This window comes from Bacteroidota bacterium (assembly GCA_025059945.1).
GTDB lineage: Bacteria > Bacteroidota > Rhodothermia > JANXDC01 > JANXDC01 > JANXDC01.
In genome coordinates this window covers 1-57671 of sequence record JANXDC010000003.1, presented here as the reverse complement: position 1 = coordinate 57671, position 57671 = coordinate 1, and the positions used below count along the sequence as shown (strand labels likewise).

The following is a 57671-nucleotide window of genomic DNA, read 5'->3' as shown; positions in this document are numbered from 1 at the left end:
TTTTATTTCAATCGCCCCGCGCTGCCGGCGATCGCGCTCACCACGAACACGTCGCAGCTTACCGCGATCGGCAACGATTTCGGCTACGAATGGGTCTTCGCCCGCCCTCTGGCCGGACTGCTTGAGCGGCGGGATATGGTGATCGGCATTTCCACAAGCGGCAGCTCTCCAAACGTAATCCGAGCCTTCGAGGTGGCCCGCTCCGTCGGGGCTGTGACCGTGGGCTTTACGGGGGCCACAGGAGGGGAGCTTCGGGCCTTGTGCGACTATCTTGTGGCCATTCCCTCCATGGACGTGGCCCGCATCCAGGAGGGCCATGAGCTTTGCGGGCATCTGATCTGCGCCATTGTAGAACGCGAGCTCTTTGGTAAGGAGGTCCCGTGAACCGGGCGGTGTTTTTGGATCGAGACGGCACCCTGAACGTCGAGCGACACTACGTCTGCCGCTGGGAGGATTTCGCTTGGATTCGAGGTGCGCCCGAGGCCATCCGCCGCCTCAACGAGGCGAATTTTCGCGTGATCGTGCTCACCAACCAGGCGGCCGTGGCACACGGCCTATGCACGGAGGCGGACGTCATGCAGTTGCATGCCCGCATGCAGCTGGATCTGGCCCGCTACGGAGCCCACATTGACGCCTTCTACTACTGCCCTTTTCATCCGGATGCGGCGGTTGCGGCGTATCGGCGTCATAGCGCTTGGCGCAAGCCCGGCTTGGGCATGTTTGAGCGGGCTATGCGGGATTGGCGCATCGATCCGCGTCTTTCGTTCGTCGTCGGGGACAAAAACACGGACATCGAGCCCGGCCGCGCTCTGGGTATGACCACGCTGCTTGTGCTCACCGGCTACGGCGCCGAAGAGGCCGCCCATACGGGTGCCCATTACGTCGTATCGGACGTAGCCGAGGCCGTCGATCAGATTCTCGCCCTATGCGCTACGAGCCCCTCAAAGATCGCTTAGCCGAGTGGCTGCAGCGCAGGCCCTGGCTGGGGGGGCTGTTTTACATCGCGCTTGAGCTTTTGTTTTTGCGCAACTGGCACCTGCGGCGGGCTCTGCGCTCTTTACGCGCGCGCATCCCTCCGGAGCAGGCCCTATGGGTGTTGGATGCCGGAACGGGCTTTGGCCTTTATGTTCGACGCGTGCTTCGGCTCTGGCCCCAGGCGCGCATCTTGGCTCTGGATCTCAACGAGCGCTATTTGCGCAGCGCCCGGCGCCTGTTGGAGCGCAACGCGGCTCGGGGGCGCGCCCTTTGGGTCGTGGCCGACCTGAGCCGTTTTGCGCTCCCCTCGGCTTGCTTGGATCTCATCTTGTGCGTGGATGTGCTGGAGCACATCCCCGATGATGAGGCTGCCCTGCGGACGATGGCGGCCATGTTGCGCCCTGGAGGGCGGTTGCTAATCAGTACGCCTTCGGATCAAGGGGGATCCGGAGTAGAAAGACCCGGACAGGAGGGTTTTATCGCCGAACATGCGCGTCAGGGCTACAACTTGGCCGAGCTATGCGAGCGTCTGCGCAATCTGGGCCTACGGATCGAGGTAGCCCGCTATACCTACGGCTTGCCGGGGCAATGGGCGTGGCGACTGCTCATTCGGTGGCCCCTTCCGCATTGGGAGCGTCCCTGGAATTGGTTTTGGCTGCTCCCCTACTACGCGCTCGCGCTACCCATCGGGTTGCTATTGCATTGGTTCGATGCGCGTCTTCGCCACGAACGCGGTACTGGGCTTCTTGTGCTCGCTTGCAGTCCCTAGGCGAGGGGGGGCAATCCCTTGCAAAAGTGCGCTCGGGGCCGTTTCTTTTAGCCGTGAGGCAAAACCGTTCCGATATCGCGCATGCTGCCCTTCCGATGGAGCCTGCTTGAACCAGAGGACCCCTCCGTTGTTGAGCGCCTGGTGCAGTGGCTCAACGTAAGCCCCGCCCTGGCCCGAAGCCTGGCCCTGCGGGGGGTGCAAAGTTTCGAACAAGCGCGCCGCTTTTTCCGGCCTGGGCAAGATGGGCTCTTTGACCCCTTCTTGATGCGCGATATGGACCGCGCCGCACGCCGGCTGGCCAGCGCCGTGCGCCGATCGGAGCCCGTGCTCGTGTACGGCGATTACGACGTTGACGGCACCACGGCCACGGCCATGATGTACACGTTTCTGAAGGCTCTGGGCGTGCCCGCTTCCTATTTCGTGCCGAGTCGGTATCGCGAAGGCTACGGGCTTTCCTTAGCCGGCATAGAGCGCGCCGAGGCCCTGCGTGCCCGTCTGATCGTGGCCCTGGATTGCGGCATCACGGCACATGAGGAGGCGCGCGAGGCGCGCCGGCGGGGTATGGAATTGATCATCTGCGACCACCACGAGCCGGGTCCTGTCCTGCCTGAGGCAGTGGCCGTGCTGAATCCCAAGCGCCCGGACTGCCCGTATCCGTTCAAGGAGCTCACAGGCTGCGGGGTGGGCTTTAAGCTCATGCAGGCCACCCTCATGGAACTGGGCCTGGATCCCTCCTGGGCCAACGAGTACTTGGATCTGGTGGCCGTCTCCACGGCCTCCGACATCGTGCCTCTGCTGGACGAAAACCGCATTTTGATGCGCTTAGGCCTGGAACAGCTCAACGCAGCCCCGCGGCCGGGGCTGCGGGCTCTGATCGAGCGCGCCGGGCTGCGTCTGGGAGAGCTTACGACACAGCAGATCGTCTACGTGATCGGCCCCCGCATCAACGCTGCCGGTCGCATGGGCGATGCTGAGGTGGCGGTGAAACTTCTGATCGCGCGCTCTCCGCAAGAAGCCGCACCTCTGGCCGAGCTATTGGAGGGGCTCAATCGGCAGCGCCGCGAGCTGGATGAGCGCACGCACGAAGAGGCCCTCCAGCTAGCTGAAGAGGAGCTGATCGCACGCGGCTATCGAGGGCTTGTGCTCCATCGGCCGCATTGGCCGCTTGGCGTGATCGGGATCGTGGCCTCCCGGATCGTGGAACGCTTTTATAGACCCACAATTTTACTCACCACCGTCGAGGGGGTCGCAAAGGGATCGGCTCGCAGCATCGACGGCTATGATCTGTTCGCCGCTATTAAGGCCTGTGAGGGACTTTTGCTGCAGTTCGGGGGGCATAAATACGCCGCCGGCATGAGCTTGGAACCGCGCAACGTACCCGCCCTCCGGGAGCGCTTTAACGCCGTTGTTTCGGAAACCCTGGATGAGGCGCTGCTCGTGCCCGAGCTGCGCATCGATGCGCCCTTGAAGCTAACGGACATCACCCCACGATTCTGGAAGGTGCTCAAGCAGTTCGCCCCCTATGGTCCCCAGAACCCCCCTCCGCTCTTTGTGGCCGAGCAAGTTCAGGTGCGTTCCGTTCCCTCGATTGTGGGTTCGGGACATCTAAAATTCGCCGTTCAGCAGGCTGATGGTCCGGTTTTTGAGGCAATCGGCTTTCAGATGCATGAGTTTTTCCCAATCGTGCGCCAAGCCCGAGAGGGTAAACCGCTGGCGATTGTCTTCTCCATAGAGGAAACTCAGTTCAACGGGATCACAAGCCTCCAACTGCGGCTGCGCGATCTCCGGCTGCAGGAGAAAGGGAAGAGCCTGTGGGACGGGGCGCGCTAACCCGGCTCGCCTTGCTGGCGTTGGGATTCATCCTGACGCTGCTGTTGCTGGCTTACGTCCTGTATCCGCAAACGCGCGTTTGGGTCCTTGGGCTTCCGGCTCTTAGCCGGGTTTTCTCCTCTTGGGCGAACTGGGAGGCCCTGTGGGGTTCGCTTGCGCTCTCCCTGCTCACCGTGGCTGGATCCCTGCTCTTGGGCGCCCTTCTGGCCTGGGGTGTTGCGGTGCTGCAAGCCCCAGGGCATCGCTGGGTCTCTGTGCTCGCCTCTTTGCCCCTAGCCCTGCCCCCATTTGTCGGTGTGGTCGCTTTGTACCTGCTTGTGGGAGAAGGGGGGTGGTTGGGCGGATACCTCAGGGGCACATCGGCGGTGTGGCTGGTGCACGTTTACGCCTTGCACGCGTACGCGTATCTGTTCACTCGGGCCCGTCTAGAGCAAGCGGATGCCTCCTGGTGGGAGGCGGCGGCCCTGCTGGGGGCCGGGCCGGTGCGGCGCTTTTTGCGGATTACCGCGCCCGTGCTGTGGCCCGCTTGGCGAAGGGCTGCGCTGCTTGTCTTCCTGCTTTCCATGTCCTCCTTTACCGCGCCGCTTCTATTCGCACCGGATCAGCGCTTTCTGACAACCCAAGTCTACTACTATAAACTCAACGGGGATCTGAGCGCCGCCTCGGCCCTATCGGTCGTATTGGCCTTGGTGGGGCTCTGCGTGTTCCTGCTTCTGGAACGGTTTGCGCTCTCAAGCCGGGCCGCCTCCAAAGGATCCCCCCGGCCCCTGAGATATCGCCCCAGAAAGGGGATCCGAATGTTGTGGGCGGTTTTTTTCGGAGCGTACGCGTTTTTCGTGCTTGCACCTTTGTTTGTGTTAGCGGCCTTATCCTGTATCGAAAACCCAGCGCAGTGGCTTGCGGGGTTGTCCCCTCGGTGGACGCTGGAACACTACCGGCGTCTGTTCGCGGAGCCGGAGACGCTCAGACCGCTTTGGTCTAGCTTCGAAATGGCCGGCCTAAGCGTGGCTGCCGTCGTTCCGCTGGGGCTGGGGGTGGCCTACTTGGCCCGTCGCCTCCGAGCCGGGCGGTTGCTTTTGGGTTTGGCCCTCTTGCCCTACGCTCTGCCCGGGACGGTAGTGGGCATCAACCTGCTTGCCGCCTTTTCCGCCCCGAGCCCCTTGGCGCTTGGAGGTGTGCTGGTGGGCACCTTCTGGATACTGCCCTTGACCTACTGCGTGCGTACCTTGCCGCTAGGCGTGCAGGCGGCCGCTTCGGGCCTGGAGGCGCTTGATGAGCGCCTCTTGGAGGCCGCTCGCTTGCTGGGCGCTCGCGGTTCGTATTTGGCGCGCCGTCTTGTGGTGCCCTTGCTCGCTCCGGCTCTTCTGGGAGGTGCGCTGCTCATCTTCATGCAAGCGGCCACGGAGTTTGTGGCCTCCGTTTTGCTTTACACGCACGCCAATCGGCCCGTAAGCGTAGAGATTTTCTCTTACCTGCGCCTGTTTGACCTTGGGGCCGCAGCCGCCTACAGCGTGCTGCTTGTGTTGGTTCTTGGCCTGCTGAGCCTGCTTTTTCGTCAACCAAGCCGATGGATGGGCGGCTGGGGCTAGCCCAGGGAACGGAGGCTTTTGCCAGGGGGGTATAAGGGCAAAAAGACGAAGGCGAAGCTATGAGCCGTCTGGGTCGGGTTCTGGTCGCCATGAGCGGGGGAGTGGACAGCTCCACCGCGGCCGCGCTGTTGCAGGAACAGGGCTACGAGGTGATCGGGATCACCATGAAAACCTGGGACTACGCCACCAGCGGCGGCAACACGGCCCGAAGCGCGGGCTGCTGCTCCCTGGACGATATCCAGGATGCCCGCCGTGTGGCGGTACGCTTAGGCTTTCCGCACTACATCGTGGACCTGCGTCAGGAGTTCGGCGACTGGGTCATCGAACGCTTTGTCTCGGACTATCTAGCCGGTCGCACCCCCAATCCATGCGTGCTCTGCAATACCCACATCAAGTGGGACGCCCTGCTGCGCCGGGCTGACTTGTTGGGCTGCGACTACATCGCCACGGGTCATTACGCGCGCATCCGACAGGAGGGCGGCCGCTATGCGCTGGCGCGCGCCAGGGACCTGGATAAGGACCAAAGCTATGTCCTTTGGGGGTTGAGCCAGGAGCAGCTGGCCCGCACGCTCTTCCCCCTGGGCGCTTACACCAAAGCCGAGGTGCGCGCCATGGCCCGACAATACGGACTAGAGCACGTGGCCCAGAAGCGAGATAGCTACGAGATTTGCTTTGTGCCCGATAACGACTATCGGCGTTTTCTCCGATCCCGCCTTCCGGAGCTCGATGAGCGCCTGCAGGGCGGCCTGATGCGCCTTCGGGATGGCACTGTGGTGGGAACGCATGAGGGCTATCCCTTCTATACTATCGGCCAACGCCGAGGACTGGGCATCGCTCTGGGCCGTCCCGTGTACGTGACGCGGATTGAGCCCGAAACCAACACGCTGTACGTGGGGGAGGCTTCGGAGCTTCTGCATCGGGCCCTTGTGGCCACCGGAGCCAACGCCGTAAAGTATCCTCCCTTCGAGACCCCCCGATCCGGCTGGGCCAAGATCCGCTATAAAGACGAGGGCGCTCCGTGCGTGGCCTACTGGCGGGAGGGCCGCCTATACGTGCACTTTTCAGAGCCTCGGCGCGCCATCACCCCGGGGCAGGCCGTGGTCTTCTACGAAGCCGATGAGGTCGTGGCCGGAGCCTGGATCGAGCGGGTGCTCGAGCAGGAGGAGGTGTGATAAAAGTATGCGCGGCGCAGCGTGGGGCCTTATGGCGGTTGCGCTCTGGGTTTGGGCGGGCTGTGGAGGGGCCGGCCGTTTGGGAGATGACAGCCGGGCGCGCGCCTATACCTATGAGCCCGGACAGCCGAATTTCGATATCGAGGTCATCGGCACCCTACTGGAGGGGCAACCAGGGCTGGACCTCTACCTCGGCCTAAGCCGAGCGGGCTTTATCTACAACCGGCTCGGGGATCGTTTCGTGGCGCATTACGAATGGCAGGTGCGCGTCTTAGAGCGCTCCGGGCGCCTGCCTGTCTGGCAAGAGTCGGGATTGGATTCGGTTGTGGTCTCCCAATATCGGGACACGCAGCTCTTTGAACCCGTACGACGGTATCGCCGCATCTCGCTTCGGCCCGGATTGTATCAGGTCGAAGTACAAATTACGGACGTGGAGACACGCAAAAGCGCCCGAAGGCTGCAAACGGTTGAGGTGCCAGACCTTGCGCGGCAGCCCCTTTTCATGAGCCGACCCCGACTGGAGGTGCGCACCCCAGAGGGTCGCTTTGAACCTCATCCGGCTCAGTACGTCCCCATCGACACCGACTCGGTTCGGGTGAACACACAGATCTTCTTTACGGGCTCAGAATCGGTATTCGATGTGCAGTTTCGGTTGCTGCGCTTCCGCAGCGACACCAGCATCGCCGCCCCGCCGTTTTGGATCAGCCCCGGCTATGGCTCTTTGGCCTATTTGGGCATTGACTACACACGGGCCGATACGATCCAGCGCGTGCGCCGCAGCCTGCGCGGGGTGCGCGGAGAACTCATGATCCAGTTTTTGCTGCCCCGCCTGAGCAAGGGCAACTACCGAGCCGAGATCATAGCTCTGGGGCAGGGGGGCAAGGCGCGTCTTGAGCATCGACGCGACTTCGCCGTGCGCGGTCCAGGTTTTCCGCACCTGAGCACGTTAGAGGACCTCATCGGTCCCCTGTATTATATCGCCACCCCTTCGGAATGGCGACGTCTGAGCGCCGCCACCACAGAGGAGGAAAAACGACGCGAGTTTGAGCGCTTCTGGGGGGGGCTATTTGCCTCAGAGGTCCAGGCCCAGGCCGTCATGAAGGCCTATTACACCCGAGTCGAAGAGGCCAACTTGTTTTTCTCGGGCCACAAGGAGGGCTGGAAAACCGACCGCGGCATGCTCTACATCGTCTACGGCGCCCCCCTTTTGGTCGATAGCTACCTGGATTACGAGGTGTGGCGCTACACCTACGCCGAAAACGACCCCCTGAACGTGTTTCTGCTCCAACGCGCCCGCCCTCATGGGGCCGATCAGCCCTTTGAGCACTTCATCCTGCAGCGGCAGCTCTACTACGAGCGCGAATGGTATCGGCGGGTTGAACGCTGGCGGCGGGGTGAGGTCCTTTAAAAAAACCGTAGCCCTTGTCTGACTTGCATCCCGTCCCGTACTTAAGGCGGCCTCAAGACGTGGAGGATCCCATGCGCAAGTTCCTGCTGAGCCTTTTTGTGTGGGCCTGGGCTACCGCCTCAGGAGGCCTTGCCCAAGCGCCCGAGCCCAGGCTGGTGGTGTTGTTGGCCGTGGATCAGTTTCGCGGCGACTATCCGGATCGGTTCGCGGCGCACTTTAGCGGGGGCCTGCGGCGCCTGTTCGCGGAGGGCCGCCACTACGCGAACGCCGACCTCAATTACGCCTCCACGGAAACCGGTCCCGGGCATGCCACGATGGCCACGGGGACTTATCCGCGCGTGCACGGCATCCACGGCAACGATTGGATAGACCGGACCACCGGGCGCAGCGTCTACTGCGTGGGCGACCCGGAGGCCGGACCCGTAGACGGGTTGGGTGGGGGGAGTTCCCCGCGCAACCTGCGCGTTAGCGCCTTGGGCGACTGGCTTAAGGCCGCCTCCCCGCGCTCAAAAGTTGTCGCGATCTCCGGAAAAGACCGGGCCGCTGTGCTCCTGGGCGGGCAGCGGCCCGATGCGGCTTATTGGTACGAATCCCGATCCGGTCAGTGGGTGAGCTCTTCGTATTACCTCAAGCGGCTTCCCGAATGGGTGCGCCGATACAATGCACGGCGCTGGGTCTACAATCAGGTGCCCGAAGCCTGGACCCGGCTTGAGCCGGAGAGCCTGTACGCCCGGCAAGGTCCCGATGCGTTTCCCTTCGAGACGCCTTGGAACGGCTCAACGGCCTTCCCGCACCCCTTTGACCCGGCCCGCAAGCCCGCTCAGGTGGGCAATGCGCCCTTTCTGGACGCCTACACGCTGGACTTCGCTTGGCAAGCCGTGCGAGCCGAACGGCTCGGCCGACGCGGGGTAGTGGACCTGCTCTGTATAGGGCTTTCGGCCACGGACTATGTCGGGCACGCCTTCGGGCCAGACAGCCATGAGCTGCTGGACCAGCTGCTGCGTCTGGACCGCGAGCTGGGGCGTTTTCTAGAGCGCCTGGAGCGCTATGTGGGCCGGGATCGGCTCCTAGTAATCCTGACGGCCGATCACGGTGTACTGGAGTTGCCCGAATTTTTGGAGCAGTTCCGAGGGCTTGCCGCCCGGCGCCTGCTTTATGGTCAGGCGATAGAACCTGGGCTAGAGCGGCTCAACCGGGCCCTGGGTTTGCTCTGGGGCGTTGAGGAGCCCCTGCTGCTGCCCGGCTACATGCTGAACTACGCCGCTGCAGCTCGGGTCGGGGTCGATAGCCTCACGCTGGAGCGCTACGTGCGAGAGGGGCTGCTGCGCATCCCAGGCGTGGCGGATGTGTATCTGCGCCGCGAACTGATGCGCGAAGGCGATCCGGATCGGCCCTATCTGGGGCATTTCCGCCGCAGTTATCACCCTCCCCGGGGCGAGGATCTGCAGATTCGCTACTGCGAACGCTGCCTGGTCACGTCGCGTCCGACCGGCACCACGCACGGCTCTCCGTATCGCTACGACACCCACGTGCCCATAGTCTTCTGGGGGGCCGGTGTAAGACCCGGACGCGTAGCAGAACCCGTCTACACCGTAGATATCGCCCCAACGGTGGCACGCCTGCTCGGCATCCCGTATCCCGATACGGTCTCGGGAAGACCCCTGGACGTGGCGAACCGCTAGCAGGCTGTCAGCTTGACGGACCGGAGCCGCGGATCGGAGATCATTTTGACAGCAAAACCGCCTCGGCTCACCGCTTGAAGGGTTTTGGACGTTCACGAAAAGCCGGAGGCTTGCAATGCAGGTGCATGTGCTCTGGAATGGCTGGAAGCCCACGGAGGCCCAGCGCACCCTCTGGCGCCGCCAGATGGGCCAGCTGCGCCGCTCCCTGCGGGGGCTGGATGTGTCCGGTTCGCGGTTGCACGCGGCCCTGACCTTTAGTCCGAAGCGCAAGCGCTACGAGGTCTCCTTGCGCATGAGCTTTCCCCAATACGTGGCCATCGCCCAGGAGGGGGGGCATGACTTCGCCGGGGTTTTAGGGGCCGCCTTTGATGAACTTAAGCGCCAAATCGGCCGATACCGGGAGCTGCGCCGCAAGGCTTCTGCTCTACGTCGGATGCGAAGGATTCCGCGCCAGGAGCTCGCCCTTGAGGAAAAGCTCTGGGAGCAGCTGCCCAGGACCGTCTCGGCGCAGGTGCAGGAGCTTGTGCGTGAGCTCCAAGGGAGGCTTGGGCGATGGGTGCGCCGCGAGCTGGTTTTGCAGGCCGCCGCACGCGGGCTGGAGCTAAGCGGAGTAGATCCGCAGGACGTGCTGCAGAACGGGTTTTTGCACGCGCTTACGGCCCTGGAGCAGAAGCCTTCGGATATGAGCCTGCGGGCCTGGCTGGTGCGGCATGTTTGGGAGGCCCTGGAGGCGACCCTGCAGGAGCTAGCCGAGCGCCAGAGGCAGGAGGAAGTGCACCTGGAGACCGACGTGCCCGAGGTGGATCCCGTGCTTGCGGCCACAGCCGCGGCCGATGAGCGCTACGCCTTCGCCCATCCGGACGAAGATTGGGTGGTGGCTGATCTGTTGCCCGATCCGCAACCCGCAGATCCCCAGGCTCGAGCTGAGCTGCGGGACCTGGTGGAAACCGTTGTGCGCGCTCTGGCGCGGCTGCCGGAGCGCTGGCGTCGCATCTTTACCCTTCATCGCGTGCACGGGTTAAGCGAAGAGGAGATCGCCAACGCCATGGGGCTTTCGGCCCATGAGGTGCACACGACCCTAGAGCGCGCCGAGGCCTTTTTGCGTCACGTTTTCGAGGAACCGGCATTTCGCAAGATCCACAACAAGCTCCCCGCCCAGGACGTGCCCGAGGAGCTTCGCGTGTGGTTCCAGTTTGTCTAAGGAGGTTAGATATGGCAGCGCGCACCGTGGTCCTTCGCTGTCCGATCTGCTTGGCTTGGAACCGCGTCGATCTGGACCGGCTTGCGCACGGTCCGAAATGCCATAGCTGCAGCCGACCCCTGCGCATGGAACTGCCGCATCGGCTGCTGGATACGGCCGATTTCGAGCGCATCATCACCGAGGCCCAAGTGCCGGTGCTGGTGGACCTGTATGCGGATTGGTGCGGCCCCTGTAAGGTGCTAGCCCCGGTTCTGGATGAGGTGGCCCGAGACGGCGCGGGGCGCCTGTTGGTGCTTAAAGTGAACGTCGACTACCATCCCCAGATCGCCGCCCGCTACGGGGTTCAGGGGGTTCCGACGCTGCTGTGGCTTCAGTCCGGACGAGAACAAGACCGGCTTGTGGGCTTCCCGGGACGAGAGGCGCTCTTTCGTTGGGTGCAGCAGTCGTTGGGTGAGCCTCTTGTCACCGAGCGGCATCTGTGAGGGCCGCCTGCAGGAGGCGGCTTACGGCCTCGATGTAGTCTACGCGCTGCCGCAGCGCGGCCTCCACCTCCGACCAGGCGCGCAGCGTCCCGAGGTCGTCTGAGCCGTAGGCGATCAGCAACACATCGCTTACAAAGCGCTTGTCCAGAAAGCTGGACAAGTCCACGTGCCAACGGGTGAGGATGCCCGCCGTGAGCCCGTTCTCGAGTCGGGCTAGCTCCGCCTGCAACCGCGCAAGCCCCGTGCGCACAGCCTCCGGGCTTGGGTACGGATCTGAGGAAAAGGCGCGTCGATCGAAGCGCCAGCTGATCTCGAAATCCAGTGTAGGCCGAAAACGCGCCAAAGAGGAGCTTTCCGAGACGCTGTTCTCCGATAGAAACCGGGGGGCCAGGCGCTGTTCGCGAAAAAGATCCCAATCCACGTTGAGCCGGATCACAAAAAGCGGGGGCTCAAGCGCACCGGGGCAGACCAGCTCTCCTTCAACCCCCGTGGCCCGGATGAGGTCATCTCGCCACTGCCGGAAGCTTCGCACCTGAAAACAGCGCGCGTAAAGCTCCTGCAGTAGGCTCTGCGTGATACGCTCAAAGAGCGGATACTCCATAAGAGCTCCCCTGGGCCCGAGCAAAAATAAATACGGGGCGCTAATATGAGGGAGGATACCCGGGCTCAACCGACCGGGAACGAAACCTTCGCGTAAGTCGTTCTCGAGCTGGCAACAGAAGAGAACCCACCGGTAAATTGCTCATTGTCATGCGCACCCGATGGCTCTGGTATAGCCTGATCGCCTTTGCGGCTCCGCTTCTCGTCTCCGTTTTGGTTCGGCTCGCGGTGCATGCGCTAGCTTCCTTGAAAGCCCTCTAAAAAGGTCAGCAAATGATCCCCGTTGCAAACCGCAACCCGAAGGCCCGCTTCGTTTGGGGTTCTCCCCAGGAGAGGCGTCTCTCCTTTTGGCATCGACTTTATCTGCCCGCCATTATCGGGGGCATGTTGTACACGCTTAAGCAGCTTTTCGCCCCGAAGTTCACCCGGCAGTATCCTGAGGAGCGCTGGATTCCTCCTCCTTCTTTTCGGGGCCGACCCGTTTTGGTGCTGGAAAACGGCGTAGAGCGCTGTGTGGCTTGCGGGTTGTGCGCCCGAGCCTGCCCTCCCCTGGCGATCGAGCTACAGGCCAGCGAGACGCCGGATCCCAAGGAGCGTTATCCTGTGCGCTTTGAGATCAACATGTTGCGCTGCATCTTCTGCGGCTACTGCGAAGAGGTCTGCCCGGAAGAGGCGATCGTGATGAGCCCAGAATGGGATTTCGTCTTCCACAACCGGCAGGAGGCCATCTACGACAAGGCCAAGCTGTTGGTGCCCGTAGAACAGCTGCGCAACCGGCTGGACTACCTTCATCGCTACAAGGACGCCGCCTATCCCCTCTCCTACCAGTACCCCGAGCAGAACAACCGGCATAGCATCCGCGACCGCTGGCGGCAGCTTGCGCGGTGGCTACGGCCTACCCAGAGCCAGCAAGCGGAATCCAGAGTTTAAAAGGCCGCTCCCGTCTTAAATTAGGCCATCTTGGTCTTTCTGGGGAGGCATCACCATGAGGCCGCATTGGGTCTGGATTGCGACTTTGGGCTTATTTGTCGCTTGTGCGAGGCCTGAGCCGCAGGCAGATCTGGCGATCCTAAACGGCCGGGTCTATACTCTAGAATCGGGCCAGGCGGCTTGGGCCGAGGCCGTGGTCGTCCGGGGGGATTCGATCCTATACGTGGGTAGCTCCCAAGGTGCGCGCCGCTTCATCGGGCCCCGAACCGAGGTGCTCGATGTCCAGGGCGGGCTTGTGCTGCCCGGCTTCATCGACGCGCACACGCACTTCCTCAGCGGGGGCTTTCGATTGCTGGGCGTGGACCTGCGTGCGGCCGCAACCGAACGGGACTTCATAGGCCGCATCGCGGAAAAAGCCCGCACCCTGCGTCCGGGCCAGTGGATTACGGGGGGCGACTGGGATCATCAGCAATGGCCCTCGCGCCAGCTACCGCGCCGGGAGTGGATCGATTCCGTCACCTCGCAGACGCCCGTTTTCGTCACCCGACACGACGGGCACATGGGGCTGGCCAATTCGCTCGCCCTGCGCCTTGCGGGAATAGGGCGTCACACCCCAGACCCTCCGGGTGGACAGATCGTGCGCGATCCCCGCACGGGGGAGCCCACGGGGATCCTGAAAGACGCGGCCATGGATTTGGTCTACCGCGTCATCCCCGAGCCCTCCCGCGGGGAGCAGGCCGAGGCGCTGCGCGCGGCCATGCGGGAGGCCAACCGGTTTGGGGTGACGACGGTGCACAACATGGGCTCCTGGTCCGAGCTGCCTGTCCTGGATAGCCTCAACCGCCGCGGGGAGCTGACAGTCCGGATCTATCACTTTGTGCCGTTGCCGACGGTCGACAGCCTGATCCGATTTGAACGCCGCGGGGGTATTCGCACGCCCATGCTGAAGACCGGCGGGCTAAAGGGCTTCGTAGACGGCTCCTTGGGATCCTCCACGGCGCTCTTCTTCGAACCGTACACGGACGATCCCGGAAACCGCGGACTGCCCAACGCGATGATCCTGCCCGTCGGGCGGTTGGATTCGATCATCGAGCGGGCCGATCGAGCCGGGCTTCAGGTTGCCGTACACGCCATAGGGGACAGCGCCAACAAGTACCTGCTGGACGTTTTCGCCCGCGTCGCTGCGCGCGTAGGGCCGCACAAGCGGCGTTTTCGCATCGAGCATGCCCAGCACCTGCGGCCTAGCGAGATCGCCCGGTTCGCTCAACAGGAGGTTATCGCCTCCATGCAGCCCTATCATGCCATCGACGACGGACGGTGGGCGGAGCGGCGCATAGGGCCGGAGCGCTCTCGCTACTCGTATGCGTTTCGCTCCCTGTTGCAGTCCGGGGCCGTCGTGGCCTTTGGCTCCGATTGGACCGTGGCCCCTCTGAACCCGATCCTGGGCCTATATGCAGCGGTGACGCGCCGCACCCCCGACGGCCGCCACCCGAACGGCTGGGTGCCGCAGGAGAAGATCTCGCTGGAGGACGCCTTGCGCTCCTATACCTTGGCAAGCGCCTACGCGGGCTTCGATGAGGCGCGCTTGGGCTCGCTTCGGGCCGGCAAGTGGGCTGACATCGTCGTGCTGGATCGGGACCTGTTTCGGCTAGACCCGGAGCAGTGGAAAACCGTGCGCGTGCGCTACACAATCGTAGCGGGCAGGGTGGTCTACCGCGCAGGGTCGCAGCCGTGATCGATTGGGCACACGAGGCGAGGCGGATCCGATCCGCCTACGCGCAAATACCGCAAACGCACAGGGCGCGCTGGGCGGCCCTGCACCCGGCCGAAAGGCGCCACCGGGTCCGCCAGTACGAGGCTCTCTTAGAGCTGCTGGCCCGGACGGGGTGGTCGGACCTGGCGGGCAAGCGGGTCTTGGATGTAGGCTGCGCCGAAGGGCGCCTGCTGGGCCTCATGCTCGATTTGGGGGCGCTTCCGCAGCACCTAGCCGGCGTCGAGGTGCGCCCCGAGGTTCTACAGAAGGCCCAAGAACGCTTCCTCGGACCGGATCTGCGCTTAGTAGAAGGTCCACCCTGGCCGTTTGCGGAGGTTAGCTTCGATCTCATCCTGCTCAGCTTGGTCTTCTCCTCCGTGGCCTCTCAAGAAGCCCGAGCGGAACTGGCTCGGGAGGTGCTGCGTCTGCTGCAGCCCGGAGGATACCTGTGGTGGTGGGATATGCCGCATCAAAGCCTCATCGCCGGAGGACACGGGCGGCCCTTAAACCCACTGCGATTGTGGCCGGACTTGAAGCCCCAAGCCCTCTATTGGGGTGCGCCGCGCTGGAGGAGCCCCATCTGGACCGGAAGGCGGATGATTCGGCTCCTGGAGGGCGCTTGGAACGTCTGGTTCCGCTGGGTCCCCTGGGTGGGGGTTTTGTTGGGGCCTAAACCTTAGGAGCCCAGCACCCACAGGCCCTTGGGGATCTGCGAATGCAGCTGCCCGCGCGCCCACAGACCGCAGCCTAGCTCATAAGAGCCAAAGCGCACGTGCACGTAGCCGGGCTCGACCTCTTCGGTGGGTCGGATGTTGAGCGTCTGCCCTGAAAGGAAGCGTCGAGCTTCCTCCAGGCTGGCCAGCGAAAGCGCGTTGCGCCGGATCTGCGGCCCAAAAAACTGCAAGGCGGCCGTAGTGGGCTTATAGCCGTAATTCGTGCGCCGCAGCAGGGCTACGCCTATAGAGTGCGGGGGCGGATCATCCGGCACCGGTGTTGCGCGCCAGGCCATCCAGATCTTCTCTCGGCCGCGGCGCCAAAACCGAAACGGCTCCAGAGTCTGCGCTTCTAGACCAAAGCGCTCCGCAAACCAGCGCAGGGGCGTTTCGTCCTCCAGCGGCTGGGGGCGATCGTAGCGCAGCCCCTCGACGGGCCTTTTCTGGGGGGACATAGGGCGGTCTGTGCGCCGGATGCGCGCTACGAAAAAGCCCCCCGTGTCGTTTAGGTGAGGCCAGTAGCGTCGGGCGTGCGCGACGTCCTTCCGAAAGCTCCTCCCCTGCCATCGCAAGATCCCCGAATCGGCCCGCAGACCGGGGATCTCGAAGGGTTCTACATATCCGAAGTCCCCCAGCACGGCATCCAGGACGGCCTCGTTTTCCTCTGGGGCGTACGTGCAGGTGCTGTAGACGAGCACGCCATCGGGCTTAACCAGGCGCAGCGCCTGCTCCAATAGGCCGCGCTGCACCCTCTGCACGGTTTCCGTGAAGGCGGGCTTGTAGCCTTTCCAGCTGCGCGCGCGTTTGCGCAGCGTGCCCTCACCTGAGCAGGGCGCATCGAGCAGCACGCGATCGAAAGAGCCCGACTCCAGAGGCAGGCTGGCTCCGTCGTGGTGCATGACCACGACTTGTGGTAGTCCTAGCCTTTCTATAGTAGCTCGTAGGCTTGACAGACGGCGCGTGGCCAGTTCGTTGGCTATGACCACGCCCTCTGAGCCCACGCGTAGCGCGATTTGGGCCGTTTTACCCCCGGGGGCCGCGCACAGATCCAAAATCCGCTCGCCCGGCTGGGGATCCAACGCTACGACGGCCGTGAGCGCGATCTCCTCCTGCACGTAATACCAGCCGGCCGCAAAGGCCAACGTAGCGCCCGGTTTGTCGGCGCCAGGGAGCCGGTAGGCGCCCGGATACCACCCGAGGGGCTCGGGCGCGTAGCCCGCCTCGCGCAATGCCTCAAGCAGGCGCTCCGGAGAGCTCTTAACAGGGTTGACCCATAGGCAAGCCGGAAGCGGGCGGGCCAGGCACGCCCAAAAGGCCTCGACGTCCTCTAGCAGAGGCTCATAACGCGCAAAGGGATGCTCCATCGCGTTTAAGCACGCCCCAGAATGCGCAACAGCTCCTCGCGCAGGCTGCTATCGGTTTCGCTGAGCTTGAGACGACCGGCTAGTAACAGGCGCAACTCGCGGCGCTTGAGGGCGTTTTCGTATTCGGCCTGCTCCTCTGAGGTTTCGGGCCTGATCTCCGGAACGGGTATGGGTCGACCGTTTTGGTCTACGGCCACGAACGTATAGTAGGCCCGATTGCTCAGGCGCCGATCGCCGGTAAACGGGTTCTCGGCCTGCACCACGAGCCCCACCTCCATAGAGGTGCGGAAAGCCCGCGTGACGGCCCCCTCGATGAGCACGACCTCGCCTAGCTTAATCGGGGAGCGAAACTCCACAAAGTCCACCGACACGGTCACGCAAACGCGATTGGAGTGTCGTTGGGCGGCGATGGCGGCGCACGCGTCCATCCACTGCAGGAGCCGACCACCCATGAGGTTGCCTAAGGGATTTGTATCATTGGGCATAACGAGCTCTGTCATGCGCACGCGGGATTGCGATACGGTTTTAGGCTGCTGGTTCATGCGGGCTCCTTGTCATCTCTTTCGAGGCGGGGACTATGGGCCTCCCTTAAGCCTACTCCGTCCCGCCCCTCTTCCCAACCTGAATGTCACAGGGGAACATGCAGGGCGTCGCCGAGGCTCCGAGGGATCACTTGCGTCGTTTTTTGCTCGGCTGCCCCCGGCGTTCGTCGATGGCCTGAAGCCGTTCCACAAGAGCCTCTCGCGTCTCTTGCCGGAGCAGCTCCCCGATCTCGGAGATCGCGATACTCGGCTTGGAGGCCTTTGGGGAAGCAACTCTGCCTTTAGAGGGCATATGAGGGTGCGCTTTAGTCCGGTAACGCCACCAAAGGTAAGGCATCCGGGGCCTATGCGGGCAAGGCGATGGCTTGACTTTCCGAAGCCTTTACGGCTATTTTGGGCCGTCCTCCGGCAAGCAATAAGAAGAAACCAAGCCGCCTATCGAACCCTTGCGCCGATTCGGGTAAACGCCTTGCGGAAATGCGCAAACGGCCTTCTTTTACGGGGCGCGCCTTTGCCCGGATCCGGTTTTGGGTGTCGATAGGGACATTAGCGGGCTTGCTCACAGGCCCCTTTGGGGCTCGATCGCAGTCCATTCAGGTCCAGACGCTCTCTTCGGGTCTTCTGCGCCTTATTTGGCAGGCCGATTCGCTGCCTTCTTGGCCCACCGGTGAGCCGATAGACGTTCGCCTCTGGCTGGCATGGCTCAGCCGGACGGGCTGGGAGCCCTGCTATGAGCACAGCCTGGAGCTACCGGGCCCTGGGGTTCCGCAGCTGCGGCTGCAGGTCGCGGAGCGCGATCCCGTATCGGTTCCGGCGGCGGAGCCGGCCTCCTGGAAGGCCTGGAGCGCGTATCTGCTGCGGCCCGAACCCGTAGGCTTGAGCGAGCCCGGCATGGAGCGCCGCCGCTGGAAGGCCGAGCTTCTGTTTTATCCGTTCCGGCTTGAGGGAGGAAGGCTCATCCGATACCGCCGCATCGTAGTGGATCTTTTGCTTCCGGAGGCGCCCTCAGCACGTCTGCAGGCGGCCTCCGAAAACTCCCATCTGAGGGTGCGCCGCAGCGTTTTGGCCGATGGCCCCTGGTATCGGTTCGGGGTCTCGCGCACGGGGATATACCGCATAGATCGGGCGCTGCTGCAGAGCTGGGGGATCAATCCGGATAACGTAGATGCGCGCACGATTCGGATCTTCGGCAACGGCGGCCAGCCCCTGCCGGCTTTGGCCGGAGCGCCTCGGCCCGCGGATTTGCTGGAAGTCCCCACCTACGCTGTGGGCCTGGAGGATGGCCGCTTGGATGCGGGCGATTATCTTTTATTCTTCGGGCAAGGTCCCTACGGATGGCGCTACGAGGCCGATCCCGTCACGGCTCAGCGGCGCTGGCAGCACTGGATACATCCGTTTTCGCGCGAGACCTACTACTTTCTCACCTTCGGCGGGGCGCCGGCGCGGCGCATGAGCATGCTCTCTTCGCTCAACGAAGCCGAGCCGCTTCGGCCGAGGGCCTTTACGGAGCTTTTGTTCTGGGAGCCCGAGATCGAGAAGGCCGAGGCCACCTTGCAGTCGGGCACGCAGTGGCTGGGCCCGCGCTTGGACGCCAACGCGCGTACGCGTCTGCTCTGGGACCGCCCCTTGCACGGTCTGGTGCCCGGCTCCGCGATCGCATACCGGATCAAGGTGGCGGCGCGCTCGATTCCAGAGACGGAGTTCATCCTGCGCGAAAGCGGCTTTGTGCTGGGCCGGATCCTAGTGCCCCCGGTGCCGGCCTTAAGCGGCATCGACGGACCGGCCGCCTACGAGCGGGAGGCCGCCTTTACGCTCTCCAACGCCGCGCTTGCGCGCTCCCGGCTGGAGCTCAGCTACAACGGACCGGCCAACGGCACGGGGTGGTTGGATTGGGTCAGCTGCGCCTATCCGCGCCAGTTTGTGGCCGTTGGCGATACGCTTGGGTTTCGCAGCCCCGAGGGGGCCTCGGGGGTTGTGGAGTTTCGCCTGGAGGGCTTCTCCCGCGAGCCCTTGATCTTCGACGTAACCGAACACCAAGATGTGCGCTGGATCCGTCCCCTTGTCGGCGGTCCCAATCCCGTCTTTCAGGTTCGGATCGAACCCGGTCAAATCCGCACCTTTTACGCTACGGCGGGCGTTTTCCTGCAGCCCGGAAGCGCCACGCCGATCCCCAACCAGAACCTGCACGGGATCGCGGAGTATCCCGATTATGTGCTCATCGCCCCCAGAGCCTTCGCCGAACCCGCCCGTCGGCTGGCCGAGCACCGGCGCGCAACCGGCCTGCGTCCCCTGGTGGTCTGGCAAGAGGAGATCTTAAATGAGTTCTCCGGTGGAGCCTCTGATCCGCGGGCGATCCGCGATTACCTGAAGTTCCTCTACGATCGGGCCCCTACGCCGGAGCAGATGCCCCGCTACGTGCTGCTATTGGGCGATGGGCACTACGATTACAAAGAGCTCTCCCGGCCCGCGCTGCGAAACTGGATCCTGACATATCAGAGCGACGAATCCCTGGTGCGGGAGCGCACCTATACGAGCGACGACTACTTCGGGCTGCTCGACGATCACGAGGGCCTCTGGGAGTGGCGCGAGGGGCCCTCCCCGGAGCGGCTCGATCTGGCTATAGGTCGGCTGCCCGTTCAGACGTTGGCTGAGGCCCAGCGCGTCGTGGAGCGTATCATCCGCTACGAGACGGATCGTTCCGGTTGGGGGGACTGGCGGGCGATCGTGACGTTTCTGGCCGACGACGGGCCCACAAGCTATGGGTCCGATTACGACCTGCATCTGCAAAACGCCGAGATGACAGCCCGCCGGCTTCAGGAGCGCGATCCCGCAGTCGAGATCCACAAGCTTTACATGAGCGCCTACGAGGCCGTGAGCACCCCTCTGGGAAGGCGCCTGCCGCAGGTGACGCGCGATTTGCTGGAGCGCATCAATCAGGGGACGCTTCTGGTGAACTTCACCGGGCACGGAGGGCCAGAGGGGTGGACGCACGAGCGCGTTTTTCAGATCTCCGACATCCCGCGCCTCAGCAACCGGGATCGGCTAGCCGTGTTTGTGACCGTCACCTGTAGCTTCGGCAAGTTCGACAGCGGCGATACACAAAGCGGGGCCGAGGAGTTGCTCGTCTATCCCGACGGCGGCGCGATCGCCGTCTTGGGCACCACGCGCGTGGTCTATACTAACCCCGACACGACCACGGCCAACTTGGGGCTGGCCGTGGCGCTCTTTGATCGGCTCTTCCGGCGGGACGCCTTAGGCCGCCCCCTGCGGATAGGGGATAGCTACCTATTGACCAAGAACACCGCCGTGGGACGGGAGGGCAACAGCCGCAAGTTCGCGCTGCTCGGGGATCCGGCGCTGCGGCTCGGGCTACCGGAAAGGCGCCTGCGCATCAGCCGCATCAACGGCCGCGACCCGGAGCAAGAGCCCCTGTTGTTGCGGGCCCTCGATGAGGTTCTTGTGGAAGGCGAAGTGCTCGATGCCCAGGGCGGGCTCGATGAGCGTTTCTCCGGGCAGGTCGTGCTTACCGTCTACGACGCTCTGCGCCGCGTGCCCGTGCCGCCGGGGGAGGTCCGCTATCTGCGCGAAGGGTACTTTACGGTGCGTCAGGATCGGCTCTTTCGCGGCACGGCCACCGTGCGGGGAGGTCGCTTTCGGCTGCGCTTTGTCGTCCCCAAGGACATCTCCTATACCGGACAGCCCGGCCGGCTGTGGGCCTACGCTCTGGGGCCCGCCGTCGACGCCCTGGGCGCCACCGACCGCGTGCTCGTGGGAGGCACAAATCCTGACGCCGCGCGCGATACACGAGGCCCCGAGGTTTTTCTGTACCTCAACGATCGCACCTTCGTCTCAGGCGGCCTGACCAACCCCACGCCCCTGCTTATCGCCGATGTGCGGGATGAGAGCGGGATCAACACCACGGGCTTAGGCGTAGGCCATGAAATGCTGGCTATCCTAAACGGGGACGAACGCCGGGCGATAGTGCTCAACCCTTTCTACCAGAGCAAACCCGATAGCTATCAGGAGGGTACAATCACGTATAGGCTGGGACCGCTTGAGCCCGGAGAATACGAGCTCCGTGTGCGTTTGTGGGATGTGCACAACAACCCCGGCGAAGCCACGTTGCGCTTTGTGGTGGCCTCCTCCGAGGGGCTCGTGATCCGCAACGTGCTCGCCTACCCCAACCCTATGCGGAGTTCGACGCGCTTCGTCTTCGAGCACAACCGGCCCGGGGAGCCGCTTGACGTGGAGATCCGGATCTATACGGTGACGGGCCGCCTTGTGCGGCTGCTGCGCCAGGAGGGCCTGGTTTCCGCCGGCACCCTGGTGCAGATCCCTTGGGACGGTCTGGATGAGGACCTAGAGCCCCTGGCCCGAGGGGTGTACCTGTACCGGGTGCGCGTGGCGCTAGCCGACGGCTCAGCCCGAGCGGAGCACGTGGAACGATTGGTCGTATTACGATAAAAAGGAGCCCAAGCGATGTGCCCTATTCGCTATACGCTTTCGTTGTTAGTGCTCGTCGGTCTGCTAAGACCTCTTCGAGCGCAGCCCGGCATGGCGGCCGTGCCGTTTTTGCAGATCGAGCCTGACTCCCGAGCCGCCGGTATGGGCAATACGGGCGTGGCCGTGGCAGATAACGTGGCGGCCATTTTCTGGAACCCGGCTGGACTCGCCTTTCAGCAGGGCGTTGAGGCCAGTATCACCCATGCCCAGTGGTTGCCCCAGTTTAAGACAGATCTTTTCTACGATTACCTGGTGGGCAAATTCCGCCTGCCGAATTGGGGTACCTTCGGAGCTCATGTGACGTTCCTCAACCTGGGCGAGCATGAGTACCGGGATGCGGATAACAATTTCCTGGGGACCTTCCGCTCCTACGATCTGGCCGTAGGGCTTTCGTATGGCGCTCTGCTCAGCCCCTCCTTAGGTTTGGGGACCGGGCTGCGTTTTATCTACTCCAACCTCACACCCGGAATCATGGTGCAAGGCCAAGAGGCCAAGGCGGGCACGACGGTGGCGGCGGATCTGGGGCTGCTATATCGGAGTCCATCAATCAGGTTGGGGTCCGGAAGCGGGCGTCTGAGCCTGGGGCTTAACCTGGCCAACCTGGGCCCCGCGATCCAATACAGCGACAACGCGCAGGCCGATCCGTTGCCGACGAACTTGCGTCTGGGATGGGCCCTGAGTTGGAGTTTTGATCCCGAAGGGCGCAACATGCTTACGCTGGCCAACGACTTCAACAAGATGCTCGTGCGCCGCGATACCTCGGGTCGGGCCGATCCCTTCTACAAAGCGCTCTTTACGAGCTGGGGACCTATTCAAACGCCCGGCGGCAGACTAGCGTTGTGGCAGCAATTTACCGTGGGGCTGGGCCTGGAGTACTGGTACAACCGACTCTTAGCTGTGCGCACGGGCTACTTTTACGAAGACAAAAACAACGGCAATCGGCGTTTTGTAACCTTTGGGGCGGGGATCCGCTACAACATCTTCGGGGTGGACTTTAGCTACCTCTACACTCTTGAGGAGCAGCATCCGCTTGCCAACACGATGCGCTTTTCCTTGCTTCTGGACCTAAGCCGCCGTTAGTGATCGCGTTCCGTGATAAAGCGCACCAGCCTCAGCAAGGCCTCCTGAGCCGGGTTGGGGGGGAGGTCCGCCAAGAGCTCCAAGGCCTGTTGGGCGAAGAAGCGCATGCGGTGCACGGCGTAGCTTACGCCTCCGTAAGCGTGGGCGAAAGCGATGATGCGCTCCAGCTCCCCCGTCCGCCTGGGGCCGCGGCGTAGTAGGCTGAGGATGATCCGACGCTCCTCTTGAGGAGCCTGGCGAAGGGCGTGTATGAGGGGCAGGGTGAGCTTGTGCTCCCGCAGGTCGTTGCCGCGGGGTTTGCCCGCTCGGATGTCGAAATCAAGCAGATCGTCTCGGATCTGAAAGGCCATACCCAATAGCTCCCCGGCCCGACGGAAGCGCTCGATGCGCTTAGGATCATCAGTCGCGCTGGCCGCCCCACAAGCCATGCTGGCCGCAAAGAGGCTGCCCGTTTTGTCCGCGATGATGCGGTAGTACGTGCTCTCATCGGCCTCAAGGGAGCGGCTGCGCTCTAGCTGGAGTAACTCCCCTTCGCTCATGCGGCGTACGGCGTCGGAGAGGAGCTCCAGGAGCCGAAACTCACGGTTTTCGAGGGCCAGCAATAGCCCGCGCGCCAGCAGAAAGTCGCCCACAAGCACGGCGATTTTGCTCTTCCACAGGGCTCGAACCGAAAACCACCCTCGGCGTAGGTCAGAGGCGTCCACGACGTCGTCATGGATTAGCGTGGCCGTATGCAGCAACTCCACAAGGGCCGCCGCGTAATACGTGCTCGGGGTGATGCGGCCGCAGGCCTTAGCCGACAGCAACACAAGCATAGGGCGGATGCGCTTGCCTTTTTGACGCAGCACGTACTGCAGGATCAGGTCCAGCAGCCGCACCGAGGTGCGCATCGCCTCCCGAAAATAGCGATCAAAGGCCTTCAGCTCCGCCGCTATGGGGGCCTGGAGAACATCAAGGCGCAAGACGGGGTTGGGGGCAGACAACGACGTATCCGTGCTGGGCATAGGACGGAACCGTTTCCCTTACGCCAAAATAAACGGCCTCGGAGTCGTAAAGCAAAACGGATATTGCGTGCTAGGGAACTTTCACGGCCATAACACCATTCTCTGATGGCGCCATTCCGGCTATATGCTGAACTGCTCAGGACGGGCCCTTATGGCGATCGAAGCCCTAAAGCAGTTTCTGTCGCTCTCCGGAGCCGGATGCATCCTGGGGGCTTTTGCGATGGTCCAATTGGGTCGTTGGCGGCCCACGCAGGCTCGCTACAACTGGCTGAACCTCATTGGCGCATTGGCCTTGCTGGCTTCGGCTTGGATTGACCGAAACTGGGGCTTTATTCTGCTGGAACTCCTCTGGTCGGCTCTGAGTGTGTGGGCCCTGCTGCGCAAGGCGGCTCCCGCCGAGGTGGGCTCATGAACGCGGCGCTGGAGCGATACAGCTGGCTGGCCGGAGTCGGATTGCTTGTCGCCCTATCGGTCGGGGGTTACTGGTTTGTGTCCGCTTTGCGACGCAACCCCCCCTTGGGCACGATCGCTGTCCGTAATGGGCAAATCCAGTCGTTCTGGTTGCCCGACTCTTCCCATGTGGTCTTGCAGGGCGACAGCCAACTGCTCTATCCCATTCGGGGCTTTGGCGGCAATCTGCGACAGGTCGCCCTGCGTGGGCAGGCCTATTGGGAGATCAGAGCCGGCCGCAGGCCGCTGCGGATCCGCTGCGATTCCCTCTACATCGAAACCCTGGGGCCGGCTTCCTGCAATGTGCGATGGCGCGATGGGCGCCTGGAGCTGACGGCGATCTCCGGACGCTTCACCCTGCGGGCGCCAAACGGAAGTTGGACCCTTGAGGAATGGCAACGCCTGGTTTGGCCCCATCCGGCCCAGGTTGAGGCCGTCGAACCCTTCCGATATGCCCAGTGGCGCTTTGGGATGCTCTATTTCGCCAACACCCCCCTGAAAGAGGTGCTAGAGGAACTGCGGCGCGCCTGGGACCTGCGGTTGGAAGCCGACTCAGGCCTGCTGGGTCGGCCCGTAAGCGGCCGCTTCTCCTCAGAGCAGACCTTCGCAGAAGTGCTCCGCGAGCTAGCCGTGCAAGTTCGAGCCCGTGTAGTGCCCACTGAAGACGGTTGGCGTCTGGAGGGGGAGGGGTAGGCGGCGATAAGAGGGAAAAATGGATCTATAGGAATTACGAACGGTAAACCGGCCTTGGCATTTCACCTCTTTCTTTGGGACTCCCAAGGGCTGGCATAAACCTTGAGCCTGCCCTGGCGTCACCAGGCCAGAGGCAGCCAAGGCGCTATGGACCTATCCACGCTGATCGGCATCGTGGGCGGATTGGGGCTGATAGGAGCCTCCATCCTGATGGGCTCCGGTTTTTCCGTGTTTGTGGACATCCCCTCCGCGATTATCGTGTTGGGAGGCACGATGGCGGGCACGCTGGTGAGCTTTCCGCTGTCGAAAGTGCTGGGAGTGCTGAAGGTAGTCAAAAAGACCCTCTTTCATCAGGAGGTGGTGCCGGCTCGATATATCGAGCAATTTGTGGAGTTGGCTCGCAAAGCACGTCGGGATGGGCTGCTTTCGATCGACCGGGAGCTAGATAGCATTCAAGATCCCTTCATGCGCTCTGGGCTGGAGATGGCCGTAGACGGCATGGACGCCGAGGCGATCGCAGCCGTGCTGCAGAATGAACTGGATAACATGACCGAACGCCACAAAGCGGGCCAGCGCATCCTGCAGACCATGGGCTCGCTGGCTCCGGCCTTCGGCATGATCGGGACGCTGATTGGTCTTGTGCAGATGCTTCAGAACCTCAACGATCCGGATCAAGTGGGGCCCGCGATGGCGGTAGCGCTCATCACCACCTTCTACGGGGCTCTTTTGGCCAATCTGTTCTTTATTCCCATGACCACGAAGCTCAAGGAGCGCTCCGCAGAGGAGGTCTACATCCGGTCGATCATTCTGGAGGGGGTACTGGCGATCGTGAATGGGGATAACCCCCGGATCGTGGAGATGAAGCTTATGCGCTATCTGCCTCCCGCCATGCGGCAGCGATTGGCCGGCGGCGAGGCCGCAGCTGAGCTCAAGAAGGTGGCCTGATGCAGGGTGCGCAGCAGAAGCCCCTTAAGCGTTCTAAGCCCCAGCAGGAGGAGTCCGCCGGGGGGGCGCCGGAGTGGATGGTCACGTTTTCGGATATGACGACGCTCCTGCTTACGTTCTTTGTGCTGTTGTTGTCGATGTCGGAGATCGAGGTCAAAAAGTTTCGGGAGACCTTCTCCTACTTCACGGGCAACCGCGGGATATTGCATCAGCCGGCTCCGGTCTCGGCGCCCCCCAATGCCCAGAGCCTTAAACAGATGCAGGTCTATGAAGAGCTCGTAGCGGACATCGCCGAGATGGGGCTAGCCGGAAAAGTCGACGTGTACCTCGATGGCGAATCGATGCGCATCGTCATGCTCGATTCCGTAACGTTTTATTCGGGTCAAGCCAGGTTGCGGCCCGAGGCCTATCCGATTCTCAATCGGGTAGCGGAGTTGCTGCAGAAAGAATCGATCAAGCGGGTCTGGGTTGAGGGGCACACGGATAACGTGCCGATCGCAACGGCCCAGTTCCCCTCTAACTGGGAGTTGTCCGGGGCGCGCGCCGCAGGGGTGGTGCGGTACTTGATTCAGCACAGCCGCTTGAATCCAGAGCGCTTCGCCGCGGCCGGTTATGCCGATACCCGACCCGTAGCCTCCAACGATACCCCCGCCGGAAGGGCACAAAATCGACGCGTAGAAATCCGCATCGAATGGCAAAAACCGTAAGGGCCTTATGGGAGCTCAAGAGACGCTAGCGACCCCATCGTCCGGTGCGCCTACCGAGGTGGCAGAGCCCACCCCCAAAAAGGGGATCCCCCGATGGCTGTGGCTGGGCGTGCTCCCGGCTGTGATCCTGCTAGAGCTAGGGGTTACGGCCTATCTGGTGCTGAACGATTTCGACAGGGTGCATCGTATCGTGGGGCGCCTGCGTGGCTCTAGCTCGGCCCAACCCGAGGGGACTCAACCAGAGCCGGGCGAGCAGGTTCAGAGAGGTCCCGGGGTCTTTGGGACGTTGGAGAACATCACCATCAATCCCGCTGGCACCCAGGGACGGCGTTATCTTTTGGTTTCCTTCGGGCTTGAGGCCCCCAGCGCGGTTATTCTGGAGGAGGTCAAAGAAAAAGACATCGTGATCCGGGATCGCGTGATCCGGATCCTTAGCCAGAAGACCGTTGAGGAGTTGGCCGACGTATCGCAGCGCGAGGCGATCAAAGTCGAGGTGCTGGCCGGCATCAACGAGGTGTTGCAAAAGGGCAAAATCCGACACCTGTATTTTACCCAGTACGTGCTCCAGTAAGCCTCATCCGGTCCGATCTTTGACCCATCTCGTAGCCGGTTGCGCGATCGCAGCGCGGCCGGCTTTTTGGCGTCAATTAGGCCTGTTTGCGGATGCTCTGAAGGGAAATTTCAGCCGGCTCGGGCCATGAAAAAAATTCTCTCCCAGGAAGAGATCGACACCCTGCTTTCGCATGTCGGCTCGACAGGGGAGTACGACGAGGCGGCGCTTGTCGAGGAGCGCTCCGTTGAGCTGTTTAACTTCAAGCGTCCGCATCTGATCTCCTACGATCAACAGCGGGCGCTTAAGCGAATCCACGAAAATTTTGCCCGCAACATGAGCGTCTACCTTTCGGCTCAGTTGCGCACGATCGTGGATTTTCAGCTGACGGGCATCGATCAGGTGCTCTATTCCGAGTACGTCATGTCCGTCTCCCCGCCGAGCGCGCTCTACATCCTGGAGATCCCCGAACACAGAAGCAAAGCCGTCTTCGAGCTCGGTACAGAGCTGTGCATTTTCGTCGTCGAGAAGCTCTTCGGTGGGCAATCGCGTGAGTTTGGGGCCAAGCGGCCGCTATCGCAGATCGAGCAACGCATCATGCTCAAGATCATTGGCCGGGCCATCGAAGAGCTGCAGCTGGCCTGGCAGCCGCTAGCCGAATTTAAGATCCGCTATGCGGGCTTTGAGGCGGACCCCGAATTCGTGCAGATCGTGCCTGGCTCTACGCCGGCCGTGGTGGTGCTCTTTGGCGTGCGGATTTATGAAGCCCTCTCCGTGGCCGGCATCTGTTATCCGTACTTGCTGCTGGAGGAGCTCCTGAAAAAGTCCAGCATCGAACAGTGGTTCCAGCCCACTGACGATATCCCTCTTGATGTGCGGCGCTTCTATGAGCAGAACGTCAAGCGCTCGGAGGCCGTGCTAACGGTCGAGCTGGGGCGCACGCGTCTGACCCTGGAGGAGATCCTCTCGCTGCAGGTGGGCGATGTGATCGCGCTAGAGCGTCGGGTGCAGGAGCCCGCGCTGCTGTATATCGACAACAAGCCCAAGTTCTGGGTGCAACCCGGGGTGGTTCGCGGCAAGTATCGCGGGGTGAAGGTGCTGGATGTTTATCACGAACTGATGGACAAGGAGACCGCTCATGCGCGCGTGGTGGAACCGCCTACGAGCGGAGCTTGAACCGGCCTTGGCCGGGTTTTTCCAGACCCTTCTGGGGAAGCCCGTTCGCGTCCACTTCGACACGGTGGCCGAAGGGGCCTCCGAGGTCAAAACCGCCGTATCGGCCGAAGGCCTTTGGGTGCGCCTGCAAGAAGTGCGCTCCCAGACCCTTTGTTGGCTTCTCTGGACTCAGGAGGCGCTCGGGCAACTGGCTCAAGCCATGCTGGGACAGAGCCTAGAGGAGCTCGAGGCGGGCGGCTCGGATCTAGCCGCCGAGCTCACAGGTCAGCTTTGGGGTGCGTTGGAGCCCGCCTTGCGCCAGGCCGGTCTTGAGATGCGCTGGGGGGCCTTCGAGGTGATCTCCGATAAGCCCTCTGCGCAGGAGCCCGTCGATGTAGGCCGACTGCGCCTGTCCACATCGGATGCGGAGTTCGGAGCGCTTTTTCTCCTTGTGCCCCAACGCGTGCTGCAGGTCCCCTCTGAGGCCCCTCATGCCAGCCCATCGGGTTTAGCCGCTGCGGCGGTACGGGAGGAGGTGCCGATTCGCGCGGCCCAGTTCCCCGAGTTGGCCTCCGAGCGTAACGGGACGCCCGTGGCGAATCTGGAGATCTTGGCCGATGTGCATCTGGAGATCTCCGTAGAGCTTGGCCGTCGGACCATGCCTCTGGCTGAGGTGCTGCGCCTGACCAAGGGGTCGCTAATCGAGCTCGATAAGCTGGCCGGCGAGCCCGTCGACATTCTCGTAAACGGCCGCAAGATCGCACAAGGCGAGGTGGTGGTGATCGATGAAAACTTCGGGGTTCGGATTATCGGCCTGGTTTCCCCGGCCCAGCGGCTCCGGAACGCCTCCTGATCCGTTGCGCCGCTGGGCGGGCCTGCTGCTGGGGCTTGTGGGCCTGCTGGTGCTCTTGTGGGCGCTCTTGCCCGCCGGAGGGCCTCCTGAGCCCAATGCTCAAGAATGGCTGCGCGGCGACAGCCTGGCCCGTTCGGGGCAGCGCCCGGCCGGATCGGCCTTCTCCTGGGGCACATTGCTAAAGACCGTGTTGCTCGTTGGGGCCTTGGTGGGGGTGCTATACTGGCTCAAACGCCGACAGCCCGCTCAAAGCCCATCTGGCTGGATGCAAACCGCGGCCGCGCATGCGCTTCCGGGTGGCGCACACCTGGTATTGGTGCGCGCCGGCGATCGGTGGCTGCTTTTGGGCGTCACGGCCCAGCAGGTTAGCTTGCTAGCCGAATACGAAACCCCGCCGTTCGGATACGACTCCCCGGAACACTGGGCCGGCCGATCATGAAGCTGATTCTGTTCGGCGCTCTGTGCCTTGCGCTCCTTGAGGCGCCGGGGCTGGCGGCGCAGGGCCGCGGGCAGGCCTCTACCCCTCCGGCTGCCCCCTCAGCGCAGCTAAACCCTCTTCCGCAGAGCCTGCCCCGAATCCAGCTTTCCGTTCAGCCAGCCGACGGGCGTGAGGACTACGCCCTGCCCATCCAGCTCATCCTGCTTTTGACCGTCCTCACCCTGGCCCCGTCGATCATCATCATGATGACCTCCTTTACGCGCCTGGTTGTGGTGTTCCACTTTTTGCGCATGGCGCTAGGCACGCAACAGTCCCCGCCCAATCAGGTCCTGATCGGGCTTGCTTTGTTTTTGAGCTTCTTTGTCATGTATCCCGCTCTAAGCGAGATCAACACGCAGGCCTTGCAGCCATATCTTAATCGACAAATCACCCAGGCCGAGGCCCTTGAGCGCGCCGCGGTGCCCCTGAAGGAGTTCATGCTCCGGCAGACCCGGGCCAAGGATCTTCTGCTGTTCATGGATCTGGCCCGCCTGGGGCCGGTGCAAGATCCGAAACAAGTGCCCCTGTATGTGCTTGTGCCCGCATTTTTGATCAGCGAGCTGCGCATCGCCTTTCAGATCGGGTTTTTGCTCTATTTGCCTTTTTTGGTGATCGATCTTGTCGTGTCCAGCGTGCTGCTCTCGATGGGCATGATGTTTCTGCCGCCCGTGATGGTCTCCTTGCCGTTTAAGCTCCTCATTTTCGTGCTCACGGACGGCTGGTATCTCATCGTCGAATCCATGCTGCGGGGGTTTGCCAGATGAGCACCGAGCTGGCCCTATATTGGACGCAGGAGACGCTGCGCATCACTGTGTTGTTGGCCGGTCCGCTTTTACTTGGTTCTCTGGTGATTGGGCTTGTCATCAGCATCCTGCAGGCTGTCACCTCGGTACAGGAGATGACGCTTACGTACGTGCCCAAGATGCTCATAATCGCCGTGCTGTTGCTCCTGCTGGCGCCTTGGCTACTTAACCTTATGATCGATTTCACGGCCCGGATTCTGCTCTCCATCCCCGGCATTTCGCGCTAAGCGATGGAATGGACGACCGAGTACCTGGTGCGGTGGTTTTTGGTCGTTGTGCGCATCAGCGGCCTGCTGCTGGCCGCTCCGTTTTGGGGGATGGCTTTCTACCCAGGACGGGTGCGCCTGCTGCTGGCCTTCGGTCTGGGGCTGTTTTTCGCCGCACAAGCTCCGGGGAGCTCCGGGGCCGAGTTGTCCGCTCTTCTGAGCTCCTCATACGTTACGACGCTGCTGAGCATTGCGCGCGAGTTTCTGGTGGGCCTCTGCCTGGGCTTTGCGGGGCGCTTGCTCTTTGAGGGCATCCGCATGGCCGGGGATTTTGCGGGGGTGCAGATCGGTCTGGGCTTGGCCAACGTATTCGATCCAACGGCGCAGGAGCAAGGTAACGTCCTGGCTCAGTTTTGGTTTTTGCTGGCCACGTTGATGTTTCTGCTTCTGGACGGACATCATCTCTACATGCGCGCGCTCAGCTTTAGTTTTACCCTGATCCCGCTGGGAGGGGCCGTTATGCCCGATACAGGCCTGTTCCTGCGCCTGGCCACGGGCATGTTCGCGATCGGGCTCCAGCTGGCCGCTCCGTTCTGGGTGGTGATGCTGTTATTGGACGCGCTGATGGCCCTTTACAGCCGTCTGGCCCCGCAGAGCAACATCTTCCTGCTTTCCCTCTCCTTAAAGGTGCTTGTGGGCCTCTTGCTGGCCTGGCTGCTTGTGCCGATGCTGTTTCAAGCCATCCCGCTTGTGTTGGAGCGTCTGGACGATTGGCTGGAGCGCATCTTGGCCGGTCTGGCTCCTCGGTAGCTGTTTGTTACGCTCTTGTATGGCGCGTTGCTGAGCCCGCCCCGCAGCGCGTATTTTCCGCTTCACCTGCTCTGCAATAGGAGGTGCTCGCATGCGGATGCGCAAGCTGTTGGGGCCGCTGTTGTGGCCTTATCTGCTCTGGGCGCAGGTTCCGGATGACGGCTTTTATCCCGGTGGTCGATACGCGCCCGAGGTACCCCACCCGCAGACTTTTTTGGGATACACCCTGGGGGAGGACTTTACGCCCTACGATCGCGTGGTGGCCTATCTGGAGGCTGTCGCCCGCGCAAGCGCTCGATCGCGTCTGGTCCGCTACGGGCAGACCCATCTGGGCCGGCCCCTGCACTACATGGTGCTCACGGACCCCGCCAACATGGCCCGGCTGGAGGAGATTCGGCAGGCCAACCTTCGGCTTGCCGAACCGCGCACGCTTTCCGCCGCGGAGCAGGAGCGGATCGTGCGCGAAAACCCCGTTGTGGTCTGGCTCAGCTACAACGTGCACGGCAATGAGCCGCCCAGCACGGAGGCCGCGCTGCGCGTGATCTATCAGCTCGCGGCCGGCCAAGACGAGCGCACCCTGCGCATTTTGCGCCAAGCTGTGGTGATCGTCGACCCCTGTTTGAACCCCGACGGCCGGGAGCGTTATGTGCAGTACTTTCGTGCCTACCGGCAGCTCAGGCCCAATGACAACCCCGACGTCGTGCAGCATGAGGAGCCCTGGCCGGGCGGGCGGACGAACCACTATCTGTTCGACCTCAACCGCGATTGGGCCTGGCTTGTGCATCCGGAATCGCGCGCCCGCATCGCGGCCTACCGGCAGTGGCTGCCCCAGGTGCACATCGACTATCACGAGCAGAACTACAACGCCAACTACTTCACCATGCCGGGCATGCGGCCCCGCAACCTGCTATTGCCCGAGGAGAACCATCAGCTGGCTCAACGCATCGGGGAGGCCATGAACCGCGCCTTCGACCGAGAGCAAATTCAGTACTTTACGCGCGAACGCTTCGAGTTCTTCTATCCCGGTTACGGGTCCTCATACCCCAGCCTGCAGGGGGCCATCGGCATGCTCACCGAACAGGGCGGGGGCAGCCGGGCAGGGCTGCTTGTGCAGACCTGGGACGGCACGATGCTTAGCTTCCGACAGCGCGTCTATAACCATTTCCTGACCTCGATGGCCGCGCTGGAGGAGGCCGTCGAACGCCGAGAGGAGCTTCTGCGCTACATGGCGCGCTTTTTCCGCGACGGCATCAGCCTCCGAAAGGGCCCGGCCCTGTACGTGTTTCCGGATCGAACGGAGTCGTATCTGTACAGGCTTCTCGGCGTTCTGCACGCGCACGGGGTGGAGATAGAACGAGCCCGGGCCCCGTTTGTGGTGCCCCGACCCTTTGACTACCGGACCGGGGCGCCGGGCCCCAGCCGATCCTTTCCGGCCGGCACCTGGATCGTTCGCGCCGATCAGCCCCGACAGGTTCTCGTGCACACGCTGCTGTTGCGGGAGATGGCCCTGGAGGATTCGCTCTTTTACGACGTCTCGACCTGGTCTGCCCCTCTGGCCTTCGGAGTCGAGGGTTACTGGTCGGAGCAGCCTCTGAACGTCGCCACGGAACGCGTAACCGAACCCCCGACGTATCGGGGCCAGGTGCGCGGTTTGCCGGCCGCCTACGCCTATCTTATCCCATGGGATCATGTGCAGGCCCCTCGGGCCCTTGTGCGCCTGTGGGGGTGGGGCTACCGCGTGCGCTCAGCCGGGCGGCCTTTTCGGCTCGAAGGCCGGGATTTCCCCCGAGGCAGCCTGATCCTGCTGCTCGGTCAGCAGCCGGACTCGCTGCGCGATCGCGTGCACGAGGACATGCGGCGCCTGGCCGATCAGACCGGCGTTTGGATCTACGGGGCCCAGCGGGCGCTCGTGGAATCGGGTCGGGATCTGGCCTCGCCCTCGCACATTCCGATCCGCCCCCCCCGGGTGCTGCTGGTGGCCGACCGGCCCATTTCGATGTATAGCTACGGGCAGCTCTGGTATGCCTTCGAGCAGGAGCTGGGATACACGGTGCACCCCGTGCGCCTGAGCAGCCTGGCTCAGGTCGATCTGCGCCGCTACGACGTGATACTGTTCCCGGGCGGCGGCAACCTGCGCCCCTTTATCGACAGCACCTTGCAGGCCCGGCTGCGGGCTTGGGTCGAATCCGGAGGCGTACTTGTGGCTTTGGAGGGGTCGGCGCTGTTTTTCACGCAGGATCGGAGCCGCTTTACGCGTGTTGAGCTCGTCCGTCCCCAAGAGGCCCTGCAACGAGCTCGCGACGCCTACACGGCCCGTCTGGGCTGGGAGGCGCGCGAAGACGACCAACGCCATCAGGAGCTGGCCGGCGTGGCCTTGCGCGGGGAGCTGGATCCGACGCATCCGCTCGGATATGGGCTGGAGGGCGAAGTCTACGTTTTCGCCCAGCTTGCGGAGGCTTTCCGCTGGAACCCGCAAGCCAGCGGCATCTCATGGGCCGGCCGATACGGGGCAGACCCGAACACCCTGAAGGTCTCCGGCTTCATCAGCGCCTACAACCGGGCCAAACTGGCCGGGGGCGTCTGGGCGGCCCTGGTGCAGATGGGTCGAGGCAAGGTCGTGCTCATGCTCCCCAACCCGAACTTCCGCATGTACTGGCTGGCTTATCAGCGCATGCTCTGGAACGCCGTTTTTCTGTTGCCCGCTTTGTGATCGGAGGACAGTTTATGGTCAAATTCCCGCTGCGCCTGCTGCTGGCCTGCGTGGGGCTTTTCGGTCCCGTCTACGGGCAGGACCCCCTATATCCCGGTGGCACCTATAGGCCCGACGTTCCCCGCCCCGAGGAATGGCTCGGATACAGGCTGGGGCAGCATTTCAGCTATCATCACCGCATCGTGGGCTATTTCGAGGCCCTGGCCGCCCGTTCCGATCGCATGCGGCTGGAGCGATACGGGCAGACATACGAGCGCCGTCCCCTTATGGTGGCCATCTTCTCCAGCCCCGAAAACCTGGCCCGACTGGAGGCGATCCGGGAGGCGCATCTGCGCCTGGTCGATCCCCGTCGCTATCCGGACGTGCGTTCCGTTATTGTAGATTTGCCCATCGTGGTTTGGCTCAGCTACAACGTGCACGGCAACGAGGCCTCCAGCTCCGAGGCCGCCATGCGCGTAGCCTATCAGCTTGCGGCCGGAACCGATACGCTTACCGAGCGCATCCTGCGGCAGGCCGTGGTGATTCTAGATCCGTGTCTTAATCCGGACGGCCGCGACCGATACGCAAGCTGGATCAACCAAGCCCAAGGTCAACGGTCTGACCCCAATCCGGAGGCCTGGGAGCATGCGGAGCCCTGGCCGGGCGGGCGGACAAACCATTACCTCTTCGACCTCAACCGGGACTGGGCCTGGATGACTCAACTGGAGACGCAGGCCCGTATTCGGCTCTACAACCGGTGGATGCCGGTCGTGCACGTGGACTATCACGAGCAGGGGCGCGAGTCCCCGTATTATTTCGCCCCCGCGGCCCAGCCCATACACCGCCAGATACCGCCTGAGGTGCTGGAGAACATGCGCGTATTCGGGGAGGGCAACCGAGAGGCCTTCGATGCGCGGGGCTGGTTGTACTTCACCCGAGAGAACTTCGACCTGCTCTATCCTGGCTATGGAGACTCCTGGCCCTCGCTTAACGGTGCGGCGGGCATGACGTATGAGCAGGCTGGAGGCGGTTCTGCGGGCACGGCCGTGGAGCTGCGCGACGGTACCTTGCTGCGGCTAGAGGACCGCATCCGGCATCACGTCACGAGCTCGATGGCCACCCTGCGTACGGCCGTGGAGCGCCGTCGGGAGTTGCTGGAGCGCTTTCGGGCCGCCTTTGAACGCATCGTGCGCGTGTCCCGAAACGAAGTACAGGCCTACGTCCTGCCCCCGGAGGCCGGAGACTTAGGCCGCCGGCACCTGTTTCTGCGGCTGCTGTTGGATCAGGGTGTGGAGGTGGCCCGGCTGCGGGAGTCCGTGCGGCGGGTGTCCGTCTACAATTATGCTACCGATCGGACCGAAACGGTCGATCTGCCGGCAGGTTCCTTTGTGATCGTCACCGCTCAGCCCAAGGGGGCTCTGGTGCGCGCGCTTATGGAGCGGCGCACGGAGTTCTCCGATTCCCTTACCTACGACATCACCGCCTGGACGCTGCCGTATGCGTTTGGGCTAGTGCCCTTTTACAGCACCACGACCCCCTTGACGGCCCTAGAGCCCGTAACAGAGGCCCCTGGCCCGGGGGGAGAGCTCATAGGCGGCGAGGCCCGATACGCCTATCTGATACCTCCCGATCAGTACTTCTTCCCAAAGGCCATCGGGCTGCTGATGCGCGAAGGGATCCGAATGCGCCTGGCGCATCGGCCTTTTCGGCTGGACGGGCGGCGCTATCCGGCCGGGACTCTGGTGATTCCGCTGACCCGAAACGAGGAGCGCCGCTCCGCGCTTGTCGAGCTCATGCGCCGCGTGGCCGCCGAGGCGGGAGTGCGCATTTACGCCGCTCAAAGCGGTTTCGTGGAGGAGGGATTTGATCTGGGCTCTAACTACGTCTCCACCTTTGAACAGCCCCGCATCGCCGTGCTCACCGGCGAGGGCATCAACCCCGCGGAGTTTGGGGCCATTTGGTATCTATTAGATCGGCGTTTTGAAGTTCCCTATCACAACGTGCCCCTTGCCGCGCTGGCCGGCCTGGACCTAAGCCGTTACAATGTGCTCTTGCTTCCCCCCGGAAACTACGGTCGCATCGACTCCACCACGCAGGCCCGCATCCGCGACTGGATTCAGCGCGGGGGGGTGCTGGTGGCCGTCGGTTCTGCTGCGCGATGGGCGGCCGAATCTAGGGCGCGCTGGACGCAGGCCAAGGTGCGTCGGACGCCCGAACCGGATGAAGCCCGAAAGGAGCGCCTCCGGCGCGCCGCCTATGCCGAAAGCGAGCGCCTGGCCCTCGAGGGCGATATACCCGGGGCCCTGTTGCGGGTGCGCTTAGATCCGACGCACCCGGTCGCCTACGGCTACGGGAACCGCTACGTGACGCTCAAGGTGGGCACCCTGGTTTTGGAGCCCCTCGACAACGTGGGCAACGTGGCCGTATACGAATCCGAACCCCTGCTGAACGGTTATGTGCCCGCGCGCCTGATGCGTCACCTCGCCTCAGGGGCGGCTATTGTGGCCGAGGACGTGGGCCGGGGCCGGGTGATCCTGTTCGCCGACAACCCCGCCTTCCGGGCCTTTTGGGTCGACGGACACGGGCTGCTGCTCAATGCGATCTTGCTGGGTCCAAGCCGTTAGGGAATCGCCTCAATGGGGCGGAAGCTAGCCCGTTGGTCGGGTCCGGGCTTGGCGTTGCTGCTCATCGCGATCGGCCAAGGCCAGCCCGATTCGCTGCCCTGGCGCACGGCGGCCGTTGTGCTGTGGATGGGGCTTTGGTGGCTTTCGGAGGCCGTGCCCCTTGCCGTGACGGCGCTACTGCCGCTGGTGCTTTTTCCGCTGCTCAGTATCCCGCCCGGGCTGCAAACCGCCGAGGCGTACGCCAATTCGACGGTGTTTCTGTTTCTAGGCGGGTTTTTGCTTGGCGCCGCTATGCAGCGCTGGGGGCTACACGAACGCCTGGCCCTCGGGCTTCTGGGCCGCTTCGCCCGCCGTCCCCGGCATGTGGTGCTGGGGCTGCTGCTATCGGTCGCGTTTCTGTCCATGTGGATGTCCAACACGGCCACCGCCCTTGTGGCCTTGCCCATCGCCCTGTCGATCCTGGATCAGATCCCGGAGGGCCCGGTTAAGCCGCTTTTCGCCAAGCAGGTGCTGTTAGCCGTGGCGTATGCAGCCAGCATCGGCGGGGTGGCTACGATCGTGGGCACCCCGCCAAACGGCATTCTGCTCGGTTACCTGCGCCAACACCATCCGGAGTTCGCGCCCGGCTTTGCGGAGTGGATGTCGTGGGGGGTTCCGATCGCGGCCCTGATGCTGCTGGCCGCCTACGGGCTGCTGCTTGCGGCCTTCCGCTATCCGGAGCCGCAGCTGGGCTATCGCCCTGAGGCGATTCTGGAGCGGCGCCGCATCTTGCCGCCCTGGCATCCGGCTGAGCGGGTGGTGTTGGTCGTTTTCCTGCTTACCGCGCTGCTTTGGCTTACGCGCACCGGACTGGGCCCCTGGCCGGGCTGGGGGCGGTGGTTGCCTTGGGTAGATGATACGACCGTGGTCTTGTGCGCTGCCTTGGCGCTCTTCTTGTGGCCCGTTCGAGACCGAGAGGGACGCCTTACCCGCGTACTAGGCGGGGATTGGAGCCGGTTCGTCTCCTGGGAGGTCCTGTTGCTCTTCGGAGGCGGTTTTGCGCTCGCGCAAGGCGTTGAGCGCTCCGGTTTAGACCGAGTCATTGGCGGTCTTTTTGCCGAATCGGCCGCGTGGGCGCCGCTTGGGCTCATGTTCGCCGCCGCCGCCGTGGCGCTGTTGCTTACGGAATTCGCCTCCAACACGGCCACAGCCGCCCTGCTTGTGCCCCTGCTGGCAGCTGCGGCCCAGAGCACGGGCCAATCCGTGCTCGCCCTTACGGTGCCGGCCGTGATCGCCTCCAGTTTGGGCTTCATGATGCCGGCCGGAACCCCGCCAAACGCGCTGGTTTTCGCAAGCCGATACCTGCACATCTCCGACATGGTCCGCGTTGGGCTGTGGTTGGACCTCGTAGGGGTCCTGGTGCTCGTAGCCGTCGTGGCGGCCTTGTACTAAGGGGATCGGCTGCTATCTTTGAACAAACCGAGGGCCATGGAACCGTTATGCGGTGGATAAAAGAGCTCCTCGTGGTGGGAGATCGGGTGCTTATCGCCCCCGAAGAGGGGGAGCAAACGACCGAAACGGGCCTCTATCTACCCCCCACGGTTAAAGAAAAAGAGAAGGTCTCCTCGGGCTACGTCGTCAAGGTCGGGCCCGGATACGCCATACCGGGGCCGTTTGAGGAGGAGCCTTGGCGCGAACGCCCAACGGTCCGTTACGTGCCCTTGCAGGCCGAAGAGGGCGATTACGCGATGTTCCTAAAGGAACAGGCCGTGGAGATCGTCTACGAAGGCAAGAAGTACTTCGTCGTGCCCCAGTCGGCCATCCTGGTGCTAGTGCGCACGCGTTTTGAAGCGGACTCCGAAGAGGCCGAGCCGTGAACCGCTTTGTGCTGCGCTGCTTAGGCGAAGCGTGGACCATGCAAGGGTCGGGCCCGGAGGAGGTCGCCCCCATACAAAACCCCGCGGTGGCCGTACAAGAGGGTCGGATCCTCTGGATAGGCCCTGAGCGGGAGCTGCCCGAGGCTCTGGGCGCCTGGCCTGCGTTTTCGGGAGCAGGCGGGGCGCTTGTGCCGGGCCTCATCGACAGCCATACGCACCTCTGCTTCGGGGGGGATCGGCTCGATGAGTTCCGCTTGCGCCTGCAAGGGCTTAGCTACCAGCAGATCGCCGCGCAGGGCGGAGGGATCCGCCGCACGGTGGCCCAGACGCGTGTGGCCACCGAAGAGGAGCTTTTGTTGCGGACGCGGCGCTTTCTGGATCGCATGATGCGATTCGGGGTCACGACCGTAGAGGCCAAAACAGGTTACGGGCTGGACTTGGAAACGGAGCGCAAGCAGCTGGCGATCTACGCCGCCCTGCGCCAGAGCCACCCGGTGGAGCTACACGTGAGCTTCCTGGCTCACCTCGTGCCGGACGACTACGCCGAGCGGCGAGACCGCTATTTGGCCTATCTCTGCCAGGAGCTCATGCCCGAGCTCGCCCAGACGGCCCAGGTGCGCTTCGTAGACGTGTTCTGCGAAGAGGGGGCTTTCAGCCCCGAGGAGGCGCGGCTGCTTCTTATGGCGGGTCGGGCCTTGGGATGGGGGATCAAGCTGCACGCCGATCAGTTTCGCGATTCCGGAGGGGCCCGACTGGCGGCGGAGCTAGGGGCCGTCTCGGCCGATCATCTGGAGCACACCTCGCCGGAGGGATTCCGTGCGCTGGCCGAGGCCGGAGTGGTGGCGACCTTCTTGCCGGGATGCAGCTTTTATCTGCGCCAACCTTACGCGTCCGCCCGGCAGGCCCTGGAGGCCGGGGTCACCATAGCGATCGCGACGGATTTCAACCCCGGCTCCTCGCCCACCTACAGCCTGCCTTTTGTGATGAGCCTGGCTTGCGTGGAAATGGGTTTGAGCCCAGAGGCCGTTTGGGTGGCCGTAACGCGCGCAGCAGCCCAAGCTATCGGACAGGCGCATCGGATCGGCCGTTTGGCTCCGGGATATGAGGCCGATCTGGTGCTGTTAGACCACCCTAGCCCGGCGTACGTACTCTACCACGGCGGGGACATGCCCGTAAGAGCCGTCTGGAAGCGGGGCCAACTGCTCTATGGCCAGCTCGATCCCGTTTGCTGAACTACGACCCGTGGGGCCGGAGCTTATACCTCGGGTTCAGGAGGCCGCCGATCGGCGCGTGGGGCATCTGTTGCACCGATTCGACGGGCGCCCGTTTAACTGGACCCTCTATCGGGTAGCCCTGGTGGGCTTCCCCGTGGACGAAGGCATACGACGCAATCAGGGCCGAGCCGGAGCCGCCCAGGCCCCCTCGGAGATCCGACGCTGGCTGTATCGGATGACGCCCGCCTCGGCAAGCTCGGTCTGGGAGCGCACCATGGACCTGGGAGACCTCTCGGTCGGCACCTCCCTGGAGGCGGACCGGGAGCGCTTGGCCGCCCTGATCGCGGCCCTGCTCGCCGAGGGCCTCATCCCGATTGTGCTCGGCGGGGGGCACGAGACGGCCTTCGGGCACTTTCTGGGGTATGTGCGCTCAGGCCGCCGGGTGAGCCTGCTCAACGTCGATCAACATCTTGACGTCAGGCCCCTGCGCGAAGGACGTCCCCACAGCGGCTCGCCCTTCCGGGAGGCTCTTGAGCATCCGGCCGCCTGCGTACAGCAATACCGGGTCCTGGGGGCCCAACGGCAGGCCGTGTCCGAACACCATGTCGCCTACGTGCGGGAACGCGGAGGGCTTGTCCACTGGTGGGACGCGCTGATGGGAAACGAAGACTGGACGTTTCTGGACGAGACCCCGGCCCCAATCCTTGTGTCCTTCGACTTGGACAGCATCCGGCAGGCCGACGCCCCCGGGGTGAGCGCTCCATCGCCTGTGGGGCTATCGGCCGAATGGGCCGTATCCTTCGCCTGTCGCTGCGGTCGGCATCCGGCCGTCTCCAGCTTCGAGCTCGTCGAATGCTCACCTCCTCTGGATCGAGACGGCCAGACGGCCCGCCTGAGCGCCCTGATCCTGTGGTCCTTCGTGCAGGGCCTGGCGGCGCGTTGGGGACGAGGGTGAGGTCTGCAGCCACGGCATGGATTTTGGTTCATTACTACATATAACCAACCGCGGAGGCCCCGTGCGCATCATGTTTTCAGGTTTAGCCTTGCTACTGAGCTCCGCGGGGGCGCTGGCTCAGGAGCTCGATTCCCTGTGGTTGGAGGCGCAGCGCGCGCGCTTCTTCAACCGATGGGCCGACGCCTACAAGTTGGCCCTACAGGTGGCGCAGCAGGCGCGCTCCGCCGGGGAGCTCGATTTAGAGCGGGCGGCCTCCGCCTTGGCCCTGGAGGCCGCCTGCTGGACGGGGCGCGAAGGCGAGGCGCTGCACCAGGTTCCGGCTGAACGCATCCGGACGATGGGGGATTCGGCGCTTGTGCGCCGCTGGTTTGCGGCCGCCTCCTGGGTCATATCCGCGGGCTATCGGCGGGGCGAGGGGCTAAGGTGGTTTGCCGACTGGGAGGCGCTCTGGGAGGAGAGCCCACAGCAGGTGCGCCGTTGGGCTCTGGAGGTCCTATCGGGAGCGCTGCGCTTCGCTCTCATATCCGAACCGGATTCCGTATTCCACCCCCAACGGGCCGATCTACTGTGGGCTTTGGGCGGGCGCTGGGCGAAGCTAGACCGCGCGCAAGCCATTCTTTGGCAGAGCGCGGCCCTTCGGCTTGTGGGCAGCTGGGCCCTGCGGGAGCCGGCTGCAGAGCAGCGCCTGATAAGCTGGCTAGCCCAGGTGGAACCTGAGGGGCTACGGACTTATCTGCTCGACATGCCCGATTCGGTCCGAAGTCCTGAGCGGATTCAAAGGGCGCTTGCCGCCCTACGAAGCGCCGGCCAAGAGGGGTGGGCAGTTCAGGTGGAGCTGAGCCTATTGGCTCCGTCTCCGGATCTGCTGCTTGAGGGGGATTCGGCCGCCGTGGCCTATTGGGCCGAGCGTTATCTGAAGGCCGGCCGTCATGAGGAGGCCCTCTCTCTGTGGACACAATGGGCTCGCAAGCGAGCGCAGCCCGCCGCTTACCGAAAGGCCGCCCGATGGCTGCTGGCCCAGGGTCATCCCGAGGCGGTGCGGGAGCTGTTGGCCTTCTTGGAGCAACCCGGAGCCCGCCTGCGAGGTCAGGGTGCGTTGGTGCTTCTGCTAGCCGAAGCCCTGCGTGCGATGGGGCAGCCTGAGCAAGCGGATCGGGTTCTGGCCGCCCTTCGGGCTCAGGATCAGCAGGCCAGGCGCCAAGGGGCCATTACGGCGGCTCACGAGACCGACTCTTCCGCCGCCACCCAACCGAGCCGACTTCGGGGCCTTTGGCGGCTCTTTTTAGGCATATTGGGCCTGCTTCCCCGATAACCCCTCCCGCAATCGCGGGAGGGTTCCGCAAGCGGCGATGCGCAAAAGATAGCCACACCCACAGCGCGGCGGTGGCAGCGTCGGCGCCTCTCCTCAAAACCCGAGCCCGCCCCATCAAGAGGCGGGCCCCTTAGGAGCCTGTTTTTAGGTGTCGACGGAAGAAGTCCGTCATCATCGTATACAAATGCACCCGTTGCGGTCCGAGCACGCCGTGGCGCTGGCCTGGGTAGTACATGAATTCAAAGGTTTTGTTGAGCTGCTGCAGCCGGTGGATGAACTGCAGGGAATGCTGCGGGTGCACGTTGTCGTCTTGGTCTCCGTGGATGATCAGAATGGGCACCTCTAGGCGTTCTGCGTGTGTCAGAGGCGCGCTGCGCGCGTAGCCCTCGGGGTTGCGTTGGGGGGTATCCATGTAGCGTTCCGTGTAGATCGTGTCGTAAAACCGCCAATGCAGCACGGGCGCGCCGGCGATCCCGCATCGGAAGGCGCGGCCCGTGGTGGTAAGTGCCAGGGCTGTTACGTATCCCCCGTAGCTCCATCCCCAGATGCCGATTCGGGTGCTGTCCACGTACGGCAGGCTCCGCAGGTAGCGGTTGGCCTCCAGCTGGTCGTGTACCTCCCAATGGCCCAGATTCCGGTATATGAGGTCCCGAAAGGCTCGTCCCCGGGCCCCTGTGCCGCGGCCGTCTACGGAGACCACGATAAACCCCTCTTCGTTGGCCAGCATCTGGTGCCACAGGTAATTGGCTCCGCCCCAGGCGTTGCGCACGGTTTGCGAGTTGGGGCCACCGTAGACATACATCACCACGGGATAGCGTCGGGTACTGTCGAAATCCGCGGGCCGGATCATCCATCCGTTCAGCTCCACGCCATCTCGAGTTCGAAAGCGGAAGAATACAGGCTGGCTCATCCGATATCGGGTCAGGTCTTCCCGCAAGGCCGCGTTGTCGTAAAGCAGGCGGCGCTGGCGCCCGTCAAACCGGACAAGCCAGCTCTGGGGCGGACGGGTGAAGCCGGAATGCGTGATCCGGTAGTATTCCCCCGTTGGGGAGAGGCTTAGGCCATAGGTGCCGGGCTCCGTGGAGAGCCGTTCCGGTCGCAGGCGGCCGTCTAGGCTCGTGCGAAACGGGTGTCGCTCCAGAGGGGAGACCTCCGTGGAGGTGTAATAGACCCACCCTCGTCGCTCGTCGACCCCGGCTAAAAACACCTCGTATTCCCCCTGCGTGAGCGGACGCAGCAGCCGGCCCTCAAGGTCGTACAGATACAGGTGCCGCCAGCCGGTGCGCTCCGAAGCCCACAAGAAGGCCCGACGCGAGGGCAGGAAGAGCAGCTCATCGTGCACGTCGATCCACGTAGGGGAGCGCTCCTCCAGGATCAGGCGTCCCTGACCGGTGTTTGCGTCGTAAAAGAGCAGCTCCAGGCGGTTTTGCTGCCGGTTGAGCCGCTGCACGTATAGCGTATTGGGAAGCGGTGTCCAATCCATGCGCGCGATGTAGATGTCCGGATCGGAGCCCAAGTCCATCCACCGGATGGCGCGCGTACGCAGCTCGATGACTCCGATCTGCACCCGAGCGTTTTCCTCGCCGGCTTTGGGATATCGGATGGCCTTGATCTGGGAGTAATCCCCCAGGTTGTCGAGCAGGTGGTATACCTTCACGTGGCTCTGATCTAGGCGCCAGAAGGCGATGTGCTCGCCATCAGGGCTCCAACGCCAGCCGTCGCGCAGATCCAGTTCCTCTTCGTAGACCCAGTCGAAGGTGCCGTTGATGACCGTCTCGGATCCATCGAAGGTGAGCTGCGTCTCTTGGCGCGTCTGTACGTCGACGACAAACAGGTTGTGTTCGCGCACGAAGCCGATCCGCCGGCCGTCGGGGGAGAACTTGGCGAACTGTTGCCAGCCCGCTTGGCGGCTCAGCGGCCAAAGGCGTCCGGAATCCAGCTCAAAGACGTAGTACTTGCCCTTTGTAAACTGACGCCAGACCTGCTGCGCATCCGTATACAGCAGCACGCGTCGGCCGTCGGGGCTGAGCTGGTAATCCCAGATGCGGATGCGCCGCGCTTCGCCCTCGGGTTCAAGTTGCGCGGCCGCTACGAGGCGCTTTCTGGCGCCTGTGGCTAGCTCCACGGCCCACAGCTCGGCTAGCCCGCTTTCGCGATCCGGTTCAAGCACGTAGTAGGCCCGTCCGTCGGCGCTCCACTGAAAGCCGCGCAGCTCCTGCGCGGCGAAGGCGCCAGAGCCGAAGATCAGGGGCACGCTCAGCCGCTCCTGCGCCGATACCCCTAAGCTCGCCCCCAGCAGAACCCCGATTCCCACCAGGTAGCGTAGCCCGCACATAGGCTCCTCCCATCATGCGTTCGCCCCCAAGATACGCTCCGTGGACATCTCGACGCAGCCAAGGTTAAACTTCTGTTGCCCCTTTTTCCCGTCCGCGGGCGCTTTGTATCTTGCCGCGGCTCACAGAAAAGGGAGCAAGTGCCATGTTACGTTGGCTATCAACTGCCGCTATTGTGCTGGGTTTCTGTCAGATCCTGTGGGCGCAGGTGGTGACCACCTCCGCCATCAGTGGACGGGTCTTAGATCAGCGCGGGGAGGCGCTACCGGGCGCGAACGTCGTGGCGGTGCACCTGCCCTCTGGTACGCAGTATGGGACGGCTACGCGCGCAGACGGCCGCTACAATTTAACCGGCCTTAGGCCTGGCGGCCCCTACACCGTGCGGGTCTCCTTTGTGGGATATCGGACCGAAGAACGCTCCGGTATAGAGCTCGTAGTAGGCCAGGATCTAGAGCTCAACTTTCGCCTGGTGGAGGCGGCCGTGCAGGCTGGAGAGGTCGTTGTCACGGGAGAGCGCCTGGGCGTGATCAATCCGGACCGCACCGGCGCCCAGACGTTTTTCAGTCGGGAGCAGCTCGAGCGGTTGCCCACGATCAACCGGGCTCTTTCGGACTTCACCCGGCTCACGCCTCAGACAACCGGCTTCAACTCCTTTGCCGGTCGGAACAATCTGTATAACAACATCTCGATCGACGGTTCGGTGCTGAACAACGTCTTTGGACTCGCCTCCGAAGTGGGGGGGCAAACGCGGGCCCAGGTCATCTCTCCGGAGGCGATCGAGCAGATTACCGTGGATATCGCGCCCTACGACGTGCGGCAGGGATCTTTTACGGGGGCGGGCATTAACGTGGTCACCCGCTCAGGTACGAACGAGTTTAAGGCCTCCGCCTACTCTTACGTCAAGAACGAAGACTTCGTCTCTGAGCGCGTAGCCGACGCCCAGGTGGCCCCGGTGCGCTTCTCGGAGCGCCAGACGGGCGTAGCCATTGGAGGGCCCATTGTGCGCGGCCGGCTGTTTTTCTTCGCCAACGGCGAGATCCGCCGCCGCGTTGACCCTGGCGCCACCTTCCGCCCCCGCACCAGCCCCACGGAGACGGGTCCGGACGTGGCCGCGGTCGACCGCGCCGTGCTGGAGCAGCTTCGTAACGCGCTCCTGCAGAAGTTCAACTACGATCCGGGCTCTTGGGACCCATATGACTTGAACTCCGCCAGTGAGAATCTGACCCTTAAGCTCGACTGGAACCTAGGCCTCACGCATCGGGCCACGCTGCGGCTCAATTACCTCAACTCCTTCCGGGACATCCCCATATCGAACTCCGGCTCCATCGGCGGCCGCCAGAACGGACCCAACACGGTGCCCTTTTCGCGCGTCAACTACAACATCAACAACGACGCCTATTCGGCCATCTTGCAGCTCAACTCCACCTTTGGCAACCGCTACGCCAACCAGTTCACCGTAGGTTTTACGGCGTTGCGCGATTTCCGGAAGGCCTTCTCGGATCCCTTCCCGCTGGTGGACATCCTGAGCAACCCCTCCACGACGATGACCTCTTTTGGTTATGAGCCGTTTACGGCCAACAACCGGCTCAATACGAACATCTGGCAGCTGGCCAATAACTTCTCGGCTTTTCTGGGCCGGCACACGATCACGGTGGGGACGTCGAACGAGATCTACGCCACGGACAACTGGTTTACGCCCTGGTGGTACGGCTACTACGTGTTCCGTTCGGCGCAGGATTTTCTAGAGCACATCAACGCGCCCAATCCCACCGCCTCGAACGTGCCGCAGCCGCGTGTCTTCCGTTTGCAGTATTCGCTCCTGCCAGGCGGTGAGGTGCCAATAGCCAAGATCCGCGCCTGGCAGTTTGGCGCTTACGCGCAGGACGAATGGCGCGTGCTGAACAACTTGCGCCTGACGCTAGGCCTGCGCGTGGATATGCCGATCTTCCTTAACAAGCTACAGACCAACGAGCGCGTAGCCCAGCTCACCTTCGCCCGGGGTCTAAAGATCGATACAGGTCGGCTGCCCAAAGCCACCCCCCTGTGGTCGCCCCGGTTGGGCTTCAACTGGGATGTCTGGGCCAATAGGCGTCTGCAGCTGCGCGGCGGCACGGGCATCTTTACGGGCAAGATCCCGTTCGTGTGGGTCTCGAATCAGGCTTCCAACAACGGCCTCTTGCTCGGGGAAACGTTCGTCTCCGCGCCCAGCGCGCAGATCAACAACCGCTTCTTCGTGCTGCGCAACCCCGGTGACAACCGCCAAATCGTCTTCAGCCCAGACCGTCGCACCTATATTCCGGCCAACCCGCAAGCTCCCCCCACGGTGCTCATCAACGTGACGGCCGAGAATTTCAAATTCCCGCAGGTCTGGCGCACCAACCTAGCCCTGGATGTGCGCCTGCCCGGTGACGTGATCGCCACCCTGGAGGGAATCTACACCGAGGACATCAACGCTGTCTTCCATTGGGACGCCAATTTCCGGGATCCGATCGGGACCTTCAACGGCCCTGACCGCCGGCCGCGCTTTGCCGGCAGCGCTGCGGCCAACCGGATCAACTCCAGCGTCACCAACGCCATCGTACTGGACAACACCAGCCAGGGCTATCAATACTTCCTCACGGCCCAGCTGGAGAAACTCTTTACCGGTGGGCCTTTGCGCGGGCTTTATGGGCGCTTCTCGTATACGCACGGGAAGGCGCGCGATCTGACCTCCTCTACGAGCGCAATCGCCGCGACGGCTTGGTTCAATAACCAAATTTATACGAACCCCAATGAGCCCGTGCTGGGATACTCCGTCTACGACCAGCGGCACCGCCTCGTGGGGCTGGTTAACTACCGGCTAGAGGCCTTCGGGCTATCGGGCACAACGCTTTCGGTGGTCTGGGTCGGAGGCTCGGGTTCGAACTTCTCCTATGTCTACGGCGGGGACATGAACGGCGACGGCATCGCGGGCAACGACCTCATCTACGTGCCCCGGGATGCGAGCGAGATCCGGCTTGTGCCCAGCACGGGGCAGGCCGACGCGGCCCAGGCCTGGCGCGAGCTCAACGCGTTCATCGAGCAGGATTCCTACTTGAAGACGCGTCGCGGCAAGTACGCCGAACGAGGGGGCGCCACAACGCCTTGGGTCAATCGAGTAGACGTGAGCATCAAGCAGGCCTTCTACGTCCCCATAGCAGGCCGCCGAACATCGGTAGAGGTGTCGTTGGACCTCATCAACTTCGGCAACCTGCTCAACTCCAACTGGGGTGTGGTCTATCGGCCCATCACGACAAGCCCGATTCAGTTTGTGCGCGTCGATCCCGACGGGGTGCCCGTCTTCAGCTTCCCGTATCGAGACGGAAAGCCGCTCACGCAGTCTTTTACCCCGGACGTGGACTTGAGCTCGCGCTGGCAGGCTCAGCTCGGACTGCGGATCGCCTTCTAGGAAGGGTGGCAAAATGAGCCGGGAAGGGGGCCCCTGAGAGGCCCCCTTACCTTTTGGCTTGCCAAGGAAGGCCAGAACGTGCCGCATGAGCATCGGGCAAGGTTGGGGGGGTCTTAAGGGATCTTGCGTTCTAGGGTTTTCTTTCGTTTAGCCTTTTTTCTGGCTTTGGCCCGCCAGGCGTGCAGTGCGGGCCCTGGAGGCGGCCTGGATTGCCACCGACCTGTTTGTGCTAACGTGGGTCCTGCTTCGGCTGAGGGCTTTCTTAAAAACTCTGCGCCGCCGGGACCTATCCGAACCTGCCCTAGCTGCCGGGCTTCCCCGCCTATTCTGGTGCAGCAGTTGCTTCAGTTTGCGGTGCTAGTGCGCTACCGCTTTCGCATACCCACCTCGCAGACCTACCAGCAGGAGGCCTCCTATGGCCTCCCCTTTCGGGGTCACTGGTATGCGTAGAACGGCGGTCCCGATCCGGATACGTTTCGCTCTTGGGAGCTACTCGGACAGCGTTACGCCTACGATGTGCTCATTCGGGATGCGCATGGCAAAAGCCACCGCAACAAGAGGTGGCGCCCTGGGGATTACTACGCCCTCTGCGCTCCGGTTCTGGACCTCGCAGACGGCGCGGCGGTGGCCGTCGAAAACCGGCATCCCGACTGCCCCCGGCCTGAGGTGATCGATCCTTTCGTTTGAAGTAATACTGGGCAAATACATGATCATCCGACACGGCAAGCGGGAGCATAGCCTGCTTGCCCATCTGCACCGGGGGAGCGTGCGCGTGCGGCCGGGAGAGCGCGTGGGGCAGGAGCAGCTTATGGGGGGTGCGGTACCTCGGGGCATTTTAGGGAGCCTCACCTGCACTTTGGCATCCAAATGGCGCGAACTTCTTCTCCGCTTCTCTATCCGTGCGCCGGTGCCGGCCTCTGGAGCCGGGATGCCAGAGAGGGGTTTCCCGTTCGGGGAGGGTAGGTAAGCGCAGGCCCAGCTGCTCCGCCCCCTCCGGACAGGCCTGGCGCCTTTGGGGCATTCTCCGGCTGCGGGTCGAATCCTCTTGACATTCGGCCCCGGATCAGCCAAGAGGAGTACGGGCTTTCGAATCTGTCCTTTCCTCTTAGTCCAGTAGGCCCTACTCCGTTCGGTCCAATGGGGCAACGGACCAGAGCCCGCCCAGAGCGCCGCCCTTTGGGGGTTTTCGCATTGGAAGCTCGCTTTCCCGCCTGCAGCGGCGCGCTTGCGTCCAGCAATAAGGGTAAGCGGGACCTCCGAGGCTACGGGAGCCGTTGGGGCGTGCGGCATCCGTTGGACTGCTGTTTTTTTTAAAATCGCTAAAGATTTTTTAAAAACGCCCGGCGTGCACGCCTTTCGAGGTGAATGACCTTGATTTTTTGCCGGCGATTTTGGTATACCTACTACACGGTTTGGGCCTTCAAGGGCAGGCTGATTTGTCAAAAAGGAGGAGGTACACGGCATGAACAGGCTACGCATCGTCGCGGTCTTGGGATATGTGCTAGCCTGGGCGAACGCGAGCTGGGCCCAGACGGGCACTATTCAGGGCCGGGTCACGGATGCGCGCACGGGTGATCCGATGCCCGGTGTGAACATCGTGGTCATGGGCACCACATGGGGAACGGCCACGGATAATCAGGGGCGCTATACGCTAGCCGTACGGCCCGGTACCTATACGATTCAAGCTCGCTTTCTGGGCTATGAGACCGCCTCTCGGTCTGTGACCGTGCGCGCCGGCGAGGCCGCGACGGTGAACTTCGCGCTTCGCGAGCGGGCCATCGACCTAGAAGAGGTCGTCGTCACTGGGGTGGCTCGGGAGGCAGCCCGCAAGGAGATCGGCGCCTCCATCGCGACATTGGACGTAAGGCGGCTTGAAGACGCCCCGATCCTAAACATGTCCCAGCTGTTGCAGGCCCGCGCTCCAGGGGTGAGCGTGCTTCCGGGCGGAGGCAAAACGGGTGAGGGGACGAAGATCCTCATCCGCGGCCCTGTGAGCGTAACCCAAGGTATTCAGCCCATTATCTACGTAGACGGGGTGCGCATCGACAACTCCACGGCTCTGGGCGTCTGGACGGGGGGATACTCGTGGACAGGGCTTGATGATCTGAATCCGGAGGACATCGAGCGCGTGGAGATCGTCAAGGGCGCGGCTTCTTCGACCATCTACGGAACCGAGGCCGCCGCGGGGGTGATCCAGATCTTCACCCGGACCGGGCGCACGGGGGCGCCGCGCTGGGAATACCGCAGCGAGCTCGGCCAAAGCACCACGCCTCTGGACTGGTGGAACGTATCGCTCTATAGCCCGTGGTTTTATGAAAACTTTGTGCGCACGGGGCAGATCCTAGATCAGCAGCTGTCTGTATCCGGCGGACAGGCGGGCTTTAACTACTACGCCTCAGCTGGGCTGCGTAATCAAGATGGTGTGCTCAAGGGCAACCGGGAGGAGGCCCGGCATTTTCGGCTCAACTTGCAGCTGCTGCCTCGGCAGAACCTGATCGTGCGCTTTAACACGGGCTACGCTACGCGGGAGGTGTTCTTCCCTCAGGATGCGAACAACATCTATGGGATCGCCATTAACGGTCTAGGTGGCGGTCCTCGAGGCCGCTTTATGCGCCCCGAGGAGGCGCTCAACGTAGACGTGCGCGGCAAGTCGGGTCGTTTTACCGGCTCCTTCTCGGCCGAATACCGGCCTATGGAGGGCTTCAACCACCGGGTCACCCTAGGCGCCGATATCGTCAACTACGACAACACGGAATACTTCCCCTACGGGGGTGTCTCTCCGGTTCCCCTGGGCCGAAAAGTCAACTACCGGCGCGACGCTACGACCATAAGCTTCGAATACGCCACGAGCTTTTCGCGTCGGATTAGCCCGTGGCTTAACGTAAACGCCACAGCGGGCTGGCAGTACTACGATCGGGCATACGGTTCGAATACGGCCACGGGGCGCGATTTTCCGACACCGGGGCTTTCGGTGGTCGCCGCCGCCGCGGTACGCGAGGGCACCGAAAGCCGCCTGAACGTCAAATCCGCCGGCGCCTTTGCACAGGCCGGCCTGGGCCTATGGGAGGTCCTGTTCTTGAATGTGGGCACGCGCGTCGACGGGCATAGCGCCTTCGGAAAGGACTATCCGTATCACGTATACCCCAGTGCCAACGCTTCGATCTTGCTCTCCGGACTACGCTTTTGGGAGCTCCTTCGGGATTTCTGGATCCCCTCTTTGCGCTTGCGCGCGGCTTATGGCACCGCTGGCCGCCAACCGGGCACCTTCGATGCGGTTCGGACCTGGCAGCCGATCTCGGCTGCGGACGGGAAGCCCGGAGTGACCACGCTCAACCTAGGTAACCCCAAGCTGGGTCCAGAAGTAAGCCATGAGCGAGAGCTTGGCGTAGACGCCTCCTTCTTGGGCGACCGGCTTGCTTTAGAGTTCACCTGGTACACTCAGGAGACGCGCGACGCGCTGCTTTCGGTCCAGTATCCCCCCTCGCAGGGCTTCCCGAATCCGCAGCTTGAAAACCGCGGCAAGCTGCGTAATAAGGGTGTAGAGCTATCCGCCACACTGGTGGCGCTCAACACAAGCCTAGCCCGCTGGAGTTTTCAGGCCAATTTCTCAACCAACTACAACAAGGTGCTCGACTTAGCTGGGATGCCTGAGATCTCCGTGCAGTGGTCCCAAAAACACAAGGTGGGCTATCCCGTGGCGGCCTACTTTGAGGATCGTTACATCCTCAAGGATGGCCAGGTCGGGCTTGCTAGCCAGCTGCTGCGCAACCCCGACGGCACGCTGCCAAGCGGATGGGACTACATCGGACCCTCCTTTCCAATTCGGACCGCTCAGCTGTCGACGGATCTTACGCTCTTTCGCAACCTGAACGTGCGGGTGCTTTTTGATCATGCAAGCGGGCATTACCTGGAGAGCACGACCTTCCGGTGGCTCATGAACTGGACCGTGACGGTCAACGATCCTGTGCTGCCGGACAAGGCGGGACAGACCGTCGGGCTGTGGGCGCACTGGGATAAGTACAAAAACGATCCCGTGATGCAGGAGTATATCAAGCGTCCCTGGGGCCGCGGCGGGCCGCGCGGCAACGTCGTGGTGCCGGCCGACTACTGGCGGTTGCGGGAGGTCGCCGTGAGCTATCGCGTGCCCGAATCCTTCTTGAGCCGCTTTGTGGGACAGCATGTGCGTTCCGTTATGGTCTATGCCTCGGGCCGCAACCTCTGGCGCTGGTTCAAATTCCCCATGCTGGAGGTGGAGTCTGCCTATAACACCCCTAATGACCTGAGCCAGCAAGAGTACTTCGGCACCCCGGTGCCGCGGCAGATCGTCTTTGGGCTGCGGATCGGCTTCTAAGCGCGGGCAAGGAGGTGAAAGACGATGAAACGCTTTTGGCCTATAGCGCTTCTGGCCCTTTGGATGGGAGCCTGCGATCTATCCGTAACCAACCCGGGCCAGATCCAGGATGAATACCTCAATGACGCTAAAGCGATCGATCCGATCGTCAACGGCGTGGCTGGAGACTTTGCCTGGGCCACGACGATCCCGGGTGGAGGCGGCTTGTATAACGCCGGGGCCATGCTCACCGATGAGCTTGTGCACGTGGGCACCTGGATCGGCTTGCGGCTCCTGAGCAACGGCATACCCGATGACTGGACCGAGGCAGACGGCCGCTGGTCCGGGGCCTCACAGGCCCGCTGGACAGCTGAGCAAGCCGTGGAGCGCATCAGCAAGCTGGTTGAAAACCCAGACCGAGATGCGCGCGTAGCCACTGTGGCCATGTGGGCTGGGCATATGAACCGGGTCATGGGAGATCACTACGGGGAGGCCGTGATCAACGGGGGCGGGCCGCAGCCTCATACGGTTTACTACGAGCGGGCGATCGGGTACTTCAACCGGGCTATTCAGATCGCCCAGGCCATCAACAACCGGGATATCCTGCTCTCCTCCCTAGGCGGCCGCGCCTGGTGCTACGTGCAGCTGGGCCGCTGGAGCGAGGCTCTGCAGGACATGCGCCAGATCCCGACGGATTTCGTTTTCAACCAAATCCACGCAGATAAAACCGATCGGGAGCGCAACTACTTTTACTGGTGGGGCTTTCTGCGCGAGGAGTGCTCTGTCTGGGGCACGCCCTTCGCCCGTTGGGGGCTAAACCTCACCAATCCAGCGGCCTCGGAAGGCGATCCGCGCGTGCAGTACGACGTGCCCGGGCGCAATGGCGGAGACGGCCGTCGGCCCTTCTGGCGGCAGCGCAAATACCGCAGCTACGCCGATCCCATCGCCGTAATCAAAGGCACGGACATGCGCCTGCTGGAGGCGGAATATGCCCTGCGTCAAGGGGATGTGCAGACGGCCGTGGCCAAAATCAACGAGGTCCGGCAGTCCAACAACGCGCGCTTCCGTTATAACCTGCCCCTGGTTTCGGCCCGCACGGTCGAAGAGGCCTGGCCGCTGCTTATTCGGGAGCGCGGGGTGGAACTGTGGCTGGAGGGCAAGCGGATCGCGGATATGCGCCGCTGGGCCACATACGGGGCGAATTTCGTGCAGCGCTACATCCCCGGTGTGGTGCGCGAGGAGAACGCCGGTAGACCGGCCTCGGAGGATCCCGTTCGGAATGTGATCCTAAGCGCCCCTAAGCTGTTTCTGATCATCCCGCGCATCGAGCGCAACTCCAATCCCAATTATCCACGTAGCTGACCGCAAAGAACCCTCCCTAAGCCCGCCCCGGACCAGAGGGGCGGGCTTTTTTGTTGGTCTTCAAGAGTCCTTGCAGTTTGAGGGACGATCGTTTTTACTCACTTCGGAGTCGGGCGGGAGGAGGGTCCGATGTTCATGCCGAGGGTTCGCCGTGGCCGGGGGAGCCGGCCTTGCGGGGTGAGTCTGCTCTCCATCGCCTTGCGCCCGGTGCGTTTGCAACGGCGCTGTGGCGCTTTTCGCCCGTAAGGACGCAACAGAGCGTCTTTGCTCGTTTTGTGGCCCATTCGGGGCTGGTTCTGGTGGGCGGCCCCTGGTGCGTTCCGGGCCGGAAGGCGTTGGCCGCCCGACGTTCCATAGGGGGGAACGCCGGGCCCGGCTTTGGCTTCGCGTGGCTCATCTTGTGGCCGTATTTCTTCAGGTGCCCTTCAGGCGAGCCGTCATGCTATCGGGCCAGCTGGCCGAGGGCGTGGCGGATTCCGGCGCGGACCCGGACTAGTTCCTTGTCGTAGCCGAAGGCCGGCTTTGGATAGTGCGCTCTTTTCTTATTGGGCTTAAGAAGACGCTCCTTTTCGATCGTCGTCGTCTGCTCTGTCTGAACTACCTTACATAACCGAGGACCACCTGCCGATACCGGAACGCAATCCGTTTACGGCAACGGAGCCCCTCACGCTGCGTCCCCTGCAGGGGCGTCGATACAAGGCCAGGCTGCCGGAGGCCAACCCTGGGGTGCGTCGGTTTTTGCCCAATGCCACTTGGACGATCAACCCCAACAGAGAGCCCAGCCCTCACCTGCGCGCTTGGAGAAGCCCTTGCGAGGCGCGAAGTGGAATCTCTAAGACGAACGCCTGCGGCTGTTCTCGGAGCACACCTGGGCGCGCCGCTATCCGGAGCTTTCCGATGCGGAGCGCGCCTTTCGGTTCCGCAGCACCCCGTGTGCCTCCAAGGCGCACCCTCTGGATTTTCGGGGTCGGATTTTGCGCGCTTACGCCGAACAGCTGCGGCGATGGGGCTAAAGCGCGCGCTTTATTGGGAGGAGCCCGATGTGGATCCTGGTGGCTAGCGCCCTCGCTCCGGATCATCCGAAAATGCGTCGCGCCGGGGCCGCCTATCCGCCTCTGGCCACTCTTGTGCTGGCCTCCGTGCTGCGCAAGTCCGGATATCGGGTATGCGTCTTCGACGCCACGCCGGCCTCCGGTCCGGAGGCTTTTGCGGAGGCGCTTGGTCATAGCTGTCCCGATGCGGTGGTGCTGTATGATGATCACTTGCATTACGCCTCCACGATGTGCCCGCTTCGAATGCGCGATGCCGCCTGCCGCATGCTCGAGGAGGCGGCCCGAAGGGGTCTTCCGGCGTTCACTGGCAGCGCCAATGCGGCAGATTGCCCTGAGCCGCACTGGCAGGCTGACGCCTGAGCGTGCTGCGTTCAACGAGACGTCTTGCGATGGCTTGAGGCCGTGGGCCGAGACGAATCGGAGCCTGAGGTGCCTGGCCTGCCGATCCCCAGGCTCTGTTTGTCCACGCCCCTGGAGGGCTTTTGAACCGGAGCTCGACTTGGATTCCCTTCCCTGGATCTGGTCTGGGATTTGATCGATATGGACCGCCACAGGCGTTTCTGGGCGTCTGCGCTGCAGGTACGTATCTTTCAATCTCAACGCCTCGCGAGGTTGTCCGTACGGCTGCGCTTGATGCGCCAAGCCTCTTTTTGAGCATCTGTATAGGGCCCAATCACCAGCACGCACTGTGAAACGGATCCAGCGCTTACGGCGCGATTACGCGGCCGAACGTATCTGGTTCGTGGACGATATCTTTGGACTTGAGCCCGTGTGGCTTGAGCGTTGGGATGCGGCCGTCGAATCGCGCGGGCCTCGGCTGCCTTACAAGTGTCTTCAATGGGCCGATTTGCCGATTGGCTTGAACGTCTTCTGGGCGCTGGCTCGTTCCGGGTGCCAAACGCTCTGGATGGGCGTGAAGTCGGGCTCAGAACGCGTGCTCCAGGCCATGCGCACGAGCATCCGCGTAGAGGAGGTGCGGATTGCCGCCCTCTTGCTTCGGCGCCAGGGCATGGTGACCGTGGCCTACCCGATTAAGGGTACGGCTTCTGGTGACCGATCGCCTTAAAGTTGCCGTCCATGGGCCGAGAGCTCGGATCGGGAGTTGGGTTTTCGGGGGCGCCATGGGGCTCTGTTCTACTACTTCGCCACCCGATACGTGGCCAACGCCGGAAGGCGACGCACAACCTGGCAGCGTCTAAGGGGCTGGATTGCGGCCTCGGGAATGTATGCCTGCGCTTGGACCCGAAGCTGACCGGTCCTGCGTTCCGGAGGCCTTCGACCGCTACGCTACCGCATACGACGTTTCGTTTTCGCATCTGGGGTAGGTCCGGAGGGCTTGGGAGCGGCTGCTGTCGCGCTTGGCGCGCAAGCTAGAACCTGGCCCCTGGGTGCTGGATCTGGCCTGCGGCACGGGCGAGGACGCGCGTTGGCTGCTGGAGCGCGGTTTTTGCGTGCGCGCCGTAGACGCCTTCTCTGCCATGCTCGAGCTGCTGCGGCGCAAGACTGCCTCTTGGTCGGATCGCATATACGTTCAGCGGGCTAATCTGCGCCTTGGGAAACCGGATCGGGGTCGTCGCCATGCGGCGGCGCTGCTGAATTTCGGGGGGCTGAACGCGCTGCCCGACCCACGATCCCTGTTGCGGAGGCTTTACAAGGCCCTTCTGCCCGGCGCTCGGGTGCTGTTGGTGGGAATCAACCGATGGGCCCTGCTAGACGAGCTGCTGTCGCTGGTGCGTCTCGGCAGACTGCGACGATGGCCCCGACCGACGGGACAAGCCCTCGTGGCGGGTCAGCGCCTGCCGCTGCGTTACTACGGGCTGGGGGAGCTCAAGCGCTCATGCGCGGGCTAGCCTTGGAAGGGGGCCGAAGCATTATGGCTGTTTTTGCCGCCTCCCAGATATCGATGTTGGGCCCGCCGGGCGGACCGGCTGCGTTTTCTGGAGGAACTCGACGCGCCGCTAAGTAGGCTGCCCCGGGCGCGCCCTGGGCGATCGGGTTGTCTGTTGGCTGCGCAAGCCTTCTTGATCTTTGAGACATGACGAGCCTAAACTTGGCTGCGCCGCTCATCGAAAGGGGGGTGCGTCTCATGAAAGGGGTGCTTCTCGGCATGGCGCTCGGCCTGGCCGCATCGGCCTATGGTCAATCCGCGTTTCGTTTTGGGCCCATGCTGAAGTTCGCCGGCGGTCTGGGACTAGCCGGAGAAGTGGAATCAGGCCGGATCGTGCTGCACGCAGAAGGGGGATGGCTGTTGCTTGCACTTTCCGCCTCCGCCGGTTTGGGATTGCGGCTGGGGGAGAGCGGGGATCTCTATGCGCGATTGTATAGCTTCTCGGCGGGCAAGGTGTTCGGAGGCGGCGGGACGATCGTGGGCTTAGAGCCCGGTTTGAGGCTGAGGCTGTGGAGACGCCTGCACTTGGAGGCGGGCGCTTTCCTATGGAGTGAAGAGCGGGAGCGTTTTTCTGAGACCCCGCCGGCCCGGCCCACCTCCACGTACACCCAGCTTCGCGCGATCCCCAACGTCGGGTTGATCTTTTGGCTTTTAGATCGTCGAAGATAAGGCCATGCTAGGTTAGGAGTACAACCCTTTCGGGGCCGTTTGTCCGTTACGTAGCCCTAAAAGGGGTTGGGTTTCTTCCGCGCCTAAAGGCGCTAAGGTGTAATGCTTGGCAATAGACGCTAGGCCCTGCTTCCAGGCATTTGCAGCAAAACTAGCCAGCGCAGGTGCTTTAGGGATGCCTCAAATAAAAATGTGCGCCCGCTGCGCGGCCCCAAAATGGGCAGGCCCCTTGCTGCGTTTAAGAGTGCCACCACGTAACGCTTGACGATAACCTTTAGGCTTTCTACCCAGTCATCCTGAAAAAAGCTAGCCAGTACGGGCGCTTTTTTGCCGTTTGCCTCCCCTAGAGTGGCGTAACGCGCTGAGGTATCCCTTGGCACCTTTGTTTCCGCTAAAGCAAGCAGTTCCAGCATATAGCTATGCCTGAGTCGCTCCACACCAAGAGCTTTAAGGACCTTGAGATCTTCAAAATTTTCGAGATGCCCGAGATCCTCTAAATCCTCAAAATCCTCCCGATCCTCAAAATCTTCGTAATCCCCAGGCTCCTTCAAGGCCAACGTATATGGCCCAAGCCAAATCGTGGCCCCGCGCCTCTGCATAACATTCCAATACCAAGACCACAAATCCGGCTCTAACAACCGGTGCGTTTTGTGTAGCGCCGCATGGCCGTTAAGGTAACCCGCGGTCTCCAAGGCCGTCTCTAAATCAGTACC

Annotated in this window: 47 protein-coding genes and 1 pseudogene (1 of these 48 running past the window's edge); 41 read left to right on the top strand and 7 right to left on the bottom strand. The window is 63.0% G+C overall.

What is annotated here, in order from left to right; translation table 11 throughout:
• From NZ993_01420 to trxA, 10 genes are all read left to right on the top strand, one after another.
• A protein-coding gene (locus tag NZ993_01420; GenBank protein ID MCS7154456.1) for a D-sedoheptulose 7-phosphate isomerase crosses the window boundary here: on the top strand, window positions 1-384 show its 3' portion. It extends 219 nt beyond the left edge of the window; 384 of the gene's 603 nt are visible here — the last part of the coding sequence; the start codon falls outside the window, past its left edge; the stop codon is at window positions 382-384.
• Window positions 381-956 (top strand): HAD family hydrolase, encoded by a 576-nt coding sequence (locus tag NZ993_01415; protein MCS7154455.1) that lies wholly within the window; start codon window positions 381-383, stop codon window positions 954-956. The genes NZ993_01420 and NZ993_01415 overlap by 4 nt, the downstream gene beginning before the upstream one ends.
• The gene (locus NZ993_01410) at window positions 926-1744 is read left to right on the top strand and encodes a class I SAM-dependent methyltransferase (protein ID MCS7154454.1); all 819 of its coding nucleotides are present in this window, start codon (window positions 926-928) and stop codon (window positions 1742-1744) included. The genes NZ993_01415 and NZ993_01410 overlap by 31 nt, the downstream gene beginning before the upstream one ends.
• Window positions 1745-1825: 81 nt before the next feature.
• Window positions 1826-3574, top strand: coding sequence for a single-stranded-DNA-specific exonuclease RecJ (recJ, locus tag NZ993_01405; GenBank protein MCS7154453.1), 1749 nt, complete (start codon window positions 1826-1828; stop codon window positions 3572-3574).
• On the top strand, window positions 3556-5163 hold the full coding sequence (locus tag NZ993_01400; GenBank protein ID MCS7154452.1) for an ABC transporter permease subunit: 1608 nt from the start codon (window positions 3556-3558) through the stop codon (window positions 5161-5163). The genes recJ and NZ993_01400 overlap by 19 nt, the downstream gene beginning before the upstream one ends.
• A 59-nt stretch (window positions 5164-5222) precedes the next feature.
• Window positions 5223-6335 carry a tRNA 2-thiouridine(34) synthase MnmA gene (mnmA, locus tag NZ993_01395; GenBank protein ID MCS7154451.1) on the top strand — a complete coding sequence of 371 codons (1113 nt, stop codon included), beginning with the start codon at window positions 5223-5225 and terminating at the stop codon, window positions 6333-6335.
• Between the two features lie 7 nt (window positions 6336-6342).
• A complete protein-coding gene (locus tag NZ993_01390) occupies window positions 6343-7743 on the top strand; it encodes a GWxTD domain-containing protein (protein MCS7154450.1) in 1401 nt (466 codons plus the stop codon).
• Between the two features lie 71 nt (window positions 7744-7814).
• Entirely contained in the window at window positions 7815-9425 is a 1611-nt protein-coding gene (locus tag NZ993_01385) for an alkaline phosphatase family protein (protein ID MCS7154449.1), read from the top strand.
• Window positions 9426-9540: 115 nt separating this feature from the next.
• Window positions 9541-10626 (top strand): sigma-70 family RNA polymerase sigma factor, encoded by a 1086-nt coding sequence (locus NZ993_01380; GenBank protein ID MCS7154448.1) that lies wholly within the window; start codon window positions 9541-9543, stop codon window positions 10624-10626.
• Between the two features lie 11 nt (window positions 10627-10637).
• Window positions 10638-11108, top strand: a complete 471-nt coding sequence (trxA, locus tag NZ993_01375) for a thioredoxin (GenBank protein ID MCS7154447.1) — start codon at window positions 10638-10640, stop codon at window positions 11106-11108.
• Here trxA and NZ993_01370 read toward each other — a convergent pair.
• Entirely contained in the window at window positions 11089-11709 is a 621-nt protein-coding gene (locus NZ993_01370) for a hypothetical protein (GenBank protein MCS7154446.1), read from the bottom strand. The two genes, trxA and NZ993_01370, sit on opposite strands and share 20 nt — an antisense overlap.
• Window positions 11710-11981: 272 nt before the next feature.
• On the opposite strand from NZ993_01370, the gene NZ993_01365 reads away from it, so the two are divergent.
• From NZ993_01365 to NZ993_01355, 3 genes are read left to right on the top strand one after another with little or no spacing between them, the layout of a single operon-like run.
• Window positions 11982-12638 (top strand): NADH-quinone oxidoreductase subunit I, encoded by a 657-nt coding sequence (locus NZ993_01365; protein ID MCS7154445.1) that lies wholly within the window; start codon window positions 11982-11984, stop codon window positions 12636-12638.
• Between the two features lie 55 nt (window positions 12639-12693).
• Complete coding sequence (locus NZ993_01360; GenBank protein ID MCS7154444.1) at window positions 12694-14373, top strand: amidohydrolase; 1680 nt, start codon at window positions 12694-12696, stop codon at window positions 14371-14373.
• The gene (locus NZ993_01355; protein MCS7154443.1) at window positions 14370-15071 is read left to right on the top strand and encodes a class I SAM-dependent methyltransferase; all 702 of its coding nucleotides are present in this window, start codon (window positions 14370-14372) and stop codon (window positions 15069-15071) included. The genes NZ993_01360 and NZ993_01355 overlap by 4 nt, the downstream gene beginning before the upstream one ends.
• Here the strand turns inward: NZ993_01355 and NZ993_01350 are convergent.
• Together NZ993_01350 and NZ993_01345 are read right to left on the bottom strand one after the other, a co-directional pair.
• The gene (locus NZ993_01350) at window positions 15068-16468 is read right to left on the bottom strand and encodes a class I SAM-dependent methyltransferase (GenBank protein ID MCS7154442.1); all 1401 of its coding nucleotides are present in this window, start codon (window positions 16466-16468) and stop codon (window positions 15068-15070) included. The genes NZ993_01355 and NZ993_01350 overlap by 4 nt on opposite strands.
• A 5-nt stretch (window positions 16469-16473) precedes the next feature.
• Window positions 16474-17010, bottom strand: coding sequence for an acyl-CoA thioesterase (locus tag NZ993_01345; GenBank protein MCS7154441.1), 537 nt, complete (start codon window positions 17008-17010; stop codon window positions 16474-16476).
• Window positions 17011-17487: 477 nt separating this feature from the next.
• On the opposite strand from NZ993_01345, the gene porU reads away from it, so the two are divergent.
• Window positions 17488-21474: a type IX secretion system sortase PorU gene (gene porU, locus NZ993_01340; protein ID MCS7154440.1), complete on the top strand. Its 3987-nt coding sequence runs from the start codon at window positions 17488-17490 to the stop codon at window positions 21472-21474.
• Between the two features lie 15 nt (window positions 21475-21489).
• Window positions 21490-22593, top strand: coding sequence for a type IX secretion system outer membrane channel protein PorV (gene porV, locus NZ993_01335; protein ID MCS7154439.1), 1104 nt, complete (start codon window positions 21490-21492; stop codon window positions 22591-22593).
• Here the strand turns inward: porV and NZ993_01330 are convergent.
• The gene (locus NZ993_01330) at window positions 22590-23597 is read right to left on the bottom strand and encodes a polyprenyl synthetase family protein (protein MCS7154438.1); all 1008 of its coding nucleotides are present in this window, start codon (window positions 23595-23597) and stop codon (window positions 22590-22592) included. The genes porV and NZ993_01330 overlap by 4 nt on opposite strands.
• A 151-nt stretch (window positions 23598-23748) precedes the next feature.
• Here NZ993_01330 and NZ993_01325 point away from each other — a divergent pair, with 151 nt between their 5' ends.
• The 18 genes from NZ993_01325 (at window position 23749) to NZ993_01240 (ending at window position 41897) form a co-directional block, all read left to right on the top strand.
• On the top strand, window positions 23749-24009 hold the full coding sequence (locus tag NZ993_01325; protein MCS7154437.1) for a hypothetical protein: 261 nt from the start codon (window positions 23749-23751) through the stop codon (window positions 24007-24009).
• Entirely contained in the window at window positions 24006-24740 is a 735-nt protein-coding gene (locus NZ993_01320; protein ID MCS7154436.1) for a FecR domain-containing protein, read from the top strand. The genes NZ993_01325 and NZ993_01320 overlap by 4 nt, the downstream gene beginning before the upstream one ends.
• A gap of 147 nt (window positions 24741-24887) precedes the next feature.
• Window positions 24888-25685, top strand: coding sequence for a motility protein A (locus NZ993_01315; GenBank protein MCS7154435.1), 798 nt, complete (start codon window positions 24888-24890; stop codon window positions 25683-25685).
• Window positions 25685-26392, top strand: coding sequence for an OmpA family protein (locus NZ993_01310; GenBank protein ID MCS7154434.1), 708 nt, complete (start codon window positions 25685-25687; stop codon window positions 26390-26392). Before NZ993_01315 ends, NZ993_01310 begins: the two co-directional genes overlap by 1 nt.
• Before the next feature lie 58 nt (window positions 26393-26450).
• A complete protein-coding gene (locus NZ993_01305) occupies window positions 26451-26963 on the top strand; it encodes a flagellar basal body-associated FliL family protein (protein MCS7154433.1) in 513 nt (170 codons plus the stop codon).
• Window positions 26964-27089: 126 nt separating this feature from the next.
• Complete coding sequence (gene fliM / locus NZ993_01300) at window positions 27090-28118, top strand: flagellar motor switch protein FliM (GenBank protein ID MCS7154432.1); 1029 nt, start codon at window positions 27090-27092, stop codon at window positions 28116-28118.
• Window positions 28081-28950, top strand: coding sequence for a flagellar motor switch protein FliN (fliN, locus tag NZ993_01295; protein MCS7154431.1), 870 nt, complete (start codon window positions 28081-28083; stop codon window positions 28948-28950). The genes fliM and fliN overlap by 38 nt, the downstream gene beginning before the upstream one ends.
• Window positions 28883-29389 (top strand): flagellar biosynthetic protein FliO, encoded by a 507-nt coding sequence (locus NZ993_01290; GenBank protein ID MCS7154430.1) that lies wholly within the window; start codon window positions 28883-28885, stop codon window positions 29387-29389. The genes fliN and NZ993_01290 overlap by 68 nt, the downstream gene beginning before the upstream one ends.
• Window positions 29386-30192 carry a flagellar type III secretion system pore protein FliP gene (gene fliP, locus NZ993_01285; protein MCS7154429.1) on the top strand — a complete coding sequence of 269 codons (807 nt, stop codon included), beginning with the start codon at window positions 29386-29388 and terminating at the stop codon, window positions 30190-30192. Before NZ993_01290 ends, fliP begins: the two co-directional genes overlap by 4 nt.
• The gene (fliQ, locus tag NZ993_01280; protein MCS7154428.1) at window positions 30189-30458 is read left to right on the top strand and encodes a flagellar biosynthesis protein FliQ; all 270 of its coding nucleotides are present in this window, start codon (window positions 30189-30191) and stop codon (window positions 30456-30458) included. The genes fliP and fliQ overlap by 4 nt, the downstream gene beginning before the upstream one ends.
• Before the next feature lie 3 nt (window positions 30459-30461).
• Window positions 30462-31247 (top strand): flagellar biosynthetic protein FliR, encoded by a 786-nt coding sequence (fliR, locus tag NZ993_01275; GenBank protein ID MCS7154427.1) that lies wholly within the window; start codon window positions 30462-30464, stop codon window positions 31245-31247.
• Window positions 31248-31338: 91 nt separating this feature from the next.
• On the top strand, window positions 31339-33957 hold the full coding sequence (locus NZ993_01270; GenBank protein ID MCS7154426.1) for a M14 family metallopeptidase: 2619 nt from the start codon (window positions 31339-31341) through the stop codon (window positions 33955-33957).
• 14 nt (window positions 33958-33971) lie between these two features.
• A complete protein-coding gene (locus NZ993_01265; protein ID MCS7154425.1) occupies window positions 33972-36560 on the top strand; it encodes a M14 family zinc carboxypeptidase in 2589 nt (862 codons plus the stop codon).
• A gap of 12 nt (window positions 36561-36572) precedes the next feature.
• Window positions 36573-37991, top strand: a complete 1419-nt coding sequence (locus tag NZ993_01260; protein ID MCS7154424.1) for a DASS family sodium-coupled anion symporter — start codon at window positions 36573-36575, stop codon at window positions 37989-37991.
• A gap of 47 nt (window positions 37992-38038) precedes the next feature.
• On the top strand, window positions 38039-38416 hold the full coding sequence (locus NZ993_01255) for a co-chaperone GroES family protein (GenBank protein ID MCS7154423.1): 378 nt from the start codon (window positions 38039-38041) through the stop codon (window positions 38414-38416).
• Window positions 38413-39648, top strand: a complete 1236-nt coding sequence (gene hutI / locus NZ993_01250) for an imidazolonepropionase (GenBank protein ID MCS7154422.1) — start codon at window positions 38413-38415, stop codon at window positions 39646-39648. The genes NZ993_01255 and hutI overlap by 4 nt, the downstream gene beginning before the upstream one ends.
• Entirely contained in the window at window positions 39623-40585 is a 963-nt protein-coding gene (locus NZ993_01245; GenBank protein ID MCS7154421.1) for a formimidoylglutamase, read from the top strand. Before hutI ends, NZ993_01245 begins: the two co-directional genes overlap by 26 nt.
• A 61-nt stretch (window positions 40586-40646) precedes the next feature.
• Window positions 40647-41897 (top strand): hypothetical protein, encoded by a 1251-nt coding sequence (locus NZ993_01240; GenBank protein ID MCS7154420.1) that lies wholly within the window; start codon window positions 40647-40649, stop codon window positions 41895-41897.
• A 130-nt stretch (window positions 41898-42027) separates the two neighbouring features.
• On the opposite strand, the gene NZ993_01235 is transcribed toward NZ993_01240, so the two are convergent.
• Window positions 42028-44232 (bottom strand): S9 family peptidase, encoded by a 2205-nt coding sequence (locus NZ993_01235; protein MCS7154419.1) that lies wholly within the window; start codon window positions 44230-44232, stop codon window positions 42028-42030.
• Between the two features lie 143 nt (window positions 44233-44375).
• Between NZ993_01235 and NZ993_01230 the strand changes: the two genes are divergently transcribed.
• Complete coding sequence (locus NZ993_01230) at window positions 44376-47657, top strand: TonB-dependent receptor (GenBank protein ID MCS7154418.1); 3282 nt, start codon at window positions 44376-44378, stop codon at window positions 47655-47657.
• Window positions 47658-48146: 489 nt separating this feature from the next.
• Here the strand turns inward: NZ993_01230 and NZ993_01225 are convergent, their stop codons facing one another.
• Window positions 48147-48302: a hypothetical protein gene (locus NZ993_01225; GenBank protein ID MCS7154417.1), complete on the bottom strand. Its 156-nt coding sequence runs from the start codon at window positions 48300-48302 to the stop codon at window positions 48147-48149.
• A gap of 817 nt (window positions 48303-49119) precedes the next feature.
• Between NZ993_01225 and NZ993_01220 the strand changes: the two genes are divergently transcribed.
• The 7 genes and pseudogenes from NZ993_01220 to NZ993_01190 all read left to right on the top strand — a co-directional run bounded on the left by NZ993_01220 (window position 49120) and on the right by NZ993_01190 (window position 56958).
• Window positions 49120-52008, top strand: coding sequence for a TonB-dependent receptor (locus NZ993_01220; protein MCS7154416.1), 2889 nt, complete (start codon window positions 49120-49122; stop codon window positions 52006-52008).
• Window positions 52009-52032: 24 nt separating this feature from the next.
• Window positions 52033-53349, top strand: coding sequence for a RagB/SusD family nutrient uptake outer membrane protein (locus NZ993_01215; protein MCS7154415.1), 1317 nt, complete (start codon window positions 52033-52035; stop codon window positions 53347-53349).
• A 313-nt stretch (window positions 53350-53662) separates the two neighbouring features.
• The gene (locus tag NZ993_01210; GenBank protein ID MCS7154414.1) at window positions 53663-53845 is read left to right on the top strand and encodes a hypothetical protein; all 183 of its coding nucleotides are present in this window, start codon (window positions 53663-53665) and stop codon (window positions 53843-53845) included.
• A gap of 544 nt (window positions 53846-54389) precedes the next feature.
• Entirely contained in the window at window positions 54390-54761 is a 372-nt protein-coding gene (locus NZ993_01205) for a hypothetical protein (GenBank protein ID MCS7154413.1), read from the top strand.
• A 328-nt stretch (window positions 54762-55089) separates the two neighbouring features.
• Entirely contained in the window at window positions 55090-55467 is a 378-nt protein-coding gene (locus NZ993_01200; GenBank protein ID MCS7154412.1) for a hypothetical protein, read from the top strand.
• Window positions 55468-55744: 277 nt separating this feature from the next.
• Window positions 55745-56251: pseudogene (locus NZ993_01195) on the top strand (class I SAM-dependent methyltransferase).
• Window positions 56252-56487: 236 nt separating this feature from the next.
• A complete protein-coding gene (locus tag NZ993_01190) occupies window positions 56488-56958 on the top strand; it encodes a hypothetical protein (protein ID MCS7154411.1) in 471 nt (156 codons plus the stop codon).
• 119 nt (window positions 56959-57077) lie between these two features.
• Here NZ993_01190 and NZ993_01185 read toward each other — a convergent pair.
• A partial coding sequence (locus NZ993_01185) for a hypothetical protein (GenBank protein MCS7154410.1) occupies window positions 57078-57671 on the bottom strand: 594 nt, incomplete at its 5' end.

Coding starts and splice junctions, on each gene's coding strand:
- NZ993_01410 (MCS7154454.1), top strand. CDS start 926: ATGCGCTACGAGCCCCTCAAAGATCGCTTAGCCGAGTGGCTGCAGCGC.
- recJ (MCS7154453.1), top strand. CDS start 1,826: ATGCTGCCCTTCCGATGGAGCCTGCTTGAACCAGAGGACCCCTCCGTT.
- mnmA (MCS7154451.1), top strand. CDS start 5,223: ATGAGCCGTCTGGGTCGGGTTCTGGTCGCCATGAGCGGGGGAGTGGAC.
- NZ993_01390 (MCS7154450.1), top strand. CDS start 6,343: ATGCGCGGCGCAGCGTGGGGCCTTATGGCGGTTGCGCTCTGGGTTTGG.
- NZ993_01385 (MCS7154449.1), top strand. CDS start 7,815: ATGCGCAAGTTCCTGCTGAGCCTTTTTGTGTGGGCCTGGGCTACCGCC.
- NZ993_01380 (MCS7154448.1), top strand. CDS start 9,541: ATGCAGGTGCATGTGCTCTGGAATGGCTGGAAGCCCACGGAGGCCCAG.
- trxA (MCS7154447.1), top strand. CDS start 10,638: ATGGCAGCGCGCACCGTGGTCCTTCGCTGTCCGATCTGCTTGGCTTGG.
- NZ993_01370 (MCS7154446.1), bottom strand. CDS start 11,709: ATGGAGTATCCGCTCTTTGAGCGTATCACGCAGAGCCTACTGCAGGAG.
- NZ993_01365 (MCS7154445.1), top strand. CDS start 11,982: ATGATCCCCGTTGCAAACCGCAACCCGAAGGCCCGCTTCGTTTGGGGT.
- NZ993_01360 (MCS7154444.1), top strand. CDS start 12,694: ATGAGGCCGCATTGGGTCTGGATTGCGACTTTGGGCTTATTTGTCGCT.
- NZ993_01350 (MCS7154442.1), bottom strand. CDS start 16,468: ATGGAGCATCCCTTTGCGCGTTATGAGCCTCTGCTAGAGGACGTCGAG.
- NZ993_01345 (MCS7154441.1), bottom strand. CDS start 17,010: ATGAACCAGCAGCCTAAAACCGTATCGCAATCCCGCGTGCGCATGACA.
- porU (MCS7154440.1), top strand. CDS start 17,488: ATGCGCAAACGGCCTTCTTTTACGGGGCGCGCCTTTGCCCGGATCCGG.
- porV (MCS7154439.1), top strand. CDS start 21,490: ATGTGCCCTATTCGCTATACGCTTTCGTTGTTAGTGCTCGTCGGTCTG.
- NZ993_01330 (MCS7154438.1), bottom strand. CDS start 23,597: ATGCCCAGCACGGATACGTCGTTGTCTGCCCCCAACCCCGTCTTGCGC.
- NZ993_01325 (MCS7154437.1), top strand. CDS start 23,749: ATGGCGATCGAAGCCCTAAAGCAGTTTCTGTCGCTCTCCGGAGCCGGA.
- NZ993_01320 (MCS7154436.1), top strand. CDS start 24,006: ATGAACGCGGCGCTGGAGCGATACAGCTGGCTGGCCGGAGTCGGATTG.
- NZ993_01315 (MCS7154435.1), top strand. CDS start 24,888: ATGGACCTATCCACGCTGATCGGCATCGTGGGCGGATTGGGGCTGATA.
- NZ993_01310 (MCS7154434.1), top strand. CDS start 25,685: ATGCAGGGTGCGCAGCAGAAGCCCCTTAAGCGTTCTAAGCCCCAGCAG.
- fliM (MCS7154432.1), top strand. CDS start 27,090: ATGAAAAAAATTCTCTCCCAGGAAGAGATCGACACCCTGCTTTCGCAT.
- fliN (MCS7154431.1), top strand. CDS start 28,081: ATGCGCGCGTGGTGGAACCGCCTACGAGCGGAGCTTGAACCGGCCTTG.
- NZ993_01290 (MCS7154430.1), top strand. CDS start 28,883: ATGAAAACTTCGGGGTTCGGATTATCGGCCTGGTTTCCCCGGCCCAGC.
- fliP (MCS7154429.1), top strand. CDS start 29,386: ATGAAGCTGATTCTGTTCGGCGCTCTGTGCCTTGCGCTCCTTGAGGCG.
- fliQ (MCS7154428.1), top strand. CDS start 30,189: ATGAGCACCGAGCTGGCCCTATATTGGACGCAGGAGACGCTGCGCATC.
- fliR (MCS7154427.1), top strand. CDS start 30,462: ATGGAATGGACGACCGAGTACCTGGTGCGGTGGTTTTTGGTCGTTGTG.
- NZ993_01270 (MCS7154426.1), top strand. CDS start 31,339: ATGCGGATGCGCAAGCTGTTGGGGCCGCTGTTGTGGCCTTATCTGCTC.
- NZ993_01265 (MCS7154425.1), top strand. CDS start 33,972: ATGGTCAAATTCCCGCTGCGCCTGCTGCTGGCCTGCGTGGGGCTTTTC.
- NZ993_01260 (MCS7154424.1), top strand. CDS start 36,573: ATGGGGCGGAAGCTAGCCCGTTGGTCGGGTCCGGGCTTGGCGTTGCTG.
- NZ993_01255 (MCS7154423.1), top strand. CDS start 38,039: ATGCGGTGGATAAAAGAGCTCCTCGTGGTGGGAGATCGGGTGCTTATC.
- NZ993_01245 (MCS7154421.1), top strand. CDS start 39,623: ATGGCCAGCTCGATCCCGTTTGCTGAACTACGACCCGTGGGGCCGGAG.
- NZ993_01235 (MCS7154419.1), bottom strand. CDS start 44,232: ATGTGCGGGCTACGCTACCTGGTGGGAATCGGGGTTCTGCTGGGGGCG.
- NZ993_01230 (MCS7154418.1), top strand. CDS start 44,376: ATGTTACGTTGGCTATCAACTGCCGCTATTGTGCTGGGTTTCTGTCAG.
- NZ993_01225 (MCS7154417.1), bottom strand. CDS start 48,302: ATGCCGGTTTTCGACGGCCACCGCCGCGCCGTCTGCGAGGTCCAGAAC.
- NZ993_01220 (MCS7154416.1), top strand. CDS start 49,120: ATGAACAGGCTACGCATCGTCGCGGTCTTGGGATATGTGCTAGCCTGG.
- NZ993_01215 (MCS7154415.1), top strand. CDS start 52,033: ATGAAACGCTTTTGGCCTATAGCGCTTCTGGCCCTTTGGATGGGAGCC.
- NZ993_01205 (MCS7154413.1), top strand. CDS start 54,390: ATGTGGATCCTGGTGGCTAGCGCCCTCGCTCCGGATCATCCGAAAATG.
- NZ993_01190 (MCS7154411.1), top strand. CDS start 56,488: ATGAAAGGGGTGCTTCTCGGCATGGCGCTCGGCCTGGCCGCATCGGCC.